The sequence below is a fragment of the Bradyrhizobium nitroreducens genome (genome assembly GCF_002776695.1).
In the GTDB taxonomy this organism is placed as follows: Bacteria; Pseudomonadota; Alphaproteobacteria; order Rhizobiales; family Xanthobacteraceae; genus Bradyrhizobium; species Bradyrhizobium nitroreducens.
This window is the reverse complement of the sequence record NZ_LFJC01000003.1, coordinates 508,411-564,198: the sequence shown is the minus strand read 5'-3', so window position 1 is coordinate 564,198 and position 55,788 is coordinate 508,411. Positions and strand designations below refer to the sequence as shown.

Genomic DNA, 55,788 nt, shown 5'->3' with positions numbered 1-55,788 from the left:
GGGCGAAGCTACTCGGCGGCCTCGCCGAGATCGACCCGGGCTCGCGGTGCCTCTCCGGTCACCACCGAGACGCGCTCGCCCCAGCGTTCTTCGGGGTAGTAATCCCAGATCGCGTGGTGCTGGCTCGCCCAATTGTCCCATACCAGCAGCGAATTCGGCTGCCAGTTGACGCGCGTCTGCAACGCAAGCTGGCTTTCGACATGCCGGAACAGGAACTGCAGAATGGCGTCGCTTTCCCGCCGCGTCAGTTGCACGATATGCGAGGTGAAGGACGCATTCACATAGAGGAACTTTCGTCCCGTGCGCGGATGGATCGGCACCACCGGGTGCTCGGTCTGCGGATAGGTCTTGCCGGGATCAGGCTTCGCACCATAGCCGGCGGTCCAGGCCAGCGACCCATCGTGGATGGCGGTCAGGCCGTCGAGCAATTGCTTGATCGGATCCGACAGGAATTCGTAGGCGAGATACATGTTGGCGAAGGCGGTATCGCCGCCGAGCGGTGGGGTCTTCGTTACCCGCAGCAGCGAATAGGCGATCGGGCTGGGATCGCAGGACACGTCGGGATGCCAACCGTCGCCGGCAGTGAAGCGCGAGTCCCGGCCTGTCTTCCATGACAGGAATTCCGGATCGAACGGACCATCGCCCTTGAAACGCGTGGCCGCCAGCTCATGCCGGTGCAGCGACTTGCCGAAGCGGCGCGCGAAGCGCTTATGATCCTCCGGCGACAGTTTCTGGTCGCGGAAGATCACGGCAAGGTTCTCGTCGATCGCCCGCCTGATTTCGGCGAATTGCGTCTCGCTCACCTCCTTGGAGAGATCGATACCGGAGATCTCCGCGCCGACGGTCGGCGAGAGCTGCCTGACCTTGATCGTCTCGAACGGTTCGCGCCGGCGCGTGTTCCACCGTTCGATCGCGAGCTTGTCGTTGAAGTCTCTGTAGAAACTCATACTGCTACTCCTTCAAAAGATGCCCCGCTCAGGAGCCCGGATTCCATTTCCAGACGATGTCGGAGACGTTGACCGGCTTCGGGATCAGGCCGAGCCTCACAAAGCGATCGGCGACCGCCTGCTGGCTCCTGATCACCTCGGCATCGATCGGCACCACGCTGAAGTTGGAGCGATCGACGAAGCGCCTGACAGCCTTGATGTCGACGCCAGTGGCCTCGGCCTGCGCCTTGGCGACTTCCTCGTGATGGCCGTTGGCCCAACCGCCTTCGGCGGCGAAGGCGGCATTGAGCTTCGCGAGCAGCGACGGGTACTTGTCCACGAAGTCGGAGCCCGCGATGTAGAAGGCATTCGGCTTGTGCACGTCCTTGTCGAAAGCGATGACGCGCGCGCTTTCCTTCAGCTCGGCGAGCGCGAGATATGGGTCCCAGATCGACCAGGCGTCGACCGAGCCCTTGATGAAGGCGGCCGTCGCATCGGCAGGCGCAAGCGGCGCCGGCGTGATATCTGACCAGGACAGGCCGGCCTTTTCGAGCGCAGCGACCAGCAGATTATGCGCGCTCGATCCCTTGCCGAAGGCAACCCGCTTGCCCTTGAGATCGGCGAGCGTCTTGATGGCCGAATCCTTCGGCACGACGATCGCCTGGGTGTTGCCGTCGGATTTCACCGCAGCGACGTAGCGGATCCTAGCGCCGCCGGCCTGCGCGAAGATCGGCGGGGAGTCGCCGACGAAACCGAAATCGACGCTGCCGACATTGATGGCCTCCAGCAGCGGCGGACCGAACTGGAAGTCGATCCACTTGATCTCGATGCCGAGCGGCTTAAAGGCATTCTCGACGGTGTGGCGCTGGCGCACGGCGGGGAAGAAGCCGCCTTTCTGCGTGCCGATGCGGATCTCGGCCGGCTTGTCCTCGGCGTGCGCGGGGGAACCGGCCGCGCTAGCCAGCAATAGAGCGCCGGCGATGATGTGTCGTCGCGTGATCATTTGCAAAGTCCTTTCGGTCTGCTGGTGCTCAGATTGAGACAAGGTGCCGGCGCTCCGCGAACACGGCGCGTGCGGCGCGTTCGGCGTCCCGGGCCGAGCGGAACTGGCGACCTTCGAGGCTGTCGAACAGGCGCTCGGAGGAGAAGAAGCGGAAGCTGCGCTCGTCGCTGGCGATGATGCCGGCGGTGCGGTCGTGAACTTCGATGATATAGGCTTTGGGCATGGCTGCTCGTTCGCCGAACGGGTCGGCGTTCCTGTCAAGAGATTGCGATCGGGATTTGGCTCGGCGATCAGCAGCGACAACAGGCGCCGGTCGCGGCCGAGACGCAGCGACGCATCATGCGCTTGCGCATGTCGCTTCTCACTCGCTGGTCATTCGATCTCATGCGGCGGCTTTCGGCTCGACGATGCAGTTTCGATATTTCGAATATCGAGGGATTGACCCGATCGGTCAATGAAATGGCTATCCATATTTGCCGCGGTCGCGTGCACGCACTTCTCTGCGCGCAAGCCGCCGCAGCCGAAATCATCTCGCGATGATGTCAACACGCAGGGGTCCATAGCGTGGTACCGTTGCCTTGAGAGGCGCAAGAGACGTGCGGGAGGACGACATGACGGATACCATGAAGGGGCGCATCGCGCTCGTCACCGGCGGATCGCGCGGAATTGGCGCTGCCGTCTGTCGTGCGCTCGCTGATGCCGGTGCGGCGGTGGCGATCAACTGCCGCGAGCAGATCGGGCAAGCCGAGAAGCTGGCGGGCGAGATCGGCGAGCAGGGCGGACGCGCCATCGTCGTAGCTGCCGACGTCTCGCAAGCCGGGGCCGTGGCTGCGATGGTCGAGCGCGTCACGGCCGGGCTCGGGCCGATCGATATCCTCGTCAACAATGCCGGCATTGCGATCACGCGCGGCGTCGACGATCTCACCGAGGACGATTTCGACCGCACCATCCTGGTCAATCTGAAATCCGCCTTCCTCTGCACGCAAGCTGTGTTGCCGTCGATGCGGCCGCGAAAATGGGGTCGGATCGTCAACATCTCCTCGGGCGCGGCGCGCGGCGCCGGTTCGATCGGCCCGCATTACAACGCGTCCAAGGCCGGCATGGAGGGCCTCACGCGAGGCTATGCGGCACGGCTGGTCAAGGAAGGCATCACCGTCAACGCCGTGGCGCCGTCGCTGATCGAGACCGACATGATGAGCGGCCAGCCCCAGCTCGTCAGCCGCATCCCACTCGGCCGCTTCGGCACTGCGGATGAGGTGGCGAAGGCAGTGATGCTGCTGGTCGACAACGCCTATATGACCGGACAGACGATCGCGCTGAGCGGCGGGATGGCGTTCAATTGAGGGGACGGCGGCGAAGCGTACGCCGCCGTCAGGCTCGGGAGGTGCCGTAGGTAGGCAAAGCGACTTGTCCGCCGTAGCTCGGAGAGCGAAGGCGGAAGCGTGCCCACGAGTTGCGCGTAATTGGAGAGAATTCGTGGGCACGGCGCAAGTGCGCCTTTGCCCATCCTACGATTCCGGGCTCGCGGAGAGTACGAGGTTCACCACATCGTCGCAGCAGCGCGCTCCGGCCAGATGCGGTCGTACTCCGCACCGCCGACCTTGTTGTCGCTCATCTCGGCGAGAATCTGGCCGGGTGTCGGCAGCGTCTTCGGGTCGATGCGCTTGTCGGGATTCCAGAGGTCGGAGCGCACGATGGCGCGGGCGCATTGGAAGTAGATCTCCTCCACCTTCATCACCATGACGCTGCGCGGCGCCTTGCCTTCGACCTTGAATGAGGCCAGCAGCTCGGAATCGATCGAGAGATGGGCGCGGCCATTGGCACGGACCGCGTTGCCGGAGCCGGGAATCAGGAACATCAGCGACACCCTGGGATCGCGCACGATGTTGCGCAAGGAATCGACGCGGTTGTTGCCTCGGCGGTCCGGCAGCATCAACGTCCTGGGATCGTGGACGCGGACGAAACCGGGGAGGTCTCCGCGCGGCGAGCAGTCGATGCCTTCGGGCCCGATGGTGGCAAGGGCCGCAAACGGCGCCTTCTCGATGAAGATGCGGTAGAGCGGGGTGACGTGGTCGGCGACTTTCACGGTCGAGGCATCACCAACGGCACCGTAGATGGCCTCCAACTGCTCGACCGTTTCGATCACCGTCATTCCACTCTCTCCTTTGTTGCACCGACCGTCAGTCGTGCCAGCCTTCGTTCCTGATCACGCGCACGAGCTGGCGGCTGTGATAATCCGGGCTGCCCGCATTGAGGATGGTGACGTCGGCGTACGCCGACTTGTCGTCGACGCTGCGGGTGAGCCGCTCGGCGATGTCGCCGTCGCTCTGCCGCGCACGCGCGGCAAGCCGCGCCGCCAGTACGTCCGGCGGCGCCGTGACCGCGACGACGATGACGTTGGCATAGGCCCGGCGCAGCGCGCCGATCACCGTGCGCGAGACATTGGCGACGACCGTGCGGCCCGCCCGAATATCGTCATTGATGTCGCTCGGCAGCGCATAGGAATGCCCGTGCGCCTCCCAATGCACGGCGAAATCGCCGTGCTCGCGGGCGCGGCGGAATTCGTCGGGACCGAGCGCGACATTGTCTTCGTCGGCGGAGGATTCGCGCGTCACGACCCGGCGCGGGAAGACGATGCCGCGATCATCGGCGCAGGCGGCCTGCGCAAGCCGCAGCAGCGTGTCCTTGCCGGCGCCGCTCGGACCGACCACGAGCACGAGCCGGCCGGGGCCGATCGCGCCCGCATCGTCCTGCGCCCTGGCCGGGATCTCGCTCATGCGACGCGGCTTCCTTCGCGCCAGACGCTGCGGACGACGGGAACACTGCCGGCGACATGCACGCGGATCAGATCGGCGCGCTTGCCGGTCGCGACCTCGCCGCGGTCGGTGAGGCCGACCGCCTCGGCGGGCGCCTTGGTCACGGTGCGGATCGCCGCCGGAAGGCTGATGGCGGGCACATGCTCGGGCAATTGCAGCGCGCCCATCAAGAGGCTGGACGGGATGTAGTCCGACGACAGGATGTCGAGCAGGCCTTCGCGGGCGAGATCGACCGCGGCGATGTTGCCGGAATGCGAGCCGCCGCGCACGACGTTGGGCGCGCCCATCAGGATGTCGATGCCGGCCTGGTGCAGGCCGCGCGCGGCTTCCAGCGTGGTCGGGAATTCCGCGACTGACACGCGGTCGCGCACGGCGTCCGCGACGTTCTCCTCGGTGGTGTCGTCGTGGCTCGCCAGCGGGATCTTGTACTGATGTGCGAGCGACACGATCTCGCGCATGTTGGTCGCGGCATAGAGCTTCTGATACTCGAAGCGCTTGGCGAACAGCTCGTCGAGCTCGGCATCGGTCTTGCCGCCGCCCTTGCCGCGGTAATAGTCGCGCAGCTTGACCTCGTCGCGGAACTGACGCTGGCCGGGCGTGTGGTCCATCAGCGACATCAGCTTGACGTCGGGACGGTCGATCAGCTCCCTGGCCTCCTCGACCACGCTCGGCATCGGGATCTCGCAGCGCAGGTGCAGAAAGTGATCGGCGCGCAGCAGGCTGGCCTCGCGCGCGGTGGTGATGGCGGCAGCGAGCACGCCGGCGCGGCCGTCGACCTCCTCGGCGCCGTCCTCGCGCCAGACCCGGAGCGAGTCGAACACGGTGGTGATGCCTGAGGTCGCGAGCTGGCCGTCATAGGAGATCACGGCGGCGACCGGATTCCAGAACACTTTTGGCCGCGGCACGTAATGCGCTTCCAGATGATCGGTGTGCAGCTCGATCAGGCCGGGCATGATGAGGTCGCCGCCGGCATCCTCGGCACCCGCGGGCGCCCTCCCCTCGCCGATCTCCGCAATGCGTCCGTCGGCAAGCGCGAGCCAGCCCTGCTCGATCACCCGGTCGGCCAGCACGATCCTGGCATTGGCGATCACGGATTCCTTCTTCATTTCCCAATTCCCTCAGGCCGCGGCGGCAAAGCTGGTGACATCGACGATGCGGTCGGCAATCAAATGACGGATTTCGTCGTCATGGACAATGGCGACCATGGCAACGCCCTGGCGTTTTTTCTCGGCCACCAGCTCGACCACCACGCTGCGGTTGGCCGCATCGAGCGAGGCGGTCGGCTCGTCCAGGAGCAGGATCGGCAGATCCGAGATGAAGCCGCGGGCGATGTTGACGCGCTGCTGCTCGCCGCCGGAGAAGGTCGCGGGCGGCAGCCGCCAGAGCCGCTCGGGGATGTTGAGGCGATGCAGCAACTCGCCGGCGCGGGCCTGTGCGTCGGCCCGGCTCATGCCGTTCACGATCAGCGGCTCGGCGACGACGTCGATGGTGGCGACGCGTGGCACCGCACGGAGGAACTGGCTGACATAGCCGATGGTGGAGCGGCGGACGTTGAGGACCTGGCGCGGTTCGGCAGTGGCGAGATCGATCACCGCGCCGCGGTGGCGGATGCCGATCCCGCCGCTATCGCAGCGGTAATTGCCGAAGATCATCTTCAGGATCGACGACTTGCCGGCACCCGAGGGACCCGACAGCACGACGCATTCGCCGGGGTCGACGTGGAAGGTCACGCCGCTGACGACAGGCAGTTCGATGCCGCCCTGCAGGTGCATCGTGAAGGTCTTCCTGGCGCCGGCGATATCGATCATGGCGGTCATCGGAAAGCTCATCTTGTAAAGTTCATGGCGGCAGAATCGAGGAGACGAGGAGCTGGGTATAGGGCTCGCGCGGATCGTCGAGAACCTGGTCGGTGAGACCGGTCTCGATGACGCGGCCGCCCTTCATCACCATCACCCGGTGCGACAACAGGCGCGCCACCGCGAGGTCGTGGGTGACGATGATGACGGCGAGGTGCAGCTCGGCGACGAGGCCGCGCAGCAGGTCGAGCAGGCGCGCCTGCACGGAGACATCGAGGCCGCCGGTCGGCTCGTCCATGAACACCAGCCGCGGCTCTGTAACGAGATTGCGGGCGATCTGGAGCCGCTGGCGCATGCCGCCGGAATAGGTGCGCGGCGCATCGTCGATGCGCGCGGTGTCGATCTCGACGCGGGTGAGCCAGTCGGACGCGGTGTCGCGGATGCGGCCATAGTGATTCCACCCCACCGCCATCAGGCGCTCGCCGACATTGGCGCCGGCCGAGACCGCCATGCGCAGGCCCTGGGCGGGGTCCTGATGCACAAACCCCCAATCGGTGCGGAACAGGAAACGCCGCTCGGCCTCGCCCAGGGTGGCGAGATCGCGCGCGACACCGTCACGCATGCGGTAGGACACGTGGCCCGCACTGGCGGCGAGCTGACCCGACAGGAGCTGGAGCAGCGTCGACTTGCCCGAGCCGGACTCGCCGACGATCGCCAGCACCTCGCCGGGATAGAGCGAGAACGACACGTCGCGGCACGCGGCGATGCGGCCGAAGGACTTGCTGAGGGATTCTGCGACCAGCAGCGGTTCGTCGTTGTCGAGCAGGACTTGGTCAGCCATTCGACGCCTCCTGCGCCTTCTCCTTGTAGGGCGCAGCACTGAGGCTGCCGTGGTGGCCGGCGGCCTGACGTCCCTCGCAATAGTCGGTGTCGGAACAGACGAACATGCGACCGCCCTTGTCGTCGGTGACGATCTCGTCGAGATAGGAATTTTCCGCCGCGCACAGCGCGCAGGGCGCGTTGAAGCGATAGGGCTCGAACGGGTGATCCTCGAAATCGAGCGACACCACCTGCGTGTAGGGCGGGATCGCGTAGATGCGCTTCTCGCGCCCGGCGCCGAACAGCTGCAGCGCAGGGCAATTGTCCATCTTGGGATTGTCGAATTTCGGCGTCGGCGACGGGTCCATCACATAGCGTGCGTTCACCTTCACCGGATAGGCGTAGGCGGTCGCGATGTGACCGAAGCGGGCGATGTCCTCGTAGAGCTTGACGTGCATCAGGCCGTATTCGGCGAGCGCATGCATGCGCCGCGTCTCGGTCTCCCGCGGCTCGAGAAAGCGCAGCGGCTCCGGGATCGGCACCTGATAGACCAGCACCTGGCTCTCGTTGAGCGCCGCCTCGGGGATGCGATGGCGGGTCTGGATCACCGTCGCCTCCTCCGTCGCGGTCGTGGTGGCAACGCCCGCGGTCTTGGCGAAGAACTTTCGGATCGAGATCGCGTTGGTGGTGTCGTCGGAGCCCTGGTCGATCACCTTCAGCACGTCCTGCGGCCCAAGGATCGCCGCGGTCACCTGCACGCCGCCGGTGCCCCAGCCATAGGGCATCGGCATTTCGCGGCTGGCGAACGGCACCTGATAGCCGGGGATCGCGATCGCCTTCAGGATCGCGCGCCGGATCATCCGCTTGGTCTGCTCGTCGAGATAGGCAAAGTTGTAGGCGGGCGCGTTCATTCCGCGGCTTCCTTCATGGCGTCAGGCGCATTGGCCTCGGCAAATTCCTTGCGCAGCTTGCGCAGCAGGCCGAGCTCGGACTGGAAGTCGACATAGTGCGGCAGCTTCAGGTGCTCGACGAAGCCGGTCGCCTGGACATTGTCCGAATGCGACATCACGAATTCTTCATCTTGCGCGGGCGCGAGTGCCTCTTCACCGAGTTCGCGAGCGCGCAGCGCGCGATCGACCAGGGCCATCGACATGGTCTTGCGCTCGCTTTGGCCGAAGGCGAGGCCATAGCCGCGGGTGAAGCACGGCGCTTCGGTCGCCGAGCCCTTGAACTGGTTGACCATCTGGCACTCGGTCAGCTCGATGGCGCCGAGCGGCACCGCGAAGCCGACGTCTTCGGCCGAGAATTCCACCTCGACCTCACCAAAGCGGATCTCGCCGGCGAAGGGATGATTGCGGCCATAGCCGCGCTGGGTGGAATAGCCCATCGCCAGCAGGAAGCCCTCGTCGCCGCGCGCGAGGTTTTGCAGGCGCAGATCGCGGTCGGCGGGGAAATTCAACGGCTCGCGGGTGAGGTCGCCGACGCTGGCGCCGTCCTCGGCCTGTGGCGAGGATTCGATCAATCCGTCGCGGCCGAGAATGTCCGTCACGCGCGGTGTCGGTGCGGTGGATGAATCAGCCGTTGCCGGCATCTCCGGCACAAAACCTTGCGCCAGCGCGGGATCGAGCAGGCGATGGGTATAGTCGAAGGTGGGGCCGAGGATCTGGCCGCCCGGAATGTCCTTGAAGGTCGAGGACACCCGCCGCCGCACCCGCATCGCGCCGGTGTCGACCGGCTCGCTGGCGCCGAAACGCGGCAGCGTGGCGCGGAAGGCACGCACCAGGAAGATCGCCTCGATCAGGTCGCCGCGCGCCTGCTTGATCGCGAGCGCCGCGAGCTCGCGATCATAGAGCGATCCCTCGCTCATGACGCGATCGACGGCAAGACCGAGCTGCTCCGAGATCTGGTCGAGCGTGACTTCCGGAACGCTCTGGTCGCCGCGCCGCTTGTGGGCGAGCAGGCGATGGGCGTTCTCGATGGCGCGTTCGCCGCCCTTGACTGCGACATACATGCTTCAGCTTCCCTTGCTCACGACGCGCGTGGTGCGGGGGATCGCGACCACGGCGTCATCGGCGACCAGCACCACGTCGATGCCGCGCGGAAACAGCGCCTCGTTGAGATGCAGGCGCTCGAACAGATCGAACGGCTTGATCGACGCCTGGAGCATCGCAGTGCCGTCGATGCCCGGGCCGCGCAGCTCGAAGGGGCGGCCCGATTCGAGACTCTCGACCTGGAGGATCAACGTGGTCGAACGGTCCGGATATTCGCTGCTGCCGAGCGCGAAACGCTCCAGCGCCGGCAGCGCGGCGCCGTCGCCGATCAGCGCAAAGCTCGCGATGGACGAATCCTGCACCACCGGCGCGCCGGTGTGGAACTTGAGCCATTTCAACACGTCCGGCCCTTCCGCCATCCGCGCATCGAGCCAGAGCGGCGTGTCGTGGTCGAACAGCGTCAGCGCGATCGCGGCGGTACCGCGCATCATCGCCCCGGGTGCCCCCGCTCCCGGCACGATGCGCTGGACCGAGCCGGGCCGCGCCATCGCGTCCATCACCGAGCGAAAGGTCGACTGCGCCGACAGCACCTTGTCGGCGAAACCCGGCGGCAGTTCCGCAATCGTGGTCATGACCTCACCCCTCACCACGCACCATGGTGTAGAAATCAACCTTCGTGGCAGCGGTCTCGGCCGCCGCCTGCTCGCGGCGAATCATAAGCTGCTCGCGCAACGGCGCGATTACGTCCCGCTCCACCGCTCCACCGAAATCCCGGGACTGCACCAGCGCATCGCACAGCGCGATCAGCCGCGCCTTCTCGCCGTCGCGCCCGAGCGTGTAGCCGAAGCCGACCTCGCCGCTGGCAAGCCGCACCGCCGCGCGCGACACCGTGGCTTCGCCGAGGTTGAACGGCGCGCCGTCGCCGCCGACCCGGCCGCGCAGCATGACGAGGCCGTTTTCCGGCGCGCGCAGATCCTGATGGGCCGGAAGAGAGAAGTCGCGGAGACGGGCGGCGATCTCGCCCGCCTCCGCGTGCGCCAGCACGGCCATCGCGGCCTTGCGCTGGGCTTGCTGGTTGTTGTGCTGGGTCACCCGATCCACCGAACCTCTGACAGAACTTGCCGCATCGAAGTTGTCTATGATAATAGACAACTTCATACGAGAGCGCCATGACTGTTTCGTGACAAAGGCGTGATTTCTGGGCTAGGCTGACCGGCGATATGAGCATGCAAGACACTGCCTCGTCGGGCGTCGCGCTATGGCGCCTCGTTGCCGACGGCATCGAGCGCGGCATCGCCGACGGGCGCTTTGCGGCCGGCGACAAATTGCCGGGCGAGATGGAGATCGCCGAAACCTATCGCGTCAACCGCCACACCGTGCGGCGCGCGCTGGCGGCGCTTGCCGAACGCGGCCTGGTGCGGGCCGAGCGCGGCAGCGGCACCTATGTCGAGGCGCAGAAGCTCGCCTATCCCCTGCGCTCGCGCACGCGTTTCTCCGAGATCGTCGGCGCCGGCGGGCGCGAGCCGCGCGGCCAGCTGATCGAGGCCTCCGAGGACGTCGCCACGCGGGAGCTGGCGCGGGAGCTGGGATTGAAGGCCGGTGCGCCGCTGGTGCGGATCGAGGCGATTCGCCTCGCCGACCGCACGCCGATCTGCGTCTCGACCACCTGGCTGTCGGCCGAGCTGTTTCCGAATGCTGGGGCGGTGTTCGCAGCGACGCGCTCGATGACGAAACTGCTGGCACATTATGGCGTGCGCGACTATCGCCGGGGCGCGACCCGGATCACCGCCGGGATCGTCGACGCCACCGACGCGGCCCGGCTCGATCTGGCGCTGGGCCGGCCGATCCTGGTGGTCGATGCCACCGACCACGATCTCGAGGGCAAGCCGCTGATGACCAAGCACTCGCGGTTTGCCGCGGAGCGGGTGGAGTTTCTGGTGGAGTCGTAGGGAGCGCTATGCTCCCTCCACAAAGCCGGACTCGTAGGGTGAGCAAAGGCGCACTTGCGCCGTGCCCACGATCTTTCTCCATCGCTAAAGGTGGTGAGCACGCTTCGCTTTGCCTACCCTACGGCACCTGCGATCAGGCCACCGCCCTGCGCCCGATGATCGCAAAGCGCAGCTTGCCCGAGATGAAATCGATCGCGGCGACCGCAACCAGGATCATCAGGATCAGGAACGACACCTTCTGCCATTCCAGCACGCGGATCTGCTCGGCGAGCTGCAGGCCGATGCCGCCGGCGCCGACGATTCCGATGATGGTGGCGGAACGGGTGTTGGACTCGATGAAGTAGAGCACCTGGCCGGCGATCACGGGCAGCACCTGCGGCAGGAGACCAAAACGGATCTCGTGCAGCTTGCTGCCGCCGGAGGCGCGGATGCCTTCGACCTGCTTCTGGTCGGCGCCCTCGATCGCCTCCGAGAACAGTTTTCCGAAGGCGCCGAAATCCGACACCGCGATGGCGAGGACGCCGGCGAACGGGCCGAGCCCGACGACGTTGATCCACACCAGCGCCCAGATCAGCGTGTCGACGCCGCGGATCGAATCGAGGAAGCGGCGCACCGGGAAGCGCAGGATGTTCGACGGCACGATGTTGCGCGCCGCCAGCAGACTGACCGGCAGCGCGAAGAATGCGGCGAGCGTCGTCCCGAGCAGCGCGATCGAGAGCGTCTCGCCCAGCGCCTTCAGATAGACCGGCAGCGAGGAGCCGGGATCAGGCGGGATCATCATCAACGAGATCCAGCCGAGCTGGCTGAGGCCTGCGAGGAAGCGCGACGGCGAGAAGTCGAGATCGACGAGGCCGTAAACGAGGACCGCGAATGCCGCGACGATCATCGCGGGCATGGCGAGCCGCGCCGAGGCCGGCCGGTCGAACACATCGGGGTAGCGTGCGCGAAGCGCTCGCGTATCGACCTCCTGCGGCGTCACGTCCGCGCCTCCTTGCCGAACAGGCGGCCGCGCAGCCAGCCGGTGGTGATATCGATGATGAAGACCGTGACGATGATGGTGAGCAGGATGGCGCTGACGTCCGAATAGTAGAATTTGCGGATGGCGACGACGAGCTCCTGGCCGATACCGCCGGCACCGACGAAGCCCATCACGGAGGCTTCGCGGACATTGATCTCGAAGCGCAGCAGCGCGTAGCTGGCATAGCCCGCGGTCACCTGCGGCACCACCGCGAAGCGCATGCAGGACAGCCAGCTTGCGCCGGTCGAGCGGATGCCCTCGACCGGCTTCATGTCGGCATTCTCGACGATCTCCGAGAACAGCTTGCCGAGCGCGCCGGTGGAGTGGATCGCGATGGCGAGCACGCCGGCCATCGGCCCGAGCCCGAATGCGATCACGAAGATCAGCGCGAAGACGATGCCGGGAACGGTGCGGGCGAATTCGAGCAGGCGCCGCACGACGAATCGCAGCCAGGGCGCGGGCGAGGTGTTCTCGGCGGCGAAGAAATTCAGGCAGAATGCGAGGGTCGCGCCGATCAGCGTACCGACATAACTGATGAGCAGGGTCTCGCCCAGCATCTTCAGCCATTTGCGCCAGCCCCATAGCCACTCGCCGACATCGGTCCAGACGCGCTGGCCGCTGTCGAGGGTGAAGATACGGTCGAAATAGCTCAGGAAGTTGCCGAAATAGGTGAACAGCGTGCGTAGATTCACTTCGGCGCCGATCGCGGCGAGCAACAGCGCCGCGGCGAAGGTCCCGATGCCCAACAGCAGGCGCCATCGCCGGCGTGCGACCGCCTGGCGATAGGCGGCGTTGAGCACGGCGAGCTGCTGCTCGGGAAGGATCGAAACCGCTGTCGTCATCGGCGTAAGATGAGCCCCGTCAAAGAAAGAGCCGGGTCGATCGACCCGGCTCCAGTGCCATCGTCCCGATACTCAGGACGCCTTCTTTTTACGTAGCGCGTCGACGAACTTGATCAGCTCGATCGTGCCGTCCCAATCCTTGGTGGTGGCATGATTAAAGCCCTTCTTCTGGCCGTCCTGGAGGCGGTCGAACGCGGCCTTGTCCTTGACCGGCGCGTCGAAGAAGGCCTTGGCGATGGCCGCCTTGGCGTCATCCGGCAGGTCGGAATTGTAGGCGTAGGGACCGTTGATGATCGGTGCCGACTTGTGGATGATGCGGAAGTCGTCCTTCTTCATCGCCGAGCCGTCGGCATTCTTCAGCATGCCCTTGGTCAGCATCTGCGCCAGCGTCGAATCGTCGTCGGTGGTCCACTGGTTGGCGGCGACGTCGACCGTTCCTTGCGACAAGGCCAGCATCGCGTTCTCGTGGCTGCCGGTGAAGACGACCTTGCTGAAATAGCCCTCGGCATCGTGGATGCCCATCTTGTCGAGCTCGAAGCGCGGCACGTTGTTGCCGGAGGTGGAGTTCGGATCAACCAGGCCGAGGTTCTTGCCCTTGAGATCGTCGATCTTCTTATAGGCGCTGCCGGCCTTGACGAAGAACACCGAGTAATAGCCGGTGGAGCCGTCGGCGTTGATGTCGTTGGCGAAGGCGTCGGTCTTGACGCCGGTCAGGCGGGCACGGGCGAACGAAGCCGAGCCGTAGCTGGCGATATGGATGTTGCCGGCACGCTGACCTTCGATCACGGCGGCGTAGTCGTTGGCGATACGCAGCGTGACCTTCACGCCCAATTCCTTGGAGAGATAGTTCATGAACGGCGCCCAGCGCTCGGTGACGCCGGAGGCGTTCTCGGCCGGAACGACCGCAAAGGTCAGCTCGGGATATTTGGCCTTCCAGTCCTCGGCGGAGGCGGAGGCCGTGAACGCGAGCGCGGCAGCGCCGGCGAGAATGAGTCTGCGAGTGATCATGATACCCTCTTCATCGGTTGGGGTCGGTTGACGCAAAGAACTGGCAACGAAACAGGTGTGGCGAGGTCAGGCGGCCGCGGCCGTTCCAAGCGCCGGCACGTCGGCGGGCGCCGGCACGGGCGCGCCACCCATGACGTCGGCGGCTTCGAGATCGTAGAGCTCGCGCGCGACGTGGTCGGTCAGCGCGGCCGGCGCGCCGTCGAACACCACGCGCCCCTGCGCCATGCCGATCAGGCGGTCGCAATAGGAGCGGGCGAGATCCAGCGAGTGCAGATTGCAGAGCACGGTGATGCCGAAATGCTTGTTGATGCGCAGCAGCGCATCCATCACGATCTTGGTGTTGCGCGGATCGAGCGAGGCGATCGGCTCGTCGGCGAGGATGATGTCGGGCTGCTGCACCAGCGCGCGGGCGATCGCGACGCGCTGCTGCTGGCCACCGGAGAGCTGATCGGCACGCTGGGCCGCGAGCGCGGCGATGTCGAACTGTTCGAGCGCCGACATTGCCAGCGCCTTGTCCTGCTCCGGCCACACTTGCGACAGCGAACGCCAGGCCGGCATGGTCGCGAGCCGTCCCATCAGGACATTGGTGAGGACATCGAGCCGGCCGACCAGGTTGAACTGCTGGAAGATCATCGCCGAACGCGCCCGCCACTGCCGCAGCTGCCTGCCGCGCAACCCGGTGACGTCGACGCCGTCGAACAGGATGCGCCCCTCAGTCGGCGTCACCAGGCGATTGATGCTCCGCAGCAGCGTCGACTTGCCGGCGCCGGACCGTCCGATCACGCCGACGAAGCCGCCGGGGGAGATTTGAAACGAAGCGTCGTCCACAGCGGCTTTCGCGCCGAAGCGACACGTCAGACCTTCCACCACCAGCATGCAGGGCTCCAGATTAACTGGAGCCCACCGCTAACGCCGGCGGTTAACACTTGTGTGACAGGCGCGTTGCGGTGCGGCGATCGTACACACCTCATCCCCTGTCATCGCGATGTCATGACATCGTCATCAAGCCGCTCGAAGAAAAAACCGCCCGCCCCCGCACTTCGGACGCAACATGGCCGCCAAAGCTCTCTCGGTTCAACCGACCATCGATCCCTCGGCCAAGCTGCATGAGACCAGGCTCGGCGCCTACACCGAGGTCGGCGCCCGCACGATCCTGCATGACGTGGCGATGGGCGATTACTCCTACGTCGTGAACGATTCGCAGATCACCTACACCACAATCGGGAAGTTCTGCTCGATCGCCGCGATGACGCGCATCAATCCCGGCAACCATCCGATGCATCGCGCGACCCAGGCCCATTTCACCTATCGCTCCAGCGCCTATTTCGAAGGCGAGAGCGACGATGCCGAGTTCTTCGACTGGCGGCGTCAGCATCACGTCCATATCGGCCACGACGTCTGGATCGGCCACGGCGCGGTCGTGCTGCCGGGACGCAACATCGGCACCGGCGCGGTGATCGCGGCCGGCGCCATCGTCACCAAGGACGTCCCCGCCTACACTATCGTCGCCGGCAATCCGGCACGGATCGTACGGCGGCGGTTCTCGGAGGAGATCGCCGGACGGCTCGCCAAGCTTGCCTGGTGGGACTGGGATCACGACAAATTGCGTGAAGCCCTGCCGGATTTTCGCGCGCTCGGGATTGAAGATTTTCTTGCGACATACGAAGCACGAGCAACTCTCCCTGCCAGCAAACGAAGCGCGGTCGCGTGACAGACATTTTCCTCGAAGGCGGCCGGGCCCTGATCGGCGCCGAACTCGTCGAAACGTCGTTGGCGGTGTCCGGCCAGGACATCGCCGCGACGGACGCCTCTCGCGGCCGGGCGCGGCTGGCGATCGACGCCAGCGACCTGCTGGTGCTGCCGGGCATCGTCGATCTGCATGGCGATGCCTTCGAGCGGCAGATGATGCCGCGCGCCGGCGTCGACTTCCCCATCGACGTCGCGCTCGCCGACAGCGATCGCCAGGCCATCAGCAACGGCATCACCACGGTGTTTCACGCCACGACCTGCTCGTGGGAGCCTGGCCTGCGCAGCGCCGACAATGCGCGCGGGCTGATGGAGGCGATCGAGCGGCAGCGTCCGCAATTCGCCGCCGACACCCGCTTCCATCTGCGGCACGAGACCTACAATCTCGACGCCGAGACCGAGATCAGCCAGTGGCTCGCCGAGGGCCGCGTCGACCTGCTTGCCTTCAACGACCATATGGACGGCACCGTCGCCGACATGGCCAAGCCGCGCAAGCGCAACCGCATGGTGGAGCGCACCGGGCTCTCGCCTGAGGAATTCGACCGGCTGGTCGAACGCGTGACCTCGCGCGCCGACGAGGTGCCGGCTTCGGTGTCGCGGCTGGCCGCCGCGGCCCGTGCGGCCGAGGTGCGGATGCTCTCGCATGATGACGCGACGCCGGCAATGCGCCGGGAGTTTCGCGAGCTCGGCGCCTTGATCGCGGAGTTTCCGATCAACGAGGCGACGGCGCAGGCGGCGGCAAGCCATGGCGATGCGATCGTCTACGGCGCGCCGAACGTCGTGCGCGGCGGCAGCCACACCGGCTGGACCAGGGCCTCCGACATGATCGCCAAGGGGCTCTGCTCGGTACTGGCGTCGGATTACTATTATCCCGCGCAGCTCCTTGCCGCGTTCCGCCTCGCCGCCGATGGCGTGCTGCCGCTGCCGAAGGCCTGGGATCTGGTGTCGGCCGGGCCGGCGCGCGCGACCGGCCTCACCGATCGCGGCGTGCTGGCGCAAGGCCGCCGCGCCGACATCCTGCTGGTCGACGACAGCGAGCCATTGCGGCCGCGGCTGATCGCGGTGATCTCAAACGGCAAGCTCGTGCATCTCACCGATGCGACACGGCTGCTCGCAGCGGCGGCGGCGCCGCGCGAGGCTATCGTTGCGGCCTGAATTGGTTATGCTGAGGCAATGACAGGTTTTCCACGCTTCGCGATCTATTTTGCCGCCGGGCCCAACAGCCCCCTCTCCCGCTTCGGCGCCGAACTGCTAGGCTATGATGCCTATTCGGGTGACGAGGTTTCGTTTCCGCAAGCAGCACTGCAGGTCGCGCCCGACTGGCGCGACATCACGGCCGATCCCCGCAAATACGGCTTTCACGCCACGCTGAAGGCGCCGATGGCGCTCGTATCGGGCAAGACCGAGGCGGAGCTCGCGGCCGCCTGCTCGGCATTCGCCGGCAAGGCGCGACCGATCCCGGCAATCCGTCCGGTCGTCGATGCCATCAGCGGCTTCATCGCTGTCATCCCGGCTGAGCCGGTCGATGCGCTTCGCGAGCTTGCCGCCGATTGCGTCCGCGAGTTTGATTCCTTTCGCCCTCCCCTGACGGCCGAAGATCGTACGCGGCGCAAGCCCGAGAAGCTGAGCGAGCGGCAGCGCGACTATCTCGACCGCTGGGGCTATCCTTACGTCATGGACGAATTCCGCTTCCACATGACGCTGACGGGACGGCTGGATGCGGAGCGGCGTGGGCCGATTGTGGAGATGCTGCGGGCGCGGTTTGCGGCGCTGCGGATCGGGACGCTCGCGATCGATCGCATCGCGCTATTCAGGCAGGATGATGCCAGGGCGCGGTTTCGCATCATCGGCGAGTGGGCGTTGACGCGTTAGGCGGGATCGCGCGACACATTCGGTGTCGTGAGGTGGGCAAAGGCGCACAGCGCCGTGCCCACGACTTCTCCCGACCGCAACAGGTCGTGGGCACGCTTCGCTTTGCCGACCCTACTGCGACGGTGTGCTTGTCTCCTACTTCCCCCACCGCAGCGCCAGCGCATCGCGCTCCTTGGCCAACTCCAGCAATCCTGCCCTTGTCGCCGGATGCAGCGGCTGCAGCGGGTGACGCACGGCGTCGGACTTGATCACGCCGCCCGCCTGCATCATCACCTTGCAGGCGACCAGGCCGCACTGGCGGTTCTCGTAGTTGATCAGCGGCAGCCAGCGTTCATAGGCGGCCTTGGCCTTTTCGCGATCGCCCGCGAAATAGGGATCGATGATCTGGCGGATGCCGTCGGGATAGCCGCCGCCGGTCATGGCGCCGGTGGCGCCTGCGTCGAGATCGGCGAGCAGCGTGATGGCTTCTTCGCCGTCCCAGGGACCCTCGATGTCCTTGCCGCCCGCCTCGATCAGGCTGCGCAGCTTCGAAGCCGCGCCCGGCACCTCGATCTTGAAATAGCGGATGTTGGAAAACTCGCGCGCCAGCCGCGCCAGCAGCTCGACCGACAGCGGAGTCCCCGCCACCGGCGCATCCTGGATCATGACGGGAATGTCGATCGCGCCCGAGAGCACCTTGAAGAATTCGACGATGCCCTTCTCCGGAACCCGGAAGGTCGCACCGTGATAGGGCGGCATCACCATCACCATGGCGGCGCCGGCAGCTTCGGCCTGCTTGCTGCGCGCGGCGCAAACCGCCGAGCTGAAATGGGTGGTGGTGACGATCACGGGAACCCGGCCCGCGACATGCTCCAGCACCGCGTGCATCACGGTCTCGCGCTCGGCATCGGTGAGCACGAACTGCTCGGAGAAATTGGCGAGGATGCAGATGCCGTGCGAGCCGGCGTCGATCATGAAATCGATGCAGCGGCGCTGGCCTTCGAGATCGAGCTCGCCGCGCTCATCGAAGATGGTGGGCGCGACCGGGAACACGCCGCGATAGGGGCGCTGGGCCTTGTGTGGGGTGACCGGCATCGAACTCTCCATCCCTGATAGGTCTTACGTCTGTCGCATCGCCCGCGGAGCGCGGCGGCACAGATGTAGCCGCCGCGCGGATCGGCGGCAATGCCGAACGCGCGACGTCGGGATGGACAAATGAGGCGAAACTACGCGGTCTTCACCGCGCCCAGGAAGCCCTCGACCGCGACGCGGAGACGATCGGCGTCAGCCGACATCTTCTTGACGGATTCCGACAACACCGTACCTGCATTACCGGTCTCCTGGTTGAGCCTGGCGACGCTGCCGATGGTGTCCGTGACCTCGCGGGTGCCCTGCGCGGCCTGCTGGAAGTTGCGCGAGATCTCGGTGGTCGCGGCGCGCTGCTCTTCGACGGCGGCGGCGATCGCCGTCATCTTCTCGTCGATGCCGCTGATGGCGCCGCCGATCGAACGGATCGCTGCGACCGCCTGGCCCGTCGCGCCCTGGATCTCCTCGACCTGGCGCGAGATCTCTTCCGTCGCCGTCGCGGTTTGGGAGGCAAGGCTCTTGACCTCGCCGGCGACCACGGCGAAACCGCGGCCGGCCTCGCCCGCACGCGCGGCTTCGATGGTGGCGTTCAAGGCCAGAAGGTTGGTCTGGGCGGCGATCGCGTTGATCATCTTCACGACCTCGCCGATGCGGCTGGCGGTCTGGTCGAGGATCTCGACCGTCGCGTTGGTCTGCTCGGCCTGCGACACGGCCTCGCGGGCCTCGCGGGCGCTGGCCTGCACCTGCGCGGAGATCTCGCCGACGGATGCGGAGAGCTCTTCCGTCGCGGCCGCGATGGTCTCGAGATTGTTGGTGGCCTGCTCGGCTGCGGACGAGACCGCCGCGGTCTGGCTGCTCGATTGCGTGACCAGCGAGCGCACGCCGCTCGCGGTGGCGTCGAGCTCCCGCGTCGAGGCCGCAACGCTCTGGATCACCGCCTGCACGGTGTCGTCGAAGCTGCGGCAAGCCGCATCGACGGTGCCGGAGCGGGCGAGCTGCAGCGCCTGCTGCGATTCGCGCTCCCGGCCGAGGCGCTCGGCGGTCGCCGCGCTTTCACGCAGGCTTTCGAGTGCGGCGGCCATGGTGCCGAACTCGTCGGGATGCCGGGGTTGCGGCACCGGCGTCGCATAGTCGCGCGCGCTGATGCGGGCGATGGCGTCGAGAATGGCGCGAACCGGGCGCATCAGGCGATTGCGCACCACGTACACGCCGGCCAGGGTCACGGCCAACGCGAGCACGAACGCCAGCGACTGCACGATGAGGTTGGTGAGAGCTTTGGCCTGAACCATCTCGGCACGCGCGATCGACTGGTCGAGCGCCTTGTTGGCGACCGCCACGATCGGCGCGAAGGGCGCCTGGCACAGCGTATTCCATTCCGCCGCAGGGAGCGCAGGCTTGCCGCTGCCGTCGAAATTCTTGGCAAGCTCGTTGATCTGCTTGAGAGCGCCGTCGGTCTTGGCCTTCGCGTCGTTGGCCGCCGACACCAGTTCCGCCGTCACGTCGGGCGCCGCCAGCAATTCGCTCATGCCGGCCCAGGCGGAAGTGATGGTGCCGTCCCATTGCGCCACCGACCGCTTCTGGGCGTCGTCGAGCGGCTTGCTGCCGTTGACGTTCGAGCGAAGGGACGAGCAATGGATGCCGTAGCGGTCGCGGACCTGCCAGGCGAAGCGGCGGACCTGAATCATGCGCGCGATGTAGGGATCGTTCATCCAGGCACGGTTCGACACCGCGGTGGAGGCAAGGTTCGCGGTGTCGATCACCTTGGTGACGGCATCGTACCAGGAATTGGTTCGCTCGATCTTGCGTTCCGCGCGCGGACGCTTGGCCTCGTCGTAGAACAGCTTGAATTGCGGTGAGGCGTCGGCCCAGCGCTGCTTCAGCGTGCCGGCGAGCTCGTCACGACGGGCGAATTCGACGGTCGGCAGCGCCACGGCGATGGAATCATAGCCGGCCTGCTCAGCCTTCTCGGCTGCTTCGAGCTTGGCGCGCGGATCGTCCTCCCCGAGCAGCGCGCTCTGGGCGTCACCGCGATTGGTGCGCAGCGCGAGCACGCCATGGAAGATCGCCTTGTCGGCGGCAGCGAGCCGCTCGGTCTCCAGACTGTCGCGGTAGCGGCCGAACGCGCCACCCATCTGGATCGCCGTGCTGGTCAGCGCACCGATGGCCAAAAGCGCCATCAGAACAAGAAGCAGCTTGCTTACCGATTTCTTAAAAATTGACATGCGCCAAGGGACCTACTCTCCACGAGAGGCCACCTTGCACCCTGACCTGCCAACGTTCGGTTAAGCTTGTATCAAATGTTAACGACCGGCCCCTCGCGCCCCCGGTGTCACGCAACCTTGGTGAAATCCGGCGCCCGGCGCTCGGCGAAGGCCGTGAAGGCCTCGCGCGCCTCGGCGGTGCGCAGGCGCTGGGCGAACTGCTCGCCTTCGGCCTGCATCTGGGCGACCAGCACCTCGCCGTTGCGCATCAGGCGCTTGGTCGCGGTGAGCGCGCCGGCCGGCTGGCGGGCGAGGCGCTGCGCCAGCGCGAGCGCCTCGGCATCGAGCTTGTCGAGCGGCACCACACGGTTGGCGAGACCCCATTGCAGCGCGGCCTGCGCCGGCACGGCCTCACCCAGCGCGAACATCTCATAGGCGCGGGCATGGCCGATGCGCGCCGGCATCAAGAGGCTGGACGCCGCTTCCGGCACCAGTGCGAGGCTGACGAACGGCGTCGACAATTGTGCGTTGTCGGCGAGCACGACGAGGTCGCAATGCAGCAGCATCGTGGTGCCGACGCCGACGGCGCGGCCCTGCACGGCCGCGACCAGCGGCCTTGTGCAGCGCGCCAACGACTGGATGAAGCGGATGACGTTGCGGCTGCCCTCGGACTTGCCGGCCGCGACGGCGGCGAATTCGCCGACATCGTTGCCGGCGGTGAACATGTCGCCCTCGCCGCGGATCAGGATCACGCGCGCGGACGGATCGAACTCGGCGGATTCGATGGTGTCGGCAAGCTTGCCGTACATCGCGTCCGTCAGCGCGTTCTTCTTGTCGGGACGCGCCAGCGTGAGGGTGAGGATTCCGCCGTTGTTCTCGATCCGGACATGCTCGGTCATGGGTCTCTCCTTCTAGTCGTCTGAATGTCGCGTCTCTGAAGATCTTGGAAACTTGTCTTGAATGCTAATCAGCCAGCGCGCGACGATTTCGATCTCCGCGGCCGAGAATCCGTCCGTCAGTGCGGCGTTGACCTCGGCCGCACCGGCCTTCGCCTGCGCCAGCGCGGTCCGCCCCTTCGGCGTCAGCCAGATCCGCCAGGCGCGTCCGTCCTCGCGATCGGCCCGCCGCTCGATCAGCTTCGCAGCCTCGGTGCGGTCGACGAGGCCGGAAATGCCGGCCGGCCCCATATCCAGCGCCGCGCCCGCCTCGCCCATCAGGACGCCGTCCTGCTTGCCGAGGATGAACAACAGCCCCGCCTGCGCCGGCGTCACCTCGTTCTCCGGCCGCGCGGCCATCCAGCGCTGCAGGCGGCGCTGGGCGACGTTGAGCAGATAGATCAGGCGATGATGCCGCGCGTCGGCGCCTTTATTTCGCATGCGAAATAGATAGCCGGGCGCAAGGTCATTGTCAAACGGCCCGCTTCGCTACGGCGCGCAGGTGAAGCTCGACGCCTCCGTCACGGGGCCGCTCTTGTAGTGCGGCCACGCCGGCCAGCGGCACAGCGGCAGCGCGCGCAATGTCGCGAAGGATGGCGCCTCGACCTTTTGCTCGCCGACTTCGAGATCGCCGGGCGCCTTGCCCTGCTCGACCCAGTCGACCAGCACGCTCAGCATGTCGACATTGGCCGGCGCGCCGGAGCCGACATGGTCGACGCCGGGCGCGGTGTAGAGCCGCGCGAACTCCGCGGTCTCGGTCTTGCCGAGCTTGCGCTCGACGCTCTCGAAATAGCGGATGCCGGCATAGGGGCTCTGGGCGTAGTCGGCCATGTGTTCGAGCATGATCAGCCGGCCGCCGCGGGCGCGGAAGCGGCTGAGATCGGGATCGGTCGAATCCATCAGCTTCGACACTTCGAGCAGCCGCGCCTTGTGCTCCTCCACCTTGTAGGTGGTGACGTCGAGCTTGGGATCGCGCGCGAACACATATTGAATGCCGCCGGCGCCGTAGATCCAGGCGATGCCGTTATTGGGCGCGGGCGGCTGCGCCGGCGGCGCAGTGCCGAGCCACCACGCCGTCCAGCCGCCGGTCGGGCCGATCGCCGGCGTATCCTCGCCCGACACGCCCCAGCCGGGATAATCGTCGAGCCCATTGGCGAGCGCGAACGGGAATTTGTAGGTCGCGTGCAGCGTCTCGATCGCCTTCACTTGCGCATCGGTCAGACACTGATCGCCGCTTTGGCCCGACGCGCAGCGCAGCGTCTCGACCTTGAAGGCCGCCTTGCAGCCGACGGGATCCTGCACCAGCGCATCGTCGGAACCGTCGGCCTTGTCGCACGCCGCCCGCACCGCCTCGCCGACGAGCTTCACCTGCGCCGGATTGATCCAGCCCGCGCCCATTGTGACGAGACCGGACCGTGTGCCGGCGTGCTGCAGGCCGACCCAATTGATCACGGGCACGCGGGCGAAGATGCCGTCGAAATCGTCGGGGTAACGCTGCGCCATGGTGAGGCCTTCGCGGCCTCCCTCGGACGAGCCCATGAAATACATCGTGTCCGGCTTCCTGCCGTAGGCACGCTCCATCAACCCAACGGCGGCGTCGCGTACCTTCTTGTAGGCGCGATGGGCGAAATTCTCGAACGCCTCGTCATTCAGCGCGAAGACCTGCGGTGGCTCGCCCTGCCTGGTCTCGTGGCCCGAATCCGTGCCGTAGGTGACGAAGCCGCGCGCCAGCGGTGACGGCTTGTCGAAGGGATAGGCCGGCGGCAGCCCGAGGCCGCTGATCAGCACGCCGTTGAAGCCGCCGCCGCCATATTGCACCGAGCGCCCGTTCCACCCGACGGGCAGATTGACCTGGAATCTGATCGGCGGCGCCTTGGGATCTGCGGGGTCGATATGGCCGAGCACCTTGCAGAAGGCGGGATTGGCCGGCGTGATGCGCCCGGACGGTGTCGGCCCGCGTTCGGCCACCGCGAGCTGCGACGGCGCCTGCAAGGTTGCGGAATCGATCTTCACGGCATCGGCGCCGCCGATGAGCCCCTTGCAGACCGCCTCCGCAGCCTCCGGCAGGGTCGCGGCGAACGCAGCGCTCGCGCTCAGCGCCGCCGCCGTGCCCACGAGCCATGCGCACAGCTTCGCTCTTGTCAGCGTCATCGTTTCCACCCGGCTTTGTTTGTTCGATCCGTCAGGAGATCGCATTGAACGCGACCTCCCGACGATCGTCAATGAGGGTGGTTTGTCGTCCGTTAGTGCTCGAACACCAGCCGCGCGCCGATCGTGCCGTCGAGGCTGCGAATCTGCTGGAGCAGCGTCGCCGAATCCTGGCCGCCGAGATCGGCGTCGAGCACGACGTAGCCGAGATCGCCTGATGTCTCCAGATATTGCGCGGCGATGTTGATGTCGCGCTGGAGGAAGACCTCGTTGAGCCGGCGCAGCATGCCGGGCACGTTGCGGTGGACATGGCTGAAGCGCGCGCCCGAGGGGCGCAGATGCAGCTGCACCTCGGGGAAATTCACCGCGCCCATGGTCGAGCCCGTGATGAAATAGTCGACCAGCTTGCGCGCGACTTCGCCGCCGATGCGCTCCTGCGCCTCCTCGGTGGAGCCGCCGATATGCGGGGTGAGGATGACGTTCTCGAGGCCCTGCACCGGGCTCTTGAAGCGGTCCGAATTCGACGACGGCTCGACCGGAAACACGTCGACGGCCGCGCCCGCGAGATGGCCGTCGCGCAAAGCGCGCGCAAGCGCGTCGAGATCGACCACGGTGCCGCGGCTGTTGTTGATCAAGAACGAGCCCGGCTTCATCGCGGCCAGCTCCTTCTCGCCAATCATGCCCGCGGTCTCCGGCGTCTCCGGCACGTGCAGGCTGACGACGTCGCTCTGGGCCAACAGCTCCTCCAGCCGTTCGACCGGCTCGGTATTGCCGTGGCGGAGCTTGTCGGTACGGTCGAAATAGATCACGCGCATGCCGATGGCCTCGGCCAGCGTCGAGAGCTGCGAGCCGATATTGCCGTAACCGACGATGCCGAGGGTGCGGCCGCGCACCTCGCGGCTGCCGGTCGCCGACTTGTCCCAGCCGCCCGCGTGGGCCGACACCGAGCGCGGGAAGATCCGCCGCAGCAGCATCACGATCTCGCCGATCACGAGCTCGGCGACGCTGCGCGTGTTGGAGAACGGCGCGTTGAAGACGGGAATGCCGCGCTTGCGCGCCGCCATGAGATCGACCTGATTGGTGCCGACGCTGAAGCAGCCGACCGCGAGCAACTGGTCGGCGGCCGCGAGTATCTCGTCGGTGACCTGGGTACGCGAGCGGATGCCGAGCAGCGACACGCCCTTGAGCGCGCGGCGCAGATCCTCGCCGTCCAGCGCCTTGGTCAGCCGCTCGACATTGGTGAAGCCCGCGCCCTTGAAAAGATCGACAGCGCTATCGTTGACGCCTTCGAGCAGCAGCGCCTTCGCGCTCCGCTCCTGGCTCTGGCCTGGGGCTGACATGGAATCTCCTGACATGGCGGCTTTGCCTGAGCACATAGACCGCGGAGCAGGGGCAGCACAATAGGGGCGGATACGGAGGGAAGATGGCGGGATGCGGCGATGCTTGGTATCCTAGCGGCTCCGCCTTCTTCTCAAATCACATAAAACCCGTGCGTTCCGTCGCGGCGGAGCTGCTCGACGAGGCCGTATTCCCAGTCGAGATAGGCCTGCATCGCCTTCTCCGCGACGTCGGTACCCTCATAGGGCCGGCGATAGCGATGGGCCGAATCCGGCTTGGGCAGCACGCGCGGCGGGCCGATCTCGAGCGCACCGTCATAGCCGCCTTCCAGCACATAGACCTCCCAGCCCATCTGCGCCAGCCACGACGCCGTCATGTCGGCGCGCACGGCCTTGTCGTCGGTCAGAACGATGCGTGCCCCGCGCACGGGCGCGGCCATGTCGGTCTCCTGCACGAGCTGGCCGCCCGGATAGTGCCGGAAGCCCGCCAGATGACCCGCCGCATAGTCCTCGGCGTCGCGCACGTCGAAGCGGTAGAGCGTGCGATCCGTCTGCGCGACGAGCGCGGCCATCTCGCGCGCGCCGATATGGCGAACGCCGGCGCGATAGGCGACATCGCGCGCGTTGGCCGGGCCACCCTCGAATGGCCCGATCTCCCCGCGCTTGTCCGCACCGTGGTCGAGCGTGTGCTTGGCCAGCGTCCAACCGATGGTGCCGTTGCGCAGCGCGCGCACCTTGTTGGGCACGCCGGCATTTATCAGCGACTGGGTGCCGATGATCGAGCGCGTGCGGCCGGCGCAATTGACGATGATGGTGGTGTCGGGATTTGGCGCTGCCTGCCCTGCCCGCAGCACCAGCTCCGCGCCGGGCACGCTGACGGAGCCCGGAATGTTCATGGTCGCATATTCGTCGAAACGGCGAACGTCGAGGATGGCGATGTCAGCCTTGTCGGCGATCAGTTTTGCCACCTCATCGGCGCTGAATGAGGGCGTGTGCCGGCGCGCCTCGACCAGCTCGCCGAACGCCTTCGAATAGGAATTGACGTCCTCGAAGACCTCATAGCCCGCCGCGCGCCAGGCCTTCAGCCCGCCGTCGAGCGCGCTGATATCGGTATAGCCGAGCGCGGCGAGGCGCTCCGCGCCGCTCGCGACCAGCCCCTCGCCGTCATCATAGAGCACGATCGGAACATTTTTGCGCGGCAGCCGCGTTTCGGCTTCGATGTCGATCCGGTCGGCGGCCATGTTGGCGGCGAACAGCGGATGCCCCGTCGCAAAACCGGCCTCGTATCTGAGATCGAGCAGCGCGATCTCTTCGCGCAGCAGCAGGGCGCGGCGGATATCGGCGGGAGTGACGGTGGAAAGCTTCATGGCATGGACCCTGGCACGGACAAGCCAGGGGCTTTTGACCGATTGGAGGCGCGTTGGCTAGCCTCGTCCGCTCACTCGCCGGGAACGAGCCGTCCGAGCGGTGGCTGCGCCAGTCGCCGCAGCTTGCGGCGCGACAGGTAGAGCAGCACGCCGGTGACCGAAAACAGCGGCATCAGCATCGCAGCGATCATGAAGGCGAGCTTGCCTGGCCAGCCCAGGATCTCGCCGCGATGGATGTCGTACATGGCTGCGATGATCTTCTCGCCGAAGGTCTTGTCAGCATAGCGCTCTGCCGAGACCAGTTGCCCAGTGACGGCATCGATGCGGAATTCGTCGCGTGTGGTTTCCAGCAACGAATTCTTGCCCCACGACCGGATCCGGATCGCCGTGCCCGCGCCGCCCGGCAGCGTCAGCAAGGCCCTGGTGAAGCGGTCGCCCTCTTCGCGCTGGAACGTGGTCCAGGCCTGATCGAACCCGATCGGCGAGGCGGGCTCGCCGCGTCCGGCCGCACGCGGCGACTTTGCGGGCATCTTCGCCGCGGCAACGTGGGGGCGCGCCAGCAGCCATGTGACGCTGTCCTTGTACCATTCGAACGAGAAGAACAGCCCGGTGAGCGTCATCGTCAGATAGACCGGCAGCACCCAGGTGCCGATCACGGTGTGCAGCGACCGGTGCAGTCCACGGCCGCTGAGCCCGAGATTCGGCTTCAGCCACATCTTCACGCTGCCGGCACGACGCGGCCATCGCAGCACGAGACCCGTGACCAGCATGACGATCAGGCCGAGCGCGATCGTACCGGTGATCGGACGCCCCCAGCCCTTGCCGTCGCCGGGAATGAGCAGCCAGCGATGCAACCGGCGTACGGTCGCGAAAAACGCCTCCCCGCGCGGCGCGCCCAGCACGCGCGCGTCATAGGGATCGACATAGAGCGAGGTGGGCCGTCCGCCCTGCTCGTCGCGGCCGAAGCGAACATGAACCGCCGCGGACGGATCGCTCGACAGCGTGACCGCGGCGACCTTGCCGAGGTCCTGAGCTGCCTTCAACCGCGCCACCAACTCGTCCGGCATCAGCGCCGGCGCCTGACGCGGCGCGACCTGCACGATGCCGGCGTTGAGGTGATCGACGATCTCGTCCTCGAAACTCATGATCGCGCCGGTCAGCGCGATCAGAGACACCAGCAGCGCAAGGATCAGGCCCGCGATGGAATGGACCTGGAACAGGACCGCCTTGATGGTGTGTCCCAGCCGCGCGGCCATGGCTAGAACTTCACCGTGGCCGACAGCGAGACGCGCCGCGCATCACCGATGGCGACGTTGAGGGCGTTGCCGGTGGTGGAGGTGTAGTAGACCTTGTCGAACAGGTTCTTGACGTTGAACTGATAGGTCACGGGCAGATTGTCGACCTTCGTGTCGTAGGTCGCGAAGATGTCTGCGACGGTATAGGACGGCATGAAGAACGTGTTGGCGTTGTCGCCCGGCCGGTCACCGACATAGCGCGCGCCGCCGCCGAGCCGCAGACGTCCGGCGAGTGCGTCGCCGAAATCGTAGACGAGATAGAGTGAGGCCGTGTTCATCGCGGCGTTCAGCAGCTTTGCGTTGCCGACGACGGGATCATTGATCAGGCGCGCATCGGTATAGCCGTAACTTCCGATCATGCTCCACTGATCGCTCAGCCTGCCGGTCACGTCCAATTCGACGCCCCGCGATCGGGCGGCGCCGGAGGTGCGTGCCGCCGACTTGCCGTTGCCGATGTCATCGAGCACCAGCACGTTCTTCTTCTCGATGTCGTAAGCCGCCAGGGTGCCTGACAGCCGCTTGTTGACATCGAACTTCAGTCCGGTCTCCCACTGCGTTCCCTCCTCGGGCGCAATGGTGGAGTCGACGACGAAGCCGGTGGTGAAAGCCGCGATGGTCGAGGTCGGCTTCAGCGACTGCGTGTAGCTTATGTAATACGAGAGCTGATCGTTCAGCTTGAAGATGACGCCGCCGAGCGGCAGCACCTTATCTCCCGCGAGGTCGGTGTTGGTTATGAATTTGGGCCGGCCCTTTCCGGCGAGCTGCTCGTATTCCATCCAGCGCACGCCGCCGACCACCGACAGCCAGTTTGTCAGATGGAACGTGTCCTGGGCAAAGAAGCCGCGGGTGCCGAGCTTGTCGGTCTGCTCGCTGTCGGTTGCCGAAACCGTCGTGCCCGGTGTGACCAGTCCGTAGACCGGGTTGTAGAAATTGAAGCTCGGCGTCGCCTGGCGGATCAAATCACGGCGATCGATGGTGCGGTAGAGTGCCTCTCCGCCGAACAGGAGCTCGTTGCGGAAGCCGCCCACCCAGACGTCGCCCTGCAAATAGGAGGTACCATAGCTGGCGTTGCTCAGCGAATTCTGGGTGCCGTCGTTGCTGCGGGTCTCGACGCCGGTCGTGGCGTTGACGCCGGTGATGCGAAGCTGATTGGCACTGTAGGTCTCGGTGTTGTAGCTGTAAGCCGCGGTGACCTTCCAATTGTCGTCGAGCTTCTGCTCGACAGAGCCCTGCACCAGGTCGGAGGTGCCCCACATATTGTTGAAGGGCTCGTCGAGCCGGCGCGTCGCCTGGATCGCCAGCGGCGCCCCCTTGACGAAGGCGGTCCCGCGGTCGAACGGGTAGATGAACTCACGGTGCTCATAGGTGAGCTGGACCGTCGTGGTGTCGCCGTACCAGGCCAGCGACGGGTTCACCAGCATCTCGCGGTGACGGCCGAAATTGCGCCAATAGTCTTCGCTAACGCCATAGCCGATGAAGCGATAGGCCAGACCGCCGTCGCCGATCGGGCCGGTGATGTCGAGCGTGCCGTCGGCGCCGCTACGATTGTTCGCGTAGGTCGAGCCAAGCAGCGTGACCGAGCCGTGCTGATAGAGCTCGGGGCGCTTGCTGATCGTATTGACGATGCCGCCGGGGTCCATGATGCCGTAGAGCAGCGAGGCCGGTCCCTTCAACACCTCGACGCTTTCGACCGCAGCATTGAGGCTGCGCCCCTGCACCAGCGGCATGCCGTTGCGCATGATCGAGCCGTCGCGATTGTCGCCGAAGCCGCGGCGGATCACCGCGTCCTGGGTGCCGGCGAGCGTGTTGGTCTGGGTGATGCCGGAGATATTGACGAGTGCATCGTCGATGTTGCGCGGGAGCTGATCCTTCAGGACTTGCGCGGGCACGACGTTGACGGATTGCGAGGTGTCGAGCGGCGAGGCGCCGCTGCGCAGCGTGGTCGCGCTCGGCATTGCGCGATAGCCGAGCTTGGCAGCCTGCTGGGCGGCGGCGTCTGCGGCGGCACGCTCCGACAGCGTCGGCGGTGTCGGGGCAGGATTGCGGGCGGATTGGCGGCGAGCCGCGGCCTGCGTCCGGCGTGACGATTGCTCCGATACGCGTGCCGGCCTCGCCCGCTGCGCCGGGGCCTCCACCGTCACCGGCGGCAGAGCCGACTGCGCCTGCGCGCTCGTCATGGGGGATGAAAATTCGGTGAGCAGCACGACTACACCGACGAGAAGACCTGCACGGCTCCTGCCGGCACGATGACGATGGCTGCCGATACGCAGGCCATCCACGGAGGCACGCACTTTCAATCCACTTCACGTCAGGAACATTGAAGTGTGCGCGTGTAACAGCCGACGGGATCGAGGAGAACCGCAGCGGAGCTTGAATCGCTCTAGTGTTGAATCGTTCTAAGCGCGGACCGGCATTGAGCGGCAATCTCTAATTGGCGGGACGCCGGCCGCGACACGCTACGCGCGAATCGGCGGCGGCGTATCGCGATTTACGCGATGGCGGGAGCCATCAACTCGTCGAGCTTCCGCTTGAACGCGGAGCCGTCCGACAATGCGCGGAGCGGCGGGCGCACGCGCAACCACGCGGGGTCGCCGGTCTGCGCCGCCATGATGGCCTTCAGCGTCGCGAGGAACGACGGCGTCTTCAGCACGATTTCGGCCGCAGCCTGCATGCGCGGTTCGACATCCTTGCCATCGATCATCGCCTTGACCAGCTCCGGCGCGATGTTGGCCATGCCGCAGATGGTGCCGGCGCCACCGGCGGCGATCGCGCGGGCGATATCGGTTTCGTTCCCGACGGTGATGGCGAGTTCGGGCGCCGCAGCACGGAACGCCTGGAATTGCTTGAAGTCGCCGCTGGAATCCTTCAGGCCCGCGACCACCGTGCCGTAGCGCTTGCGCAGGTTCGCAGCAACGCCGGTCGGGATCGCAACGCCCGAGATCTGCGGGATGTGATAGAGATAGGCGCGCAGCCGATCGTCGGCGACGCCGTCGATGATCGCGGCAAAGGCATCCTCGATGCCTTCAGGCGTGGCGCTGCGATCGAAGTAAGGCGGCAGCACCAGCACGTGACACGGGCCGAGGCCGAGCACGGCACGTGAGAGTGCGACGCTGTCGGTGATGGCGGGGAAGCCGCCGCCGACGCCGATGCGTTCCGGCGCAATGCCGGCCTTGAGCACGGCTTCGACGGTCGCAACGCGCTCGGTGACGTTGAACGAGGTGCCCTCGCCGGTGGTGCCGAACAGCACGACGCCGTCAACGCCCTTGCCGAAAAGCTGCTTGGCGTGAGCCGCGAGCTTTGCCGAATCCACGCTGCCGTCGGCCGCCAGCGGCGTCGCCGACGCCACCCAGAACCCGCGAATTGCCTCGGTCATCACACTGCCCTTTGCTCCGACCCGGAAACTAAGCCTCTGATCTCAAACGACCTTGGGAGGCCTTACCGAGTCCTGTTTTTGCTTTACTTTCGACCTTGTACCTTACATACAAGAGCGACGCAAACCCTTTCCGACGTCACGGCGCGCAAACGGCGCAGCCAGATCTTGAGGAGGTCTCGCATGAACATGGTGACCCCCGTCGGGCGGCCCGACCAATTGCTCGGCGCGCTGCGCGACAGGCTCGGTGCGGCCGCGGTGTTGATCGGCACCGACGTGCCGGCGCGCAATTGCAACGACTGGAGCGCGAGCCTGCCGCAGATGCCGCTCGCGGTGATCCGTCCCGCCGATCCGCAAGGCGTGGCCGATGCCGTTGCGACCTGCCGGCAGGCCCATCTGCCGTTCGTGCCACAGGGCGGACTGACCGGCCTGTGCCGCGGCGCCTCGCCCGAGGCCGGCTGGGTCGCGATCTCGCTGGAGCGCATGATCGGCATCGAGGAGATCGACCCCGCGTCGATGACGATGACGGTGAGAGCAGGCACGCCGCTGGAGACGATCCAGAAGGCCGCGGACGAGGCCGGCTTCTTCTTTCCCCTCGATCTCGGCTCGCGCGGCTCCTGCGCGATCGGCGGCAATCTCTCGACCAATGCCGGCGGCAACCGCGTGATCCGCTACGGCATGACGCGCGAGTTGGTGCTCGGCCTCGAAGTCGTGCTGCCCGACGGCACCATCATCACCGGCCTCAACAAGCTGATGAAGAACAATGCGGGCTACGATCTGAAACATCTCTTCATCGGCTCGGAAGGCACGCTCGGCATCATCACCCGCGTGGTGCTGAAGCTGTTCCCGAAGCCGCGCTCGACCATGGCCGCGCTCTGCGCGCTGACGGACTATGCCGCGGTGATCGCGCTGCTCGGCGCGGCGCGCAGCGGCCTCGGCCCGTTGCTGTCGGCGTTCGAGGTGATGTGGCCGGACTATTGGGACGTGATCACGGCTCGCGCCGGCGTGAAGCCGCCGGTCGCCGCAGGCCACGGTCTCTACGTGCTGGTCGAGGCACAGGGCACCGACGAGAGCGTGGACGCGCCGCGCTTCCAGGCCTGGCTCGAAGAGCTGATGGAGCGCGGGCTGCTGGCGGATGCCGCCGTGGCGCAATCGCTGGCGCAGACGCAGGCCTTCTGGCGCGTGCGCGACATCTGCGCCGAGTTCGGCCAGGTGCTGGGCCCGCACATCTCCTATGACATCGGCCTTGCGGTGGCCCGGATGGACGAGTTCGTCACGCGCTGCAAGGCGGCGCTCGCTGCCGGCATCGAGGGATGCGAGAGCGTCTATTACGGCCATATCGGCGACGGCAATCTGCACCTGGTGTCCTGGGTCACCGGCCTTCCCGTCGAGCAGCAGCCGAAGGAAGAGATGGACACGATCATCTACGGGCTCGTCCGCGAGCTCGGCGGCAGCGTCTCGGCCGAGCACGGCATCGGCACCCTGAAGAAGAAATGGCTGGGCCATGCCCGGAGCGAGCCCGAGATCGCGCTGATGCGGACGCTGAAGGCCGCGCTCGATCCCGACCATCTGCTCAATCCCGGCAAGGTCGTCTGAGAGCTGAAGATGCGATCGCTCAAGCTCGATACGCCGAAATCGCTGTCGCAGCGGGTGATGCAGCGGCTGCGGCAGGCCATCATCGACGGCGAGTTCGCGCTTGGAGCCGCCATCTCCGAGGAGATGGTGGCGAATTCATTCGGCGTCAGCCGCACGCCGGTGCGCGAGGCGATGGGCCAGCTGCAGGCGCAGGGCCTCGTCGTGATCCGCCCGCAAGTCGGCAGCTTTGTCTTTACGCCGAGCGCGGAGGACATCCATGCGCTCTGCACCTTCCGCATCGCGCTCGAGCCGAAAGCCGCAGAGCTCGCTTATCGCCACGACCGCGATGGCGCTATCGCGTCGATGAGCGAGGCGATAGCCGCGATGGAGCCGGCAGTCGCGGCAAAGGACAACATCGCCTATGGCCGCGCCGATGCCGCCTTTCATGAGGCGCTGTTCGCCCATTGCGGCAACCGCTACCTCGCCGAATCCTACCAGCTGGTCTCCGGCCGCGTCGCCGCGCTCCGCACCAATCTGACCTCGCCGATCGACGTGCGGACCCGCACGTCATTCGACGAGCACCGCAAGCTGCTCGATTTGTTCGCGCGCGGCGAGTTCGATGCGTTCGAAGCGTTGATGACGACGCACATCACCAATTCGGGCCTGGTCTATGCCAAGGCTCTGAAGGTGGAGACGGCCAAAGCGGATTGAGCGCGGCTATTTCGCGTCCCTCGGTCCCGGCCTGTCCAGGAAATCCAGCGCCGTGTTGATCTGTTCGAGCTGGTGCTCGATCCTGTCGCGGTCCTCGACCGATGGCGCCTTTTCGAGCTGCTCCACGAGCTTCTGCTTTCGCAGCAGCAGGTTCTCTATGACTGTACTCACAGCTCCCCCATCGGCGGATGGCGAACATCGCGAGCCGGGCTCGCCGCAACTCCTCCTTCAGAATGTTCGCGAGGACGGATGGTTCCTGCGGGTGCGCATGCGGATGGAACTAGAGCATTTTCGGTTCTGATTGAATCAGAACCGAAGCTCTAGATTCTTGTTTTGACGCGTTTTCTTCACGCGAACCGGTGTCCCCTTCGCTCGAAAACGCGCTAGCGGCGCAGGCTGGCCCAGACGCCGCCCAGGATCAGCAGACCGCCGAAAAGATGGATCAGCTTCGGCGGCTCACCGAGGATCGCGAAAGACAATAGCGCGCTCGCAATCGGCCCGAGATAGAGCACGAGCGAGGTCCGCACCGAGCCGAACCTGCCGCCGAGCCAGGCAAAGCCGGCATAGGCGAGCAGGCCGGGAACGATGCCGGCAAAGACATAGGCCGACAGCGCCTTGGTGCTGAAGACCTGGGCCGGCATCGCCCACATCTCCATGGCCGCTGGTGGCAGCGAGAACAGCGCGCCGGCACCCGAGAACAGGCTGATGCGCGCGAGCAGCGACGCCTTGGGCGCGGCACGCGATTGCAGCAGCGTATAGCCGGACCAGCCGAGCATCGCGATCACGACGAGGCCGTCGCCCGCCACGGTCTGAAGCTCGATCAGCGTCTGCGGATGGCCGCCGGAGATGATGAGCAGCGCACCTCCGAGCGCGAGCGCCGTGCCGAGCCATTGCAGCGGGCCGACATGCTCGATGCCGCGCAGGGCCGAGATCAGCAGCACGGTGATCGGCGACAGCGCCATGATCAGCGCGATGTGGATCGCCGTCGTCGATACGCCGGCGGCATAGACCGGCCCGCCGCACAGGAACATGCCCATGAAGCCGGCGGCGAGGATCGGCCAGACGTTTCGGCCGAGCGGCACGCGGCCATCGCGGATCTCCCTCAGCGCGATCGGCGCGAGCCCGATTGCGACGATGCTCCAACGGAAAAAGGCGAGCGCGAAGGGAGGGACGGAGCCGGCAAGTCCGCGCGCCAGAACCTGGTTGGAAGCTTGCGCAGTCGCGACCAGGATGAAGCCGATCAGCGCGATCGCGCCGAGCCAGGCGTCCGTGGACGGCGATACACCGGCAACCGTGCGATGACCGCCGTCAGGGGTTTCCTTGCCCGTTTCCTTGCCCGTTTCCTCGCCCATGGATCAATCGGATATCCGATGTCGGCCGCGGTGAGAACCCCGACGACGGCTCACCGAGGTGCATATGCGGCACGCGCGCCATTCCGGGAGGCGCGGAGACGCTCACGAGCAGCACCGGCACGATGGGCGTGCGGGTGAGCGAGACCGAGAACACCGCCAGCAGCGCGCAGAGCATGCAGAGCCTCATCCGCACCGTCCTGCGATCGGTGATCGGCAGGAACAGGAAAAACAACATCGCCAGGATCAGCAGCGCGTCGATCAGAAACATGGGGCTCTCCTTCAAGACTGGAGAGAGCATGACGAACAGCGCCCGGGCGGTATGTGGACGGCGTCACAGTGCCGGAGCCGGCCGTCCGCGCGCCTCTTGGGGCCGAATTGAGCGCCATCGGGGAACCCTGATCGCGAAGATGGCATCGCGGCCGGTTGTATTTGCGGGCGTGGAGTCCTATCCCTACGCGCCATGGACACCCAGATCATCACCGCCGCAAAGCCCTTGATGGCCCAGGCCCGCCCGCGCAAGCCGGCGCCGTTCCTCCCGATGAGCCGCGCCGAGATGGACGCGCTCGGCTGGGACGCCTGCGACATCGTGCTGGTGACCGGGGATGCCTATGTCGACCATCCGAGCTTCGGCATGGCGATCATCGGCCGGCTGCTGGAGGCGCAGGGCTTTCGGGTCGGCATCATCTCCCAGCCCGACTGGCATTCGGCCGAGCCGTTCAAGGCGCTCGGCAAGCCGAAGGTGTTCTTCGGCGTCACCGGCGGCAACATGGATTCCATGGTGAACCGCTACACTGCGGACCGGCGCATCCGCAGCGACGACGCCTATACGGCGGGTGGCGAAGGCGGCAAGCGGCCGGACCGCTGCACCGTCGTCTATGCGCAGCGCTGCCGCGAGGCGTTCAAGGACGTGCCGATCGTGCTCGGCGGCATCGAGGCCTCGCTGCGCCGGATCGCGCATTACGACTACTGGTCGGACAAGGTGCGCCGCTCGGTGCTGGCCGACGCCAAGGCCGACCTCTTGCTCTACGGCAATGCCGAGCGCGCCGTGGTCGAGGTGGCACAGCGCCTCGCCGCGGGCGAAGCGCCGCGCGCGCTCGACGACATCCGCGGCGTCGCGCTGTTCCGCCGCGTGCCTGAAGACTATTCCGAGCTGCACGCCGACGATCTCGATTCCGCCGACGAGGGCGCGACGCGCCAGAAGGGCTTAACCGTGATCCGCTTGCCCGCGCTGGAGCAGGTCGAGCAGGACAAGGAAGCCTATGCCCGCGCCTCACGCGTGCTGCATCGGGAGAGCAATCCCGGCAACGCGCGGCCGCTGGTGCAGCGTCATGGCGATCGCGACCTCTGGCTCAACCCGCCGCCGATCCCGCTGACCTCCGAGGAGATGGACGCGGTCTACGACCTGCCTTACGCGCGCGCGCCGCATCCGTCCTACGGCGAGGCGAAGATCCCCGCGTGGGACATGATCAAGTTCTCGGTGACGATCATGCGCGGCTGCTTCGGCGGCTGCACCTTCTGCTCGATCACCGAGCACGAAGGCCGCATCATCCAGAACCGCTCCGAGGGTTCTATTCTCCGCGAGATCGAAAAGATCCGCGACAAGACGCCGGGCTTCACCGGTGTGATCTCCGACATCGGCGGCCCCACCGCCAACATGTACCGGATGGCGTGCAAGGACCCGAAGGTCGAGGCCGCGTGCCGGCGGCCGTCCTGCGTCTTCCCCGAGATCTGCCCAAACCTCAACACCTCGCATGACGATCTCATTCGCCTCTATCGCAAGGTGCGCGAGACCAAGGGCATCAAGAAGGTGATGGTCGCCTCCGGCGTGCGCTACGACCTCGCGGTCGAGAGCCCGGAATACATCAAGGAGCTCGTCACCCATCACGTCGGCGGCTACCTGAAGATCGCCCCTGAGCATACTGAGCGCGGCCCGCTCGACAAGATGATGAAGCCGGGCATCGGCGCCTACGACAAGTTCAAGCGCATGTTCGACGAAGCGGCCGAACGCGCCGGCAAGAAGTATTACCTGATCCCCTATTTCATCGCGGCGCATCCGGGCACGACCGACGAGGACATGATGAACCTCGCACTGTGGCTGAAGAAGAACCGCTATCGCGCCGACCAGGTGCAGACCTTCCTGCCTTCGCCGATGGCAACGGCGACCGCGATGTACCACACCGGCGTCAACCCGCTGCGCGGCGTGCGCCATGGCGGCAGCGACAAGGTCGAGGCGATCAAGGGCATGCGCCAGCGCCGCCTGCACAAGGCGTTCCTGCGCTACCACGATCCCGACAATTGGCCGGTGCTGCGCGAGGCCCTGATCGAGATGGGCCGCCGCGACCTGATCGGCTCGCAGCCGCACCAGTTAGTCCCTGCGCACCAGCCGCCCGGCACCGGCAAGGCCGCGGGCACGCGGCGGCCGGTGCGGCCTGGCGGCAAGACGCAGAAGTTCACGACCAAGGGCCTGCGGGTGATGAAGTAGCGAGCGAGGCGAGCCGGTTCAGCCTCGCACGTGGCCCGCCAAACAAAAATGTCGAAAACAACCCCATGCACAGTAGACGGGGTTAGCGAAGTCAATGACTTAGGGCGCGTGCGGAACGGATGATCTAGCGGGTGAGGACGCGTTGCTCCGTCGGGCAAAACACGCGCATGATGGCATCATCGATCGGTGCGGCCCGCTCGAGCCCCGAGCCGTGATCCGACTTCCCTGAGCTCCCCACCGCGGGCGGAGCGGATTGCTTCGCTCTTTCGAGCTGCTCCAGCTGCAACCACGCAAGCTGGACTGTCGCGCCGGAAGAATTGCGTCGTGCCGCGCGCCCTCAACCTTCCTTGCTGTGGCGCGCCGTCTCTCCGGCCGCGTAGCCGAGCACGACGGCAAGGGTCACGGGCCACGCCGCGCCCATGATGAGGGTCGAGCCGAAGTGACGCTCGCCGGGATTCTGGTAGCCATCTTGGGCACCAAGAACGAACACCGCGATCAGACAACTCAGGACGTATCGCTTTATCCAAGACATCTGGAAGAGCCTTCTTTTGCAAGGCATAGGTCGCGCCTGCAGTCCGCTCGGTTCAGCGTCGCAAAGTACTATTGACCTCGACGCTATCATGTAACATATGAAGTTACATGAAGCGAGACAGCCGATTATCCGGCGTGCTGCATGTTCTCTTGCACATGGCGCAGCAGCCCGGGCCGTTCACATCCGAGACTCTGGCGAAAGCCATGGACACCAACCCCGTGGTGATCCGGCGCATCATGGCGGGCCTGCGCGAGCTTGGTTACGTCCACGCCGAGAAGGGGCATGGCGGCGGCTGGACGCTTGCCTGCGATCTTTCGAAGGTGACGCTGCGCGACATCTACGCCGCCCTCGGCAGCCCCTCGCTGCTGGCGATGGGCAACCGGACCGAGGCGCCGGGCTGTCTCGTCGAGCAGGCCGTCAATGCCGCGCTCGGTCAGGCCTTTGGCGATGCCGAGGCATTGCTGCTGGCGCGCCTCGGCGAGGTGACACTGGCGATGCTGAGCGAGGATCTGCGCAAGCGGATCGGGTCGCGAAAAATTCACGACATCAGCGCGCATCGCGCGTGAACGGCTCCATTCACGGGGACACCCTCATGACCGACATTCAAGCCGCATTCTCTGATCCGCAATTCGTGGCGCGATACACCGAAGGGCCACGGCGCTTCGTGCCGGGCTATGACGCCATGCAATCCATGGCGACGATTCTGCTGGCCGAAAGCGTGCCCGGCGATGGGCAGGTGCTCGTCCTCGGCGCCGGCGGCGGCCTGGAGCTCAAGGCCTTTGCACAGGCGCATCCCGGTTGGCGCTTCGACGGCGTCGATCCCTCAGCGGCGATGCTGGCGCTGGCCGGGCAGACTCTGGGAGAGCTCGCACCACGCGCGCGCTTTCATCAAGGCTATGTCGATGATGCCCCGCAGGGACCATTCGACGGCGCCACCTGCCTCCTGACCCTGCACTTCGTCGATGTCGTCGAGCGGCGCCGGATCGCCTCGGAGGTCCGCCGCCGGCTCAAACCGCGCGCACCGTTCGTGGTCGCGCATCTGAGCGCACCCGATGGAGAGAAGGAACGTCCGCTGTGGCTGGCGCGGTACTCCGCGTTCCTGGCCGCCTCCGGCGTCGAGCCGGATCAGGCCGCGGCCGCGCGGGATGCGGTCAGCAGCCATCTGCAGATCCTGGCGCCAGCGCAGGACGAGGTGATCCTGCGCGAGGCCGGCTTCTCCGACCCGACGCTGTTCTACACCGGCTTCGCCTTCCGCGGCTGGGTGGCTTACGCGTGAGGCAGCACGGGCTCGTCGGCATGCACGGCATCGAGCAATGCCCGATAAACCCGGTGCATCAGACGCTGCTGCACCTTCTGACCGAGGAGAGCTGAAGACGCGCGGCCGGCCGTTGACCGACAACGGAGAAGTTTCTTTTGGCTCTCGCGGAACCATCGTTCCGCCAGTCCATTGGCTCCCCGACACAAACCTCTTTTGGGAGTTAATTCATGAGAATTCTCACAGTTTTGGCAGCTGCGGCCGGTACGCTTTTCGTGACTGCTGCTTCGGCAGCCCCGCTTTCCCTGAACGCGCCGTCCGCACCGGAGAGCAGCGTTCAGAACGTCCGCATGGTCTGCAACGAAGACGGACGTTGCTGGCGCGAGCGTAGCGAACGACGCGTCATCATCCGCGAAGGACGCGATGCCTACGGATATGCACCGCGCGAGCGCTACATCGAGCGGCGCGGCTATGAGGAACGTGGTGGCGTCGGCTTCCGCGCTCCCGGCGTGAGCGTCGGAATCGGCACCTACTGAGCAGCGAAGCGAGCGAATTGAAGAGGCCGCGGTGCAAACCGCGGCCTTTTTTGTCGGACTCTTTTTATCGGACTCTCGGGCGATCGGCGGGTGAAGAGATCCCGCTCACGCCGCTGCGGCGATCGAGCCAAGCGGTACCTCCAGTGCGTAAACGAATCCGCCCCGTTCATATGCGAGGCTCACCTGTCCGGTCAGTTGCTGACCGAGAGACCCCATCATCCGGGTGCCGTAACTCCGGCGTGTCGGCGGTTCGACCGGGGGACCGCCCCTTTCGGTCCAGACAAGGCGAAGCCTCTGCTTCAACTCGTCGATCGCCCACGAAATCTCGACGCGGCCCTTCGGGACGGAGAGCGCGCCGAATTTGGTGGTGTTGGTGCACAATTCGTTGAAAGTCATCGCAAGCGCGATGACGGCGACGGAGGTAATCCGGATATCCGGTCCATTGAAGTGGAAGCGCCGGTCTCCCGGGCTGTCGTAGGGCTCCGTCGCACTGCTCAGCGTGTGGGTCAGGCTGGCATCAGCCCAGCTCACCTGCATCAGCAGATCATGGGCTCGCCCCAATGCGAGCAGCCTGCCCTCCATTGCCTTCTGTCCGTGCTCGATACTTGGTGCTCCGCGGAAGCTCTGGGATGCGATCGCACTCACCATGGCAAGCGTATTCTTGACGCGATGATGCAGCTCTCCGAGAATGAGCTTCTGCAATTTTTCGGCGGCACTGCGCTGCTCGTCATCGATACCGGCCTGAACGATCAGGGCGCGCGCGTCTATCTCGGCCTGTTCGAGCAGCAAGCGAAGGGTGTCGTTTTCGGCGGACAAGGAAGCCTCCTGCTCCGACTGGGAGCTGGAGGCAGCCGTCGGCGCGGCGCCAAACGGGCCACCTGACGTCCAGTCGCCTGCCGTCGGAATGATCCGCAAAGCACCTGCGCCCACCATGGTCTTCAGCTCGGTGATCATTTGCTCGACGCCGAGCGGCTTACCGAAAAATCTACTGTTCTCCGGCCGTTCCGCCTCGGACGGCTTCACCTGGCCGGACACCAGGATAATCTTGATCGAGGGCCATCGCTCGTGCACCGCATGGGCAAGCTTGAGTCCATCGATACTGCCGGGCATCTGAATGTCGGTCAGCAGCAGCGAGATGTCCGATCGGGATTCCAGAACGGAGATGGCCTCGTCTGCATTGATCGCCTCGATGGGACAGAACCCGGCATCCTCGACGATGTCGACCGCACGCATCCGCAGGATCATTTCGTCCTCCACGACAAGAACGTTCGGCACCTGAATTGGATCTGTCGACATGGGATCTCACTCTTTCTCGGCGGGCCGAGGGAGTCTCGGCACCCGCGAATGCTCGTAAGCCGATTGCACTTGACCGACGTCCCCAGCCATTGCTGCGCTTCTCGAGAGGAGAAGGCCAGAATTCGTCGCGTGTGGGCTGTCCCGTCTGAGCGCGACGGCCTGATCCCGACCGACCGGCTTGGAGAGGAGAAGCCTGGAGGTAGGTTGGCCGATCTCTCGGGCGAGCGGATTGAACGAGGACCGAACTAACGCCGGGCAGTCACGAGGCGAGCTACCTGGATCTCCGTTCCGGGGCCAGCTTGTCGGAGGCAGGACGTGGTAAAGGCTGGCCAGACCTGTGCCGAGCAATCTGGGAGAGCGGCTCGGATTTCGAGCCGGTCACCTTTGGCCAGCGCCACGAGCTCATCCGCTTGCACGTTTGGAGCAAAAGCCGGCAAAGCGACCACCGCCGCACCGAGGATCATGAATATCGCGAGGGATGAGAAGGATCTTACCATTTGGTCAGCTGACTGTTTCGTCGTCGATCCCGCCGCGTTCGAGGATCCGGCAAGACAACAACCATAACGAGATGTTGTTCCAACATTTCAACTTGGCTCTTTGGTTTGGGTCGCTTCGAGCGTCTGGCGCGCCTCGGGCGATCGGTGGAGTACCGCACGTCGGTGCAATAGATTTGAACCATTGGCTCTGCCAAATGTCTCTCTCTGGAGGGAAGCACATGATGGAAGACCAACTCGCCCGCCAAGAGCAGATCGCCTTCCGTTTGGAACAGTCCAGGCGCCTGCTGCGCGGCGCGACAGATCCCACGACCACGCAGCGCATCGGGAAGCTCATCGGTGACCTGGAGCGAGAGCAAGCGGAAGAAGGCGAAAAATAAGCCGCCGCTTGCGGCCGCGAACAGACACCAGGTCAGGCTTGCGGCCGCTGCTGGCCGCGGCTGCCATTCCACGACGTGAAAGAGACCACCAACCGACATCGGCATTGCCGTCGCTAACCCTGTCGGCAAATGACCCGCCGAGAGCCGGCAGGCGCCGGCAAAGTTGCCTTATTGGTGCGGAGAATTGTCAGTGGCGCTAGTTTGGGTCAGAGGCGCGTTATGCTGAGAATGGCGTTGTTGGGCCTCCTCATCCTGTTGAGTGTGGGAGTGCTGTCGGCCATGGAGCTGAACACGCCGGCGCGTCGCGCCGTCGCAATCGCGCCGCCGCTTGCCGACCAAAGCGCAGACGTTTCTGTTCCACATGACGCCTTGGCGAAAGCCGATAGCCTCGAAATCGCCGCTGTGGGCGTCGCGATGCCGACGCAGCCGGCTTCGGTCGAAAGCCCAGCTGCTCCGCAAGAGGTCCGTGTCGTTTCGCCCGCGCCGGCGCCGGTCGTGCGTCAGCGAGGCAAGGCCAAGCCGATTGCGATCGCCAAACCTCACGAACCGAAGCCAAAGGCACTCGTCGTCAAGCGAACCGCCAATGTTCCGCGCGCAAAGGCCGCCAGCGAGACCGAGTCCTGCCGGCTCAAGGCGTTCGGCGGGCTGCTCAAGGCATGGAATCTGACCGGCTGTGAGATCTGAAGGCGCCGCGAACGCCTCACCGATCCACCGGCGCCCCCGCTCCGCGATGATACCGGCTGGAAAAGAACACCAGCGGCGTGGTGTCGCGATGGTCGCAGCCTGAGACTTCGGCGATGATCAGCGTGTGGTCGCTGACATCGACATGGCGTGTGACCTCGCAGGCGAACCAGGCGATACACTCCTGAAGGCGCGGCAGGCCGTCGACGATGTCGTAGTCCGGCGTCGCGCCGCTGTTTGGCTGGCTCGCAAAATGCCGTGACAGGTCCCGCCCGTGCTCCGGCAGGACGTTGACGCAGTAACGTCCGGTCGCCGCGATCGCGCGGTGCATGCGCCCGGGCATCACCGAGACCAGCACGGTCGGCGGTGACAGGCTGACGGTGACGAAGCTGTTCGCGGTCATGCCGCAGACCCGGCCGTGCTCGTCCAGCGCGGTCAGCACCGCGACGCCGGTCGCAAAGCGCGAGGCGGCTTCGCGGAACGATGCCGGGTTGGCGCGCGGCATCTCACTCTCGGCGCGCATCGATCCTCACGCAATTGCCCTGACCGGCTCTGCCGGCACCGACATGCGTTCGATCCAGGCCTGGATGCGCTGCGGCGTCGAGATGCGATCCCATTGGCGATCAGGGTAATTGAAGTTCTCGGTGAACTCGTTCGCCAGCGCCTGGTTCCGGCTCATCGCGCCGATCAGCATGCCCAGCGCTTCGCTCGGCGGCTGCAGCATGACATTGGTCCAGCGCGAAGCCGCCAGCACGCGATCCTGCCGCTTCAGGTCGATCTTTTCGCACAGGCGCGCATCAAGCGCGTCGGCGTTGACGATCTCCTCGCCGAGCACGAAGGCCGCATAGGAGGCGACATTGGCGCCCTGCCCCATCATGGGATCGACGATGGCATGGACGTCGCCGAGCGCGATGGCGCATTTGCCGTCGTCGAACGCGACCACCGTGTTGCGCACGGTCGGGACCACGCCACCTTGCAGCAGGTCCTGCGGCTGCGCGAGGTCGAAGCGCGCGGTGTCGATGCGGTCGTAGGTGGTCGGGTGATGCTTCTCCAGCTTGCCCAAGAGCACCTTGAGGAAATGCTTGGGATTGTCGTCATAGCTGAGCGTCGCCAGCTCCTCCATGTCGCCGCCGGGAACGTTCTCCATCAGCAGCGCATTGGCGATGCCGCCGAAGGTGATGGTCGGGATCACGATCATCTCGCCATGGCCCGGCGATACCGACAACGTGACGTTCATGGGATCGGGCTGCCGCACGCCGGTGTAGAGCCCGACGCAGAGCCGCCGCTGCGGCTGCTGATAGGGCGTGTGCTCGGGACGGTAGGTGAAGAGCTGGCCCAGCGGCCCCTTGCCGGTCGAGACCACCAGCAGGTCGAACCGCGCGACCAGCGGACGGATATCGCGCTCCTCGATGCGGCGATACTCGATCCTGCCGCCGCGGCTGGTGAAGTCCTGCATCAAGGCCGGCAGATAGATCCGGTAGTCGACGGCGCGGCTCGGCTTCGAGAAGTCGCCGCGAAAGCTCAGCGGCTGCGGAAAATTGAAGACATGGTCGTGGTAGTAATAATGGTCCTTCGGGTCGGTCCAGTGATTGACGCCGAGATAGTCCTCGCGCGCGAGCGTCACGTGATGATGCGCGACGGTGTTGAGCAGCCGGATGTTGCGATAGTCCTCGCCCGGACGGTCGGTGATGACAGTGGCGTCCACGCCATGCTTCTGCAGGTAAAGCGCGAGATGCAGCCCGGCGATTCCGGCGCCGACGATTCCGACGTTGCGTGCCACGTGGTCTCCTCCCTGTTTCCTTGCCCTGTGACGGCTTGTTTCGAGGAAGCCTAGCGGCCCGCTCCGTTGCGCACTACGGAATAAATGGGATATAATTTATTCCAATCAGGAATGAATTATGGATCGGATCGATTGCCTGCGCGCGTACGTTCGCACCCTCGAAGGCGGCAGCTTCTCGGCGGCGGCCAAGGAGCTCGGCATCGGCCAGCCCGCGATCAGCAAGCGCATAGCGATGCTCGAGAGCGAGTTCGGCACCCAGCTGTTCTCGCGCACCACGCGCACGCTGAAGCCGACCGCGGAAGCGCATCGCATCTACGATCTTGCGCGGCAGATCCTCGACAGCTTCGACATGGCGCGATCGAGCGTCGAGCAGGCCGCGCCCCGTCCGAGCGGTACGCTCCGGATCGGCGTGCCGTCGTCGTTCGGGCGGCGCTACATGATGCCCGTGATCGCCGACTATGTGCGGCACCATCCCGAGGTGCGGGTCGACATCCGCTTCAGCGAGCGCTTCGTCAATCTGGTGGAAGAAGGCATCGAGCTGGCGCTGCGGATCGGACACCTGGAAGCGAGCACGCTGGTCGCCCGCCGGCTCGGCACCGTGCAGCGCTATCTGGTGGCGACGCCGACTTATCTGCACGGCCGCCCGCTGCCGCGCACGCCGGATGATCTCGGCGCGCACCAGTGCATCGTCTATTCCAGGATGTCGCCGGCGCAGCAATGGGCCTTCGAGTCCGAGCATGGCCGTCACGTCGCGTCGATCAACGGGCCCATCCACGTGGACGATGCCGACGCGATGCAGGAGGCCACGATGCATCATCTCGGTATCGCCATCCTGCCGGAATGGAACGCCGCGGACGGCCTTCGCAGCGGCGAGCTCGAGCATGTGCTGCCGGATTACAGCATCGCCGCATTGCCGCTGCATGCGGTCTATCCGGAGACGCAATGGATGTCGCTGCGTGCGCGCAGCTTCCTGGATCTGCTGGTCGCACGTGCCGACCAGTTTTCTCCGGCCTCCCTGCATGGCTCGCCCCCGGGCTCAGGCGGTTGACGCCGCTTCCGCCATCACTAAATGACGCCCATGAAAAAGATCGGATTTCTGTCCTTCGGACACTGGACGCCCTCGCCACAATCGCAGACCCGCTCGGCTTCGGACACGCTGCTGCAATCGATCGATCTGGCGGTCGCTGCGGAGCAGCTTGGCGCGGACGGCGCCTATTTCCGCGTGCACCATTTCGCGCGGCAGCTGGCCTCGCCGTTTCCGCTGCTCGCGGCCGTCGGTGCCAGGACCAAGACAATCGAGATCGGCACGGCCGTGATCGACATGCGCTACGAGAACCCGCTCTACATGGTGGAGGACGCAGGATCCGCCGACCTCATCGCCGGCGGCCGGCTGCAGCTCGGCATCAGCCGCGGCTCGCCCGAGCAGGTGATCGACGGTTGGCGCTACTTCGGTTATCAGCCGGCCGAGGGCGCGAGCGATGCCGACATGGGCCGGCGCCACGCCGAGGTCTTCCTCGACCTGCTCCGCGGCGAAGGCTTTGCCGAGCCCAATCCGCGGCCGATGTTTCCGAACCCGCCGGGGCTGCTCCGCATCGAGCCGCATTCGCAGGGCCTGCGCGAGCGGATCTGGTGGGGCGCCGGCTCCAACGCCACCGCGGTGTGGGCCGCAAAGCTCGGCATGAACCTGCAGAGCTCGACGTTGAAGAACGACGAGACCGGCGAGGCTTTTCACGTGCAGCAGGCCGCGCAGATCCGCACCTATCGCGCGGCGTGGAAGGAAGCCGGTCACGCCCGCGAGCCCCGCGTGTCGGTCAGCCGCAGCATCTTCGCGTTGATGGACGATCGCGACCGCGCCTATTTCGGCGGCGAGCGCGGCGGCGAAGACCAGATCGGCTTCATCGACCCGCAGACACGGGCCATCTTCGGCCGGAGTTATGCCGCCGAGCCGGACGCGCTGATCGAGCAGCTGCGACAGGACGAGGCGATCGCCGAGGCGGACACGCTGCTGCTGACCATTCCGAACCAGCTCGGCGTCGACTACTGCGCGCATGCGATCGAGGCGATCCTGAAGCACGTCGCACCGGCGCTGGGGTGGCGGTGAGGCGAGCTGCGCCGGGCCGCTCGCCCTCAGGGTCACCCCGTCTTCGTGCCGGTGACGACGGCCAGCGCCTCGACGAGGCGGTCGAGATCGGCCTCGTCGGTAAAGAGCGCCGGCGTCACGCGGATGCATTGGCCCCTGGCGACGCCGGCCCGGCGCACCGTCATGACCTTGTGGCTGTCGCGGAGCTTCACCACGATGGCCTCGTTGTCGGCCTTGCTCGTCTTGCCGGCGAGGCGGAAGGACGTGATCGCACCGTATGAGCCGGCTTCGTCCGGCGTCAGGATTTCGATGTCCTTGAAACCACGGGCGCGGCTCACCCAATAGTCGCGCAAATGGCGCAAGCGGGCCTGCTTGGCCGCGGCGCCGATCTGCTGATGCAGCGCCACCGCCGTCGGCACCGTCAGCACGGTGGCGAAATTGACCGTGCCGGTATGAACCCGCGAGCGGATATCGGCCTCCGCGAAATCCTCGTCGCCCATGTCGCGATCGATGGCGGCGAGGCGGTCCTTCCTGATGTAGAGGAAACCCACGCCGAGCGGCGCGCCGATCCATTTGTGCAGATTGAAGCCGACGAAATCGGCCTCGAGCTCACCCACCTTGAAGTCGATCTGCCCCCAGGAATGCGCAGCGTCGACGATGGTGTCGATGCCCCTGGCCTTCGCCATGTGGGCGATCTCGGCGACCGGCATGACGAAGCCGGTGCGATGGCTGACATGGGTCAGGAGCAGAAGCCGCGTCTTCGGGTTGGCCTCGATGGCGCGGGCATAGGCGTCGAGCACGGCCTGGCGCGTGGCGGGCTCCGGCACGTCGAACTTGACCACGTCGACGCCGCGGCGCGCCTTCAGTGCGTTCATCGCATACTGCATCGAATCATAGTCGAGGTCGGCATAGAGCACGCCGTCGCCGGGCTTCAGCCTGTTGTAGCCGCCGATGAGGAGCTGCAGCGCCTCGGTCGCGCCGCGGGTGAGCGCGATCTCCTCGGGCAGCGCGCCGACCGCCTCCGCCACCCTGGCGCGCACCGCCTCGAAATCCGCGCCCGCGCGCTGGCGCGCGTAATAGGTGTTCTGATAGTTGATCATGTCGGACTGACGGATGAACTCGCGCCGCACGGGCTCGGCCATGATGCCCCAATAGCCGTTCTCGAGATTGACGACATCCGGCGTCACGGCATAGAGCCGCTTGACGTCCGCCCAATAGGCCTTGTCGGTCGCAATGGCGGCGGCCGCTTCGGTCGGCGGCGCCGGAAGACCCTCGGCCGCCATCGCCCGCGCCGCCAGCGGCGCCATAGCTGCGGCCGCGAGGCCCTTCAGGATCCAGCGGCGGTCGGACGAAATCGTCTCAGTCGGATGCATATCAGTCTCCACGATGCGCGGAGAAAGGAGCAGCGATAAATAGAGCGGCAATGACGGAGCGGTGACAATTCGATGATGGCGGGCCCGCGCGGCATGAAGTAGTTCACGGCTTCGTCGGCCGTCCGAACTCCGGCGGCTAGCGGCGGGCGCCGGGCTACGCGGCTGGCTGGTAGTGCGTGAGGGACTCGAACGCCGTCTCCTCGCTCGCGACGGCCTGCATGCGAACGTGGCTGCCGATGACGAGCCCGGTGAGCGAGAGCATCAGTCCCAGCGCGAGCGGCGCGAACAAAGCCTCTTCCTGAAACAGCCCGTTGAGCAGCACGACCATGACGCCGAAGCCGGCGAGCCCCTGCGTCAGATAGCCCGACGAGGCGTAGAGGCGCCAGGCCTTGAGCGCCATCGCGAAATAGAAGGCCAGCAGCACGAAGGCGCCGACGCCCATCTGGTACAAGAGAACGCCGATCGCGCTCTCGGCCGCGCCATCGATCGTGCCGGCCGCCTGCGCGGCGTTCCAGTCGATCGAAAAATAGCTTTCCGACAGATTGCCTCCGATGCCGAGGCCCCGGCCGAAAGGTCTCTGCACGAATCCGTCCAGACCGCCCATCAGACCGATGACGTGATAGTCGCCGATCTGCAGTCCGAGGCGGATCGCCAGAACCGCGAAGGCGGCCATGCCGAGGAAGCCGAGCAGCAGCGTCACCACGGCACCAAGCAGACGGGTCGCGATCCAGGCCGCGGCCACGAAGATCACCACGATGAGCGCGCCCTTCACGCTGCAGAACACCAGGAGCGGCAGCGCCGCGAGCGCCAGCAGCGGCCGCCCCACCGAGAACAGGAACAGCGCGAGAAAGCCGATCCCGTAAGCGAAGCTGATCGGATGCATGTTCGGACCGTTGATGCGCAGCATCTTCGACAGCCCGAACCCTTCGAGCAAGGGCGTGTTCAGGAAGTCGAAGCTGAAGCGGTCCTTGAGGTCGACGGGCACGTTGCCGGTCTGGCGCATCTGGGCTTCCCAGACGCCCGAATGGGTCGCCTTGAGCTCGTCGAAACCCCAGAACGTGTAGCTGTTGGTGATGGCGAGCCAGAGATCGCGGAAGACGAGCTCGACATAGCCGCAACAGAGCAGGATGACCGCGAGCGTCACCAGGAACGGCGTGATGCGCACCTCATAGGTCGCGGCGGTCAGAAGCGACAGCTGGAACAGGAACAGCGGCAGCACGATATTGCGCAGATAGACCGCCGCCGGCTGTCCGTCCTGGATGAAACCGATCGCGAAATACAGCGACACCACGGCGAGGGTGACGACACCCCAGCGCATGATCCGGTTCACCTCGGTCGACTGACGCCTTTGGCCCAGCACGTAGAGGCCGAACGTCGCCAGCCACATCACGGAGCAGACCAGGAAATTGTAGCCCTTGATGAAGTCGAGATCGGACGGCAGCGGCACCAGCGGCGACAGGATCGAGACGAACAGATTCTGGAAGAACAGGACGAAGATCGCGATGGCGGGCGCGTAGGTCGGGACCGCCAGGACAATGGCGATGCCGACCAGAACCTCGACGACGATGGCCAGAGCCGGATTCGCCAGATGCAGGACCGGCGCAAAGGCGATCGTCGCGACTGCGATGCAGAACGTCGCAGCCAGCTCGCGCCAGGCCGGCGGCGATGTCGCGGCCTGCCCGCTGTGAACCTGCAGTAAGTCCCCGGCGCTCATCGATCGTCCTTTGGCATCGCGCGGCGATCACGATAGCGGGGCGATGGGTAAGGAGTCGTTAACGATAGCGGGCGCGCCGGGCGGTCAGCGCCGGCTGGGACGGGTGGTGTCACCGAGCAGCGCCCGCATCACGTCGGGATCGGCCCTGCCAGTGCTGCGGTCGACAAGGCCAAAACCCTGCGCCAGCTCCCAATGCGTCCAGCCCCAGCAATGCTCCCTGGCATAAGCGGTGACTTCGGCCAGCCAGCGCAACCGGCTTTGTCTGGGCGCGCCGGCCTTCAGCACGCCGAACTCGTTGACGATGACCGGCCGCTCGAACTGCTGCTGCCATGCGAGCGCGGGCGCAAGCCAGCGATCGGCCCCCGGCTTGTCCCTGGCGGCGGCGATTGCGACGTCGAGCATGCCGAGCGCCTTGGTCGCGCCCCTCGCCTGCAGATCCCTGCGGATTGCCTGGACCCTGGGATCGCCGGCATCGATCGGATAAGGCAGATCGATGATGTCGTGCAGCGGATCCTGCGCATCCCAATGGGCCTGATGGGTGAACACCATGGGATCGTAGAAGTGGATGGCATAGACGACATCAGGATCCGCCAGCGGACGGAACCGCGGCAACGAGTCCGCGCGCTGCCAATTGACCGGACCGACGATGAGCGTGGTCGTGGGAAGCAGTTTGCGGACGAAGGCGGCGAGCGTCTCGACTTCGCTTTGCCATCTGTCGGCGTCGATGTCGGGCTCGTTGAGCAGCTCGGCGAAGACGCGATCCGGCGAATAGGGTCGAATCACCCCTGCAAGACCGCTCCAGGCCTGCTGCATCTCACGCAGCGCCGCGTCCGGGTCCTCCTTGTGCAGGCGGTTGAAGCGATCGCCGGGATGAAGATCGACCGACGTGGCATAGCCGAGCGCGGTGAGCTGCTTCAGCGCCTTGTCGAGCACGCCCAGCGTCTCGTCGCGCTCGGCCTTCGCGGCGAATCGGGGCATCACGCGCTCTGCCGGCACCGGCAGCCGGACATGGCTCATTCCCGCCTTGCGCAATTGCTGCAGCAATTCGCGGCTCGGCACCTCGCCGTTGATCCAGCCGTCGGCATTGAAGCCGCGCGACAATGCGGCGAGCCTCGCCGGCGCGACCGTCTGCGGCAGGGGCACGCAAGCGTCGGCATGGACCGGCGGACCGAACGAGATCGACAGCAGCATCGCCGCAGCCAGCAGACCACGGCGTGACGCTGCCATCGTCAAACCGCAAGTCCCAATGCGCCACCGTCGGGGAGCGGCGCCTGCGAGCCCGCAGGCGCATGATTGACCACGAGCCCCGTCGGCACGGTCTCGTAGCGCGACAGCGCGGCGGTCACCCGGCGCATCGCTGCCGATCCGAGCTCGCCGGCACGCGCCACCAGCACGATCAAATCCGCATGGGCCGCCAGCGCGATGGCGTCGGGCTGAAGTGCGAGATTGCCGGCATGGACGATGATCAGATCGAACTCCGAACGAATATCGTCCTCAGCTCTGGCATCGGCCTTGCGGCCGGCGCTCAAGAGCTCGTCGATCGACTGAAGTCCGGCTGTGGTCGAACCGTCATTCCATTCGGTCACCGGAGGCTGGTGACCTGCGAATTCCGCCTGCAGGCGGATCAACACGCTCATCATGCCGCGCTTCACGGCGGCACGATTCAGCGAGCGCGCGACGGTGTTGCCGCCGGCGCTCTTGCCGACCGACAACACCAGCGCAACCTTGCAGCCGCGCACCGGCACGCGATCGATCCGCTCGAGCAGCGGCCGCAGATAGACACCGAGATCGAGCTCGGCCGAAGCGGCGATCGGCCTTTGCCAGACGGTGGTTGGGCCGGTCCCGGACAACAGATCGGGAATGCGGGCCCAGACGGGAAGCCGCGGCATCGCGTCCGGCTGGCCGGCGGCAGCGGCCGGTTGCGTTGGCGGCGGGGCTTGCGACTGAACTTGAGACTGGATCTGCCGAGTTTCCGTGTCCGCCATTGCTGCATGCACGGAGGCCTCGGCAGGCGCAGGCTGGGCTGACATGCTCGTCATCACCGCAGTTGCGGCGATCGACGTCAGCAGCGAGCCGATCGCCAGTGCCGCCAGCAACAGCGCGAGCGGCGGACGCGTCGAGCGCACCGGCGGAATGGCCGGCGAGGCAATCTTGGTCTGGGAGCTCTGCAGCTGACGCTGCTCGTTGGTGGTCTTGAACCGCGACAGGAACTGCTCGTAGATGTTGCGGTTGGCGTCGGCGTCGCGCTGCAGCTCCTGCAGCTTCACCAGCGCCTGCCCGTCGACCAGCATCTGCGTCTCGACCGCCTTGAGCTGCTTTTCCAGCGCGTTCTGCTGCTCCAGCTGGGCTTCATATTCGGACTTGGCGGTGTCGATGTTCTTCTTCCGCTCGACCTCGATCTGGCGGTTGATGTCCGCCAGCTGGCTGTAGGAGATCGCGAGATCGGGATGGCGGTCGCCAAACACCGCCTTCTTCTGCGCGATCTGGTCATTCAGGGTCGAGCGCTGCGCGCGCAGCATGCTCAACAGGTCCTGCTTCACCGGCCCCTCGACATTGGCCTTGAGATCGCGCTGCACCTGGTCGTAGCGCGCCTTGGCTTCCTCGGTGCGAAGACGTGCGGCGGAGACCTGCTGATTGAGATCGGTCACCCGCAGCTGCTGGGTGGTCGAATCCTTGCCGGCATTGAGGATCTTGTGCTCGAGCCGGAAGGTGGCAACGGCGTCTTCCGATGCGCGCAGCCGCTCGTTCAACGTCTTCAACCGGTCCTTGAGCCAGTCGGCAGCCTCGTCCGTGGCCGCGGTACGGACGCGGCCCTGGCTGGCGACGAACGCCGCGGCGATGGCGTTGGCGTAGTAGGCGGCCCGATCGGGACGGTTCGAGGTGAAGGAGATCGCAATGACGTAAGTGAGGCCGCGGCGCGTGATCTCGAGGCGATTGCGGAATTTCTCGAGCAGACGCGTCATGTCGGTATGACCGCCCGCGATGTCGTCGTCCTCGGCGATCTTGAGCTGCTCGATCAGGGGACGGAGGAAACCGTCCGATTTGGCGATCTCGATCTGGCTCTGAAGCGCCGCGGCGTCCTGGCCGATGCCCGGCAAGACGTCCTGCTCCGTGGTGACACGCAGCTCGCGTGGATCGAGCACGACCAGCGCCGTCGCGGCATAGCGGACCGGCAGAACCATCAGAGCGACGATGCCGAGGGCAAACAGCGCCAAGGCCAGCGTGAGAATGCGCCGGCCGTTCTCGCGAAAAAATGCGAGCGCTCCGGCGACGGTCAGCGCTCCCTTGCTCAGCGCCGGCGCGGCGGCGTCAGGTCTCGTCCGCGCAGCCCGCGGCGCTTCCCACGAAGCCGCTGGCTCCGTCGGGGCGATGCTTCGCGGAGATGCGCTTCGACCGAACGCCATGGGGTTGGACTCGAAATCAACTGACTGCCCCGGCTCAGAGGCTTGCTACACCGTAAATATCCATGGTTAACCGGCGGTTACGGGAGGGGCGCGAAACCGGAAGGACTGTGAACAGGCCCGCTCAGGCGGAAAAGAACGGCTTGGATGGCCTGCGCGCCGGACTCGGCCTCCCGACGACCAGCGCGGCCCGGGGCGTCGCCGACCGCGCGGGCCCGGCGTCGCCGAGCAGGCAGGACCGTAAGGCTTCGATCTCCGGGCAATCGGCGGTGCCGAGCGGGGCGATCAGGAAGCCGTTTTCCAGCGGCTCGCATTTGTAGCCTGGATAGCGCTGCATCCGGTCCGTGATCACGACATCGACCTTGCCTTCGAGCAGCTCGTGCAGCCCAGCCGGCTGACTGATGCGAATGGCGAGTTGCGGCTCGGCGCGGCGAAATTGGGCGAGGCGCGCTCGCAGCCCGTCGAGGGCAAAGCTCGCGTGAAGCCCGATATGCAGCAGGCTCGTGACGCCCTCGGGCTTGAGCTCGGCGGTGGCCTCGGCAAGGCGGCGGAACGCCTTTCGGACCTGCGCCAGATAGGTTTCGCCGGCCGAGGTCAGAACCACCTGCCGCGTGCGGCGCTCGAACAGCTGCACGCCGAGCCGCTCCTCCAGCAGGCGGACTTGCTGGCTGATCGCACCGGCCGTGACGTGCAGCTCGTGGGCGGCCTGCTTGAAGCTGAGATGACGGGCGGCGGCCTCGAAGGCGCGCAGGGCATTGAGTGGCGGCAGCAGATACGTCATGGCCGGCTCCTGGCGATGCGGGGAGAGGAGCAGGATGCATGAGTTTTGCTCGCGCGACAAAAGAGAAATCCTGCTTTGTCGCCGCCGACGGCGGGCGATACCCAGGGCCGAACTCCAGCAGCCCGAGAAAACCAGTGCCGCCTGAAAAGCCGTCGATCGAAACTTCGTATTCCTGGATTCGCCTCGCCGTCTCCATGGCGCTCAGCACGCTCGGCTGCGTCGGCATGTGGTCGCTGGTCGTGGCGTTGCCGGCGGTGCAGGCCGATTTCAATGCGCCCCGCGCCGAGGCGGCCCTGCCCTACACGTTCGCCATCGTCGGCTTCATGATCGGCGGCATCGTCGTCGGGCGCCTCGCGGATCGCTTCGGCATCCTGCCGCCGCTGGCCGGCGGCACCATCCTGATGAGCCTCGGCTATGTCCTCACCGCCTTTGCTCCGAGCCTGTCCGTGTTCGCGATGATCTCGGGCGTCACGATCGGCCTCGGCGGCGCGGCCAGCTTCGCGCCTCTGGTGGCCGACGTGTCGCTGTGGTTCGACAGGCACCGCGGCCTTGCCATTGCGCTGGCGACGGCCGGCAGCTCGCTTGCCGGCGTGGTGTGGCCTCCGATCGTGCAGCATGCCATCGCCGCGCATGGCTGGCGGCAGACCCATATCGGCATCGGCCTGTTCTGCCTGGCGACGATGCTGCCGCTCTCGCTGGTTCTGCTGCGGCGACAAGTGGCCCACACGACCACGCGCGAAGCGGCAAGCAGCGGCGATACGATGCAGTCCATCGGACTGTCCCCCTCCGTCACGCAGGGTCTGCTGGCCGTGGCCGGCATCTGCTGCTGCGTCGCCATGGCGATGCCGCAGGTCCATCTCGTCGCCTATTGCGGCGATCTCGGCTACGGCTCCGCGCGCGGCGCCGAGATGCTGGCGGTCATGCTCGGCTTCAGTGTGGCGAGCCGGCTGATTTTCGGCTGGCTGTTGAACCGCATCGGCGGCCTGCCGACGCTGCTGCTGGGCTCGGCGATGCAGGCGACGGCGCTGGCGCTCTATCTGCCGTTCAACGGGCTGGTCTCGCTCTACGTCGTGTCCGCCATGTTCGGCCTGGCGCAGGGCGGCATCGTGCCGAGCTATGCCGTGATCATCCGCGAGCTGTTTCCGGCGCGGGAAGCCGGCTTCCGCGTCAGCCTCGCCATCTCGGTCACGCTCGCCGGCATGGCGCTGGGCGGCTGGATGGCCGGCGCGATCTACGACTGGACCGGCTCCTACGCGTCGGCGCTGGTCAATGGCATCGCCTGGAATGTCGTGAACATGGCGATCGCGGCCTGGCTGCTGCAGCGCCAGCGCCGGCATGTCGTCGGCGCCTGCGTGGCGCTCAGCTGATGTTGAGGAGGATTCGTCCCGAGGTGCCGCTGCGCATCAGGTCCAGCGCGTCGTTGACGTCGTCGAGCGCGAACTCGTGGGTCACGATCCCGCGGTAGTTCACCTTGCCGGCGTCGCTCAGCCGAACCAGACGCGGAATGTCGCGCGCCGGCTGGCACTGGCCGCCTTCCGAGCCCTTCAGCACCTTCTCGAAGTGGAGCGGCAGCGTGTAGATCTCGGCCTTCTCGCGGGGCACGCCGACGAGGATGCAGCGACCCTTCTTGGCGGTGATCTCGTAGGCGAGCTCGATCAGATTCTTGACCCCGGTGGTCTCGACGACCTTGTCGGGTCCGTCCGCGCCGGTGATGGACCGGATCTCGGCGGCCACGTCCTTGACCGCCTCGGAGTTGATGAGGTGGGTGGCGCCGAACTGCCGGGCCATCTCGAGCTTGTTGTCGAGGCGGTCGATCGCGATCACCGGATAGGCGCCGACCATCGCGGCAAATTGCACGATG

General features: G+C 66.0%; 55 protein-coding genes (1 of these 55 only partly in view). 16 read left to right on the top strand and 39 right to left on the bottom strand.

Annotation, left to right across the window (positions count from 1 at the left end):
- Positions 1–8: 8 nt before the first annotated feature.
- Genes TSA1_RS02860 through TSA1_RS02850 form a run of 3 tightly spaced genes read right to left on the bottom strand, consistent with a single transcriptional unit; the run spans position 9 to position 2,152 of the window.
- Complete coding sequence (locus tag TSA1_RS02860; protein WP_100175017.1) at positions 9–947, bottom strand: TauD/TfdA dioxygenase family protein; 939 nt, start codon at positions 945–947, stop codon at positions 9–11.
- Between the two features lie 28 nt (positions 948–975).
- Positions 976–1,929, bottom strand: a complete 954-nt coding sequence (locus tag TSA1_RS02855) for an aliphatic sulfonate ABC transporter substrate-binding protein (protein WP_100175016.1) — start codon at positions 1,927–1,929, stop codon at positions 976–978.
- Between the two features lie 28 nt (positions 1,930–1,957).
- Positions 1,958–2,152 carry a hypothetical protein gene (locus TSA1_RS02850; RefSeq protein ID WP_100175015.1) on the bottom strand — a complete coding sequence of 65 codons (195 nt, stop codon included), beginning with the start codon at positions 2,150–2,152 and terminating at the stop codon, positions 1,958–1,960.
- 388 nt (positions 2,153–2,540) lie between these two features.
- Between TSA1_RS02850 and TSA1_RS02845 the strand changes: the two genes are divergently transcribed.
- The gene (locus TSA1_RS02845) at positions 2,541–3,272 is read left to right on the top strand and encodes an SDR family NAD(P)-dependent oxidoreductase (RefSeq protein WP_100175014.1); all 732 of its coding nucleotides are present in this window, start codon (positions 2,541–2,543) and stop codon (positions 3,270–3,272) included.
- Positions 3,273–3,469: 197 nt separating this feature from the next.
- Here the strand turns inward: TSA1_RS02845 and TSA1_RS02840 are convergent, their stop codons facing one another.
- From TSA1_RS02840 to phnG, 9 genes are read right to left on the bottom strand one after another with little or no spacing between them, the layout of a single operon-like run.
- Positions 3,470–4,081, bottom strand: coding sequence for a pyridoxamine 5'-phosphate oxidase family protein (locus TSA1_RS02840; protein ID WP_100175013.1), 612 nt, complete (start codon positions 4,079–4,081; stop codon positions 3,470–3,472).
- 28 nt (positions 4,082–4,109) lie between these two features.
- Entirely contained in the window at positions 4,110–4,706 is a 597-nt protein-coding gene (phnN, locus tag TSA1_RS02835) for a phosphonate metabolism protein/1,5-bisphosphokinase (PRPP-forming) PhnN (RefSeq protein WP_100175012.1), read from the bottom strand.
- Entirely contained in the window at positions 4,703–5,851 is a 1,149-nt protein-coding gene (locus TSA1_RS02830; RefSeq protein WP_100175011.1) for an alpha-D-ribose 1-methylphosphonate 5-triphosphate diphosphatase, read from the bottom strand. The genes phnN and TSA1_RS02830 overlap by 4 nt, the downstream gene beginning before the upstream one ends.
- Positions 5,852–5,863: 12 nt before the next feature.
- A complete protein-coding gene (phnL, locus tag TSA1_RS02825; protein WP_174718720.1) occupies positions 5,864–6,562 on the bottom strand; it encodes a phosphonate C-P lyase system protein PhnL in 699 nt (232 codons plus the stop codon).
- Between the two features lie 22 nt (positions 6,563–6,584).
- Entirely contained in the window at positions 6,585–7,382 is a 798-nt protein-coding gene (gene phnK / locus TSA1_RS02820) for a phosphonate C-P lyase system protein PhnK (protein ID WP_100175009.1), read from the bottom strand.
- Positions 7,375–8,271 (bottom strand): alpha-D-ribose 1-methylphosphonate 5-phosphate C-P-lyase PhnJ, encoded by an 897-nt coding sequence (locus TSA1_RS02815; RefSeq protein WP_100175008.1) that lies wholly within the window; start codon positions 8,269–8,271, stop codon positions 7,375–7,377. The genes phnK and TSA1_RS02815 overlap by 8 nt, the downstream gene beginning before the upstream one ends.
- Entirely contained in the window at positions 8,268–9,371 is a 1,104-nt protein-coding gene (locus TSA1_RS02810) for a carbon-phosphorus lyase complex subunit (protein WP_100175007.1), read from the bottom strand. The genes TSA1_RS02815 and TSA1_RS02810 overlap by 4 nt, the downstream gene beginning before the upstream one ends.
- Before the next feature lie 3 nt (positions 9,372–9,374).
- Complete coding sequence (gene phnH / locus TSA1_RS02805; protein ID WP_174718719.1) at positions 9,375–9,983, bottom strand: phosphonate C-P lyase system protein PhnH; 609 nt, start codon at positions 9,981–9,983, stop codon at positions 9,375–9,377.
- 4 nt (positions 9,984–9,987) lie between these two features.
- On the bottom strand, positions 9,988–10,452 hold the full coding sequence (gene phnG / locus TSA1_RS02800; RefSeq protein ID WP_174718718.1) for a phosphonate C-P lyase system protein PhnG: 465 nt from the start codon (positions 10,450–10,452) through the stop codon (positions 9,988–9,990).
- A 119-nt stretch (positions 10,453–10,571) separates the two neighbouring features.
- On the opposite strand from phnG, the gene phnF reads away from it, so the two are divergent.
- On the top strand, positions 10,572–11,300 hold the full coding sequence (phnF, locus tag TSA1_RS02795) for a phosphonate metabolism transcriptional regulator PhnF (protein ID WP_100175005.1): 729 nt from the start codon (positions 10,572–10,574) through the stop codon (positions 11,298–11,300).
- A 133-nt stretch (positions 11,301–11,433) separates the two neighbouring features.
- On the opposite strand, the gene phnE (TSA1_RS02790) is transcribed toward phnF, so the two are convergent.
- The 4 genes from phnE (TSA1_RS02790) to phnC all read right to left on the bottom strand — a co-directional run bounded on the left by phnE (TSA1_RS02790) (position 11,434) and on the right by phnC (position 15,044).
- Entirely contained in the window at positions 11,434–12,279 is an 846-nt protein-coding gene (gene phnE, locus TSA1_RS02790; protein WP_100175004.1) for a phosphonate ABC transporter, permease protein PhnE, read from the bottom strand.
- Positions 12,276–13,160, bottom strand: a complete 885-nt coding sequence (gene phnE, locus TSA1_RS02785) for a phosphonate ABC transporter, permease protein PhnE (protein WP_100175003.1) — start codon at positions 13,158–13,160, stop codon at positions 12,276–12,278. The genes phnE (TSA1_RS02790) and phnE (TSA1_RS02785) overlap by 4 nt, the downstream gene beginning before the upstream one ends.
- Positions 13,161–13,232: 72 nt before the next feature.
- Positions 13,233–14,168 carry a phosphonate ABC transporter substrate-binding protein gene (phnD, locus tag TSA1_RS02780; protein WP_100175002.1) on the bottom strand — a complete coding sequence of 312 codons (936 nt, stop codon included), beginning with the start codon at positions 14,166–14,168 and terminating at the stop codon, positions 13,233–13,235.
- A gap of 66 nt (positions 14,169–14,234) precedes the next feature.
- Positions 14,235–15,044, bottom strand: a complete 810-nt coding sequence (gene phnC, locus TSA1_RS02775; RefSeq protein WP_100175001.1) for a phosphonate ABC transporter ATP-binding protein — start codon at positions 15,042–15,044, stop codon at positions 14,235–14,237.
- A 175-nt stretch (positions 15,045–15,219) separates the two neighbouring features.
- Between phnC and TSA1_RS02770 the strand changes: the two genes are divergently transcribed.
- The 3 genes from TSA1_RS02770 to TSA1_RS02760 are packed head-to-tail and all read left to right on the top strand — an operon-like array spanning position 15,220 to position 17,786.
- Positions 15,220–15,879 carry a transferase hexapeptide repeat family protein gene (locus TSA1_RS02770; protein WP_100175000.1) on the top strand — a complete coding sequence of 220 codons (660 nt, stop codon included), beginning with the start codon at positions 15,220–15,222 and terminating at the stop codon, positions 15,877–15,879.
- Entirely contained in the window at positions 15,876–17,069 is a 1,194-nt protein-coding gene (locus TSA1_RS02765; protein WP_100174999.1) for an alpha-D-ribose 1-methylphosphonate 5-triphosphate diphosphatase, read from the top strand. The genes TSA1_RS02770 and TSA1_RS02765 overlap by 4 nt, the downstream gene beginning before the upstream one ends.
- An 18-nt stretch (positions 17,070–17,087) precedes the next feature.
- Positions 17,088–17,786, top strand: a complete 699-nt coding sequence (locus TSA1_RS02760) for a DUF1045 domain-containing protein (protein WP_100174998.1) — start codon at positions 17,088–17,090, stop codon at positions 17,784–17,786.
- 135 nt (positions 17,787–17,921) lie between these two features.
- Here the strand turns inward: TSA1_RS02760 and TSA1_RS02755 are convergent, their stop codons facing one another.
- The 10 genes from TSA1_RS02755 to TSA1_RS02710 form a co-directional block, all read right to left on the bottom strand.
- Positions 17,922–18,860, bottom strand: a complete 939-nt coding sequence (locus tag TSA1_RS02755) for a dihydrodipicolinate synthase family protein (protein ID WP_100180937.1) — start codon at positions 18,858–18,860, stop codon at positions 17,922–17,924.
- 131 nt (positions 18,861–18,991) lie between these two features.
- Positions 18,992–21,073 carry a methyl-accepting chemotaxis protein gene (locus tag TSA1_RS02750; RefSeq protein WP_100174997.1) on the bottom strand — a complete coding sequence of 694 codons (2,082 nt, stop codon included), beginning with the start codon at positions 21,071–21,073 and terminating at the stop codon, positions 18,992–18,994.
- A 107-nt stretch (positions 21,074–21,180) separates the two neighbouring features.
- Positions 21,181–21,951: an enoyl-CoA hydratase gene (locus TSA1_RS02745; RefSeq protein WP_100174996.1), complete on the bottom strand. Its 771-nt coding sequence runs from the start codon at positions 21,949–21,951 to the stop codon at positions 21,181–21,183.
- A gap of 12 nt (positions 21,952–21,963) precedes the next feature.
- Complete coding sequence (locus TSA1_RS02740) at positions 21,964–22,428, bottom strand: MarR family winged helix-turn-helix transcriptional regulator (protein ID WP_100174995.1); 465 nt, start codon at positions 22,426–22,428, stop codon at positions 21,964–21,966.
- Between the two features lie 48 nt (positions 22,429–22,476).
- Positions 22,477–24,138, bottom strand: coding sequence for a tannase/feruloyl esterase family alpha/beta hydrolase (locus tag TSA1_RS02735; protein ID WP_174718717.1), 1,662 nt, complete (start codon positions 24,136–24,138; stop codon positions 22,477–22,479).
- A gap of 92 nt (positions 24,139–24,230) precedes the next feature.
- Entirely contained in the window at positions 24,231–25,475 is a 1,245-nt protein-coding gene (serA, locus tag TSA1_RS02730) for a phosphoglycerate dehydrogenase (RefSeq protein ID WP_100174993.1), read from the bottom strand.
- Positions 25,476–25,606: 131 nt separating this feature from the next.
- A complete protein-coding gene (locus TSA1_RS02725; protein WP_100174992.1) occupies positions 25,607–26,839 on the bottom strand; it encodes a rhodanese-like domain-containing protein in 1,233 nt (410 codons plus the stop codon).
- Positions 26,840–26,910: 71 nt separating this feature from the next.
- Positions 26,911–28,095, bottom strand: coding sequence for a PepSY-associated TM helix domain-containing protein (locus TSA1_RS02720; RefSeq protein WP_100174991.1), 1,185 nt, complete (start codon positions 28,093–28,095; stop codon positions 26,911–26,913).
- Between the two features lie 2 nt (positions 28,096–28,097).
- Positions 28,098–30,425, bottom strand: a complete 2,328-nt coding sequence (locus TSA1_RS02715; protein ID WP_100174990.1) for a TonB-dependent siderophore receptor — start codon at positions 30,423–30,425, stop codon at positions 28,098–28,100.
- 197 nt (positions 30,426–30,622) lie between these two features.
- A complete protein-coding gene (locus tag TSA1_RS02710) occupies positions 30,623–31,507 on the bottom strand; it encodes a dihydrodipicolinate synthase family protein (protein WP_174718715.1) in 885 nt (294 codons plus the stop codon).
- 180 nt (positions 31,508–31,687) lie between these two features.
- Here TSA1_RS02710 and TSA1_RS02705 point away from each other — a divergent pair, with 180 nt between their 5' ends.
- Together TSA1_RS02705 and TSA1_RS02700 are read left to right on the top strand one after the other, a co-directional pair.
- A complete protein-coding gene (locus tag TSA1_RS02705) occupies positions 31,688–33,100 on the top strand; it encodes an FAD-binding oxidoreductase (RefSeq protein WP_100174988.1) in 1,413 nt (470 codons plus the stop codon).
- A 9-nt stretch (positions 33,101–33,109) separates the two neighbouring features.
- Positions 33,110–33,790: a GntR family transcriptional regulator gene (locus TSA1_RS02700; protein ID WP_100174987.1), complete on the top strand. Its 681-nt coding sequence runs from the start codon at positions 33,110–33,112 to the stop codon at positions 33,788–33,790.
- 6 nt (positions 33,791–33,796) lie between these two features.
- Here the strand turns inward: TSA1_RS02700 and TSA1_RS39535 are convergent, their stop codons facing one another.
- The 3 genes from TSA1_RS39535 to TSA1_RS02690 form a co-directional block, all read right to left on the bottom strand.
- On the bottom strand, positions 33,797–33,961 hold the full coding sequence (locus TSA1_RS39535) for a hypothetical protein (RefSeq protein WP_174718714.1): 165 nt from the start codon (positions 33,959–33,961) through the stop codon (positions 33,797–33,799).
- Between the two features lie 212 nt (positions 33,962–34,173).
- Complete coding sequence (locus TSA1_RS02695; protein ID WP_174718713.1) at positions 34,174–35,142, bottom strand: DMT family transporter; 969 nt, start codon at positions 35,140–35,142, stop codon at positions 34,174–34,176.
- The gene (locus TSA1_RS02690; RefSeq protein ID WP_100174986.1) at positions 35,099–35,410 is read right to left on the bottom strand and encodes a hypothetical protein; all 312 of its coding nucleotides are present in this window, start codon (positions 35,408–35,410) and stop codon (positions 35,099–35,101) included. Before TSA1_RS02690 ends, TSA1_RS02695 begins: the two co-directional genes overlap by 44 nt.
- Before the next feature lie 192 nt (positions 35,411–35,602).
- Between TSA1_RS02690 and TSA1_RS02685 the strand changes: the two genes are divergently transcribed.
- Entirely contained in the window at positions 35,603–37,624 is a 2,022-nt protein-coding gene (locus TSA1_RS02685; RefSeq protein WP_100174985.1) for a YgiQ family radical SAM protein, read from the top strand.
- Positions 37,625–37,961: 337 nt separating this feature from the next.
- Here the strand turns inward: TSA1_RS02685 and TSA1_RS02680 are convergent, their stop codons facing one another.
- A complete protein-coding gene (locus TSA1_RS02680) occupies positions 37,962–38,156 on the bottom strand; it encodes a hypothetical protein (protein WP_142252301.1) in 195 nt (64 codons plus the stop codon).
- A gap of 107 nt (positions 38,157–38,263) precedes the next feature.
- Between TSA1_RS02680 and TSA1_RS02675 the strand changes: the two genes are divergently transcribed.
- From TSA1_RS02675 to TSA1_RS02665, 3 genes are all read left to right on the top strand, one after another.
- The gene (locus tag TSA1_RS02675) at positions 38,264–38,722 is read left to right on the top strand and encodes an Rrf2 family transcriptional regulator (protein ID WP_100174983.1); all 459 of its coding nucleotides are present in this window, start codon (positions 38,264–38,266) and stop codon (positions 38,720–38,722) included.
- Positions 38,723–38,748: 26 nt separating this feature from the next.
- The gene (locus TSA1_RS02670; protein WP_100174982.1) at positions 38,749–39,432 is read left to right on the top strand and encodes a class I SAM-dependent methyltransferase; all 684 of its coding nucleotides are present in this window, start codon (positions 38,749–38,751) and stop codon (positions 39,430–39,432) included.
- 209 nt (positions 39,433–39,641) lie between these two features.
- The gene (locus tag TSA1_RS02665) at positions 39,642–39,947 is read left to right on the top strand and encodes a hypothetical protein (RefSeq protein WP_100174981.1); all 306 of its coding nucleotides are present in this window, start codon (positions 39,642–39,644) and stop codon (positions 39,945–39,947) included.
- A 105-nt stretch (positions 39,948–40,052) separates the two neighbouring features.
- Here TSA1_RS02665 and TSA1_RS02660 read toward each other — a convergent pair whose 3' ends face one another.
- Entirely contained in the window at positions 40,053–41,243 is a 1,191-nt protein-coding gene (locus tag TSA1_RS02660; RefSeq protein ID WP_100174980.1) for an HWE histidine kinase domain-containing protein, read from the bottom strand.
- Between the two features lie 715 nt (positions 41,244–41,958).
- Between TSA1_RS02660 and TSA1_RS39250 the strand changes: the two genes are divergently transcribed.
- A complete protein-coding gene (locus TSA1_RS39250) occupies positions 41,959–42,117 on the top strand; it encodes a hypothetical protein (protein WP_161497180.1) in 159 nt (52 codons plus the stop codon).
- 201 nt (positions 42,118–42,318) lie between these two features.
- Positions 42,319–42,801, top strand: a complete 483-nt coding sequence (locus TSA1_RS02645) for a hypothetical protein (RefSeq protein WP_245448087.1) — start codon at positions 42,319–42,321, stop codon at positions 42,799–42,801.
- Between the two features lie 16 nt (positions 42,802–42,817).
- Here TSA1_RS02645 and styB read toward each other — a convergent pair whose 3' ends face one another.
- Complete coding sequence (gene styB, locus TSA1_RS02640) at positions 42,818–43,321, bottom strand: styrene monooxygenase NADH-dependent flavin reductase subunit StyB (protein WP_245448085.1); 504 nt, start codon at positions 43,319–43,321, stop codon at positions 42,818–42,820.
- Between the two features lie 6 nt (positions 43,322–43,327).
- Positions 43,328–44,578 carry a styrene monooxygenase subunit StyA gene (styA, locus tag TSA1_RS02635; protein ID WP_100174976.1) on the bottom strand — a complete coding sequence of 417 codons (1,251 nt, stop codon included), beginning with the start codon at positions 44,576–44,578 and terminating at the stop codon, positions 43,328–43,330.
- 118 nt (positions 44,579–44,696) lie between these two features.
- Here styA and TSA1_RS02630 point away from each other — a divergent pair, with 118 nt between their 5' ends.
- Together TSA1_RS02630 and TSA1_RS02625 are read left to right on the top strand one after the other, a co-directional pair.
- Positions 44,697–45,626 carry a LysR family transcriptional regulator gene (locus TSA1_RS02630; RefSeq protein ID WP_100174975.1) on the top strand — a complete coding sequence of 310 codons (930 nt, stop codon included), beginning with the start codon at positions 44,697–44,699 and terminating at the stop codon, positions 45,624–45,626.
- Positions 45,627–45,656: 30 nt separating this feature from the next.
- Positions 45,657–46,679 (top strand): LLM class flavin-dependent oxidoreductase, encoded by a 1,023-nt coding sequence (locus tag TSA1_RS02625; protein ID WP_100180934.1) that lies wholly within the window; start codon positions 45,657–45,659, stop codon positions 46,677–46,679.
- 32 nt (positions 46,680–46,711) lie between these two features.
- On the opposite strand, the gene TSA1_RS02620 is transcribed toward TSA1_RS02625, so the two are convergent.
- The 5 genes from TSA1_RS02620 to TSA1_RS40900 all read right to left on the bottom strand — a co-directional run bounded on the left by TSA1_RS02620 (position 46,712) and on the right by TSA1_RS40900 (position 53,927).
- Positions 46,712–48,031 (bottom strand): aminotransferase class V-fold PLP-dependent enzyme, encoded by a 1,320-nt coding sequence (locus TSA1_RS02620; RefSeq protein WP_100174974.1) that lies wholly within the window; start codon positions 48,029–48,031, stop codon positions 46,712–46,714.
- A 154-nt stretch (positions 48,032–48,185) separates the two neighbouring features.
- A complete protein-coding gene (locus TSA1_RS02615; RefSeq protein ID WP_174718712.1) occupies positions 48,186–49,745 on the bottom strand; it encodes a hypothetical protein in 1,560 nt (519 codons plus the stop codon).
- Positions 49,746–49,829: 84 nt separating this feature from the next.
- Positions 49,830–50,972 (bottom strand): glycoside hydrolase family 5 protein, encoded by a 1,143-nt coding sequence (locus TSA1_RS02610; RefSeq protein WP_100174973.1) that lies wholly within the window; start codon positions 50,970–50,972, stop codon positions 49,830–49,832.
- A gap of 2 nt (positions 50,973–50,974) precedes the next feature.
- Positions 50,975–53,149 carry a GumC family protein gene (locus TSA1_RS02605; RefSeq protein ID WP_100174972.1) on the bottom strand — a complete coding sequence of 725 codons (2,175 nt, stop codon included), beginning with the start codon at positions 53,147–53,149 and terminating at the stop codon, positions 50,975–50,977.
- Positions 53,150–53,270: 121 nt separating this feature from the next.
- On the bottom strand, positions 53,271–53,927 hold the full coding sequence (locus TSA1_RS40900) for a LysR family transcriptional regulator (RefSeq protein WP_100174971.1): 657 nt from the start codon (positions 53,925–53,927) through the stop codon (positions 53,271–53,273).
- 194 nt (positions 53,928–54,121) lie between these two features.
- On the opposite strand from TSA1_RS40900, the gene TSA1_RS02595 reads away from it, so the two are divergent.
- Entirely contained in the window at positions 54,122–55,294 is a 1,173-nt protein-coding gene (locus TSA1_RS02595; protein ID WP_142252305.1) for an MFS transporter, read from the top strand.
- On the opposite strand, the gene TSA1_RS02590 is transcribed toward TSA1_RS02595, so the two are convergent.
- On the bottom strand, positions 55,287–55,788 hold the final stretch of the coding sequence (locus tag TSA1_RS02590) for a zinc-binding dehydrogenase (protein WP_100174969.1). 542 nt of this gene lie beyond the right edge of the window; 502 of the gene's 1,044 nt are visible here — the last part of the coding sequence; its start codon lies off the right edge, out of view — the gene reads right to left on this strand; its stop codon occupies positions 55,287–55,289. The two genes, TSA1_RS02595 and TSA1_RS02590, sit on opposite strands and share 8 nt — an antisense overlap.

Bases quoted from the DNA above. Each gene is read 5' to 3' on its own strand.
- TSA1_RS02740 (WP_100174995.1), bottom strand. From the start codon at position 22,428: ATGCGAAATAAAGGCGCCGACGCGCGGCATCATCGCCTGATCTATCTG.
- phnH (WP_174718719.1), bottom strand. From the start codon at position 9,983: ATGACCACGATTGCGGAACTGCCGCCGGGTTTCGCCGACAAGGTGCTG.
- TSA1_RS02860 (WP_100175017.1), bottom strand. From the start codon at position 947: ATGAGTTTCTACAGAGACTTCAACGACAAGCTCGCGATCGAACGGTGG.
- TSA1_RS02690 (WP_100174986.1), bottom strand. From the start codon at position 35,410: ATGTTTCTGATCGACGCGCTGCTGATCCTGGCGATGTTGTTTTTCCTG.
- TSA1_RS02665 (WP_100174981.1), top strand. From the start codon at position 39,642: ATGAGAATTCTCACAGTTTTGGCAGCTGCGGCCGGTACGCTTTTCGTG.
- phnK (WP_100175009.1), bottom strand. From the start codon at position 7,382: ATGGCTGACCAAGTCCTGCTCGACAACGACGAACCGCTGCTGGTCGCA.
- TSA1_RS02815 (WP_100175008.1), bottom strand. From the start codon at position 8,271: ATGAACGCGCCCGCCTACAACTTTGCCTATCTCGACGAGCAGACCAAG.
- TSA1_RS02615 (WP_174718712.1), bottom strand. From the start codon at position 49,745: ATGAGCGCCGGGGACTTACTGCAGGTTCACAGCGGGCAGGCCGCGACA.
- TSA1_RS02705 (WP_100174988.1), top strand. From the start codon at position 31,688: ATGAACATGGTGACCCCCGTCGGGCGGCCCGACCAATTGCTCGGCGCG.
- phnL (WP_174718720.1), bottom strand. From the start codon at position 6,562: ATGACCGCCATGATCGATATCGCCGGCGCCAGGAAGACCTTCACGATG.
- TSA1_RS02700 (WP_100174987.1), top strand. From the start codon at position 33,110: ATGCGATCGCTCAAGCTCGATACGCCGAAATCGCTGTCGCAGCGGGTG.
- TSA1_RS02670 (WP_100174982.1), top strand. From the start codon at position 38,749: ATGACCGACATTCAAGCCGCATTCTCTGATCCGCAATTCGTGGCGCGA.
- TSA1_RS02750 (WP_100174997.1), bottom strand. From the start codon at position 21,073: ATGTCAATTTTTAAGAAATCGGTAAGCAAGCTGCTTCTTGTTCTGATG.
- TSA1_RS02725 (WP_100174992.1), bottom strand. From the start codon at position 26,839: ATGAAGCTTTCCACCGTCACTCCCGCCGATATCCGCCGCGCCCTGCTG.
- phnC (WP_100175001.1), bottom strand. From the start codon at position 15,044: ATGCTGGTGGTGGAAGGTCTGACGTGTCGCTTCGGCGCGAAAGCCGCT.
- TSA1_RS02745 (WP_100174996.1), bottom strand. From the start codon at position 21,951: ATGACCGAGCATGTCCGGATCGAGAACAACGGCGGAATCCTCACCCTC.
- TSA1_RS02680 (WP_142252301.1), bottom strand. From the start codon at position 38,156: ATGTCTTGGATAAAGCGATACGTCCTGAGTTGTCTGATCGCGGTGTTC.
- TSA1_RS02850 (WP_100175015.1), bottom strand. From the start codon at position 2,152: ATGCCCAAAGCCTATATCATCGAAGTTCACGACCGCACCGCCGGCATC.
- TSA1_RS02660 (WP_100174980.1), bottom strand. From the start codon at position 41,243: ATGTCGACAGATCCAATTCAGGTGCCGAACGTTCTTGTCGTGGAGGAC.
- TSA1_RS02735 (WP_174718717.1), bottom strand. From the start codon at position 24,138: ATGACGCTGACAAGAGCGAAGCTGTGCGCATGGCTCGTGGGCACGGCG.
- TSA1_RS02760 (WP_100174998.1), top strand. From the start codon at position 17,088: ATGACAGGTTTTCCACGCTTCGCGATCTATTTTGCCGCCGGGCCCAAC.
- TSA1_RS02830 (WP_100175011.1), bottom strand. From the start codon at position 5,851: ATGAAGAAGGAATCCGTGATCGCCAATGCCAGGATCGTGCTGGCCGAC.
- TSA1_RS02605 (WP_100174972.1), bottom strand. From the start codon at position 53,149: ATGGCGTTCGGTCGAAGCGCATCTCCGCGAAGCATCGCCCCGACGGAG.
- TSA1_RS02845 (WP_100175014.1), top strand. From the start codon at position 2,541: ATGACGGATACCATGAAGGGGCGCATCGCGCTCGTCACCGGCGGATCG.
- TSA1_RS39250 (WP_161497180.1), top strand. From the start codon at position 41,959: ATGATGGAAGACCAACTCGCCCGCCAAGAGCAGATCGCCTTCCGTTTG.
- phnF (WP_100175005.1), top strand. From the start codon at position 10,572: ATGAGCATGCAAGACACTGCCTCGTCGGGCGTCGCGCTATGGCGCCTC.
- TSA1_RS02595 (WP_142252305.1), top strand. From the start codon at position 54,122: ATGGCGCTCAGCACGCTCGGCTGCGTCGGCATGTGGTCGCTGGTCGTG.
- TSA1_RS02840 (WP_100175013.1), bottom strand. From the start codon at position 4,081: ATGACGGTGATCGAAACGGTCGAGCAGTTGGAGGCCATCTACGGTGCC.
- phnN (WP_100175012.1), bottom strand. From the start codon at position 4,706: ATGAGCGAGATCCCGGCCAGGGCGCAGGACGATGCGGGCGCGATCGGC.
- styB (WP_245448085.1), bottom strand. From the start codon at position 43,321: ATGCGCGCCGAGAGTGAGATGCCGCGCGCCAACCCGGCATCGTTCCGC.
- TSA1_RS02610 (WP_100174973.1), bottom strand. From the start codon at position 50,972: ATGGCAGCGTCACGCCGTGGTCTGCTGGCTGCGGCGATGCTGCTGTCG.
- TSA1_RS40900 (WP_100174971.1), bottom strand. From the start codon at position 53,927: ATGACGTATCTGCTGCCGCCACTCAATGCCCTGCGCGCCTTCGAGGCC.
- serA (WP_100174993.1), bottom strand. From the start codon at position 25,475: ATGTCAGCCCCAGGCCAGAGCCAGGAGCGGAGCGCGAAGGCGCTGCTG.
- TSA1_RS02630 (WP_100174975.1), top strand. From the start codon at position 44,697: ATGGATCGGATCGATTGCCTGCGCGCGTACGTTCGCACCCTCGAAGGC.
- TSA1_RS02620 (WP_100174974.1), bottom strand. From the start codon at position 48,031: ATGCATCCGACTGAGACGATTTCGTCCGACCGCCGCTGGATCCTGAAG.
- TSA1_RS02695 (WP_174718713.1), bottom strand. From the start codon at position 35,142: ATGGGCGAGGAAACGGGCAAGGAAACGGGCAAGGAAACCCCTGACGGC.
- phnD (WP_100175002.1), bottom strand. From the start codon at position 14,168: ATGATCACTCGCAGACTCATTCTCGCCGGCGCTGCCGCGCTCGCGTTC.
- TSA1_RS02755 (WP_100180937.1), bottom strand. From the start codon at position 18,860: ATGCCGGTCACCCCACACAAGGCCCAGCGCCCCTATCGCGGCGTGTTC.
- TSA1_RS02770 (WP_100175000.1), top strand. From the start codon at position 15,220: ATGGCCGCCAAAGCTCTCTCGGTTCAACCGACCATCGATCCCTCGGCC.
- TSA1_RS02685 (WP_100174985.1), top strand. From the start codon at position 35,603: ATGGACACCCAGATCATCACCGCCGCAAAGCCCTTGATGGCCCAGGCC.
- phnE (WP_100175003.1), bottom strand. From the start codon at position 13,160: ATGACGACAGCGGTTTCGATCCTTCCCGAGCAGCAGCTCGCCGTGCTC.
- TSA1_RS02855 (WP_100175016.1), bottom strand. From the start codon at position 1,929: ATGATCACGCGACGACACATCATCGCCGGCGCTCTATTGCTGGCTAGC.
- TSA1_RS02810 (WP_100175007.1), bottom strand. From the start codon at position 9,371: ATGTATGTCGCAGTCAAGGGCGGCGAACGCGCCATCGAGAACGCCCAT.
- TSA1_RS02720 (WP_100174991.1), bottom strand. From the start codon at position 28,095: ATGGCCGCGCGGCTGGGACACACCATCAAGGCGGTCCTGTTCCAGGTC.
- TSA1_RS02675 (WP_100174983.1), top strand. From the start codon at position 38,264: ATGAAGCGAGACAGCCGATTATCCGGCGTGCTGCATGTTCTCTTGCAC.
- TSA1_RS02625 (WP_100180934.1), top strand. From the start codon at position 45,657: ATGAAAAAGATCGGATTTCTGTCCTTCGGACACTGGACGCCCTCGCCA.
- TSA1_RS02710 (WP_174718715.1), bottom strand. From the start codon at position 31,507: ATGACCGAGGCAATTCGCGGGTTCTGGGTGGCGTCGGCGACGCCGCTG.